The sequence below is a fragment of the Chromobacterium fluminis genome (assembly GCF_011602385.1).
GTDB lineage: Bacteria > Pseudomonadota > Gammaproteobacteria > Burkholderiales > Chromobacteriaceae > Chromobacterium > Chromobacterium fluminis.
The window spans coordinates 1-50,268 of the sequence record NZ_JAAOMA010000036.1; the positions used below are offsets into that span (position 1 = coordinate 1).

A 50,268-nucleotide genomic window follows, 5' to 3' on the forward strand; every position below is an offset into this window, starting at 1 on the left:
AACCTGGCGTTGGGCGAAGCGGCGGCGCTGGAGTCCCTGGGCGGGCGGATTTTCGAGCAGTCTGCGGCGCTGAAGATTCATCCGGGCGGGCGGGTGAGGGTGGAAACCGCCGGCGGCGAGATCAGTTGCCGCTTCCTGGTGGTGGCCGGCAACGCTTATCTGGGCGATCTATTGCCGGCGCTGGCGGAGAAGAGTCTGCCTTGCGGCACCCAGGTGCTGACGACCGAGCGCTTGCCGGAAGCGCTGGCCAAGAGCCTGTTGCCAGGTGACCACTGCGTCGAGGATTGCAATTTCCTGTTGGACTATTACCGGCTGACCGCCGACAACCGGCTCTTGTACGGCGGCGGCACCGTGTACGGCGCGCGCGATCCGGGCGAGGTGGAGCGGCTGATTCGCCCCAAGATGTTGAAAACCTTTCCGCAGCTGGCGGATTACAAGATCGAGTTCGGCTGGACCGGCAATTTCTCGCTGACCTTGTCGCGGCTGCCGCAGGCCGGGCGCATCGGCGACAATGTCTATTACTCGCAGGGATGCAGCGGCCACGGAGTGACTTACACCCATCTGGCCGGGCGTTTGCTGGCGGAGGCCATCGACGGCGACAGCCGGCGCTTTGATCGTTTCGCCGGCCTGCCGCACTATCCCTTCCCCGGCGGACGCGCGTTCCGCGTGCCGATGCTGACCATGGGCGCGTGGTGGTATGGGCTCAGGGACCGCTTGGGGCTGTGAGTTAGTCGTCGGGGGCGAGGCGGCGTTCGCGGTTGGCGCTGCCGGCTTCGCCCACCGCGCGGTTGCGGCCCGCGTTCTTGGCCGCGTACAGATACATGTCGGCGCGGTGCAGCAGGGTTTCCGGCATGTCGTCCACGGTTTGGGTGGCCACGCCGATGCTGGCGGTCAAGCGATTCACCGCCGGCAGTTCGGTCTGCGCCAAGCGCTGACGGATATCATCGGCCAGCGCCATCGCGCCGCTCTGCTCGGTTTCCGGGCAAATCAACAGGAATTCGTCGCCGCCCCAGCGCGCCACGGTGTCCAACTGGCGCGCGCGTTTTTGTAGTAGTTCGCCGAAGGCGGCCAGCACTTGGTCGCCGGCCAGGTGGCCGTAATTGTCGTTGACGTCCTTGAAGTGGTCGATGTCCAACAGCAGCACCGAGAACGGCCTGCGGGTGCGGTAGGAGCGCTCGGTTTCGCGTTCCAGAATGGTGTTGGCCTGGCGGCGGTTGGCCAGGCCGGTGACCGCGTCTTGGCCGGCGAGGGTGTTGAGCTCTTGCAGCATGGCGTGGGATTCGCGGGCGCGGCGGTAGGCGAACAGCGCTAGCGATACGGCCAGGTTGACGCAAAGCAGCAGGGCCAGCGCCATGGTTTGCGCATTGCCATCGCCGGAGTTCAGCCATTGGTAACGTTCTGCCAGCCAGAATATCAGCAGATTGGCCAGGAGCAGGGTGGCCAAGTCGAGCAAGATCTGCCGCAGGCTGAACAGGCGTGACTTCATGGGGCTTGGGCCGTTTCCGATGAGTGCAGGCCGCCGGGAGGCGGCTAGATTGCGTTGATTCTTTTCGGATTAGCCCAAACTTGGCTCGGCCACAAGGCGCGCGTGCCGGCAGCACCTTATCAGAACCTGTTTACGACTTGCTGCGCGTCGTGAGGCGTCAGACGGCGAGCACCGCTTCGAAATGCTCATGTACCACGTGTACATTCCGCTTTCTCAGCGGTTTTCACCTTGCTTAGTCCTTGCACTAGAGATTTTGAACAGGAGATTAAACGGCCATGAAGCGCGCCAGCGGCGTGGCGCTCCAGTCCACGCTGTCCAGCAGGTTCTTGACGATGAGCCCCAGCTCGGTGTCGCCCTCAATCAGCAGTTTGCGGTGGAAAAACAGCGTGTCCGGGTCTTCCTCGCGCAGCATCATCCGGGCGAAGTCGGCCAGCGTGGCGGAGAGCTGCAAATCAGGCGCTTCGTCGTCCTGGTCGCGGCGGAAGCCTTGCTCGTCGGCGCGGAAGCGCAGGGTCAGGCCGGCGTCCAGCACGCGAATGGCGAAGCGGCGGCCGGTCAGCAGCGCCATGTCCGCCGGCAGTACGCCGCGCCGGGCCAGTTGATTGAGGCTGGCGGCCAGCAGCCAGGCCGGCGGCGCGGCCGGCAGCCGGGACAGCAGCGCGGCGGCGGCGGAGGGCAGGGCGAGATCAGGAATGCGCATGGGAGGCTCCTATGGCTTGATTGCCGGCCTGGCCGCGCCAATAGCCGTCCACCAGTTCGGCGTCGGCATGGAGTCCGCTGGCGGCTTGCAGCGTGTCCGGGTCGGCGCCGTCCAGCGCTTGGCGGAACAGGGCGACGACGTCGCCGGTGGCGCGCGACTGCGGACTGACGCGCACGGCGTCGACGCCGATGGCGGCCAGGCCGCGTAGATGCGGCAGCAGGCTGTGGCAGCCGGCGGACAGGGTCTGGATGCCGTTGAGGGTGAGGAAGTCCTGCTGGTCCTGGGTGCGCATGGTCAGCCCGTCCGGGTGTTCCAGGCAGCGGAACTGGCAGTCATCCTTGCTCAGATTGTAATGACGGGCGGTGAAGCAACGCGCGGACAGCGCCAGCGGCAGCTTGCCCCAGGCGAACAACTCGGTGGCGATGGGCGCGCCGATCTCGGCGTAGCGGGCCAGCAGTTGAGCCAAGGTGGCGCGGTCCATTTCCACCGGCGGCACCCAGCGCTCGGCGCCCCAGTCGCGGATCAGCTTCAGGGTGTCGGCGTTGTAGATGTTGAGATGCGGGCCGGCGACGAAGGGCAGGCCGTGTTCCCGCGCCAGCTTGATCGAGCCCAGATCGTTGGCCTCCAGCGCGATGTCGCCGTTGGCGGCCAATTGGCGCGCGCGGCGCAGATCGGATTCGCTCTCCAGCAGCGCCTGGCAGCTGAGGGTGACGCGTTTGCCGGCGGCGGCCAGGTCGCGCGCCAAGGAGATCCAGTCCTGCGGCCGCATCTGCTGGCGGCGCGAGCACACCACTTCGCCCAGATAGATCCGGTCCAGCGGCCAGTCGGCGGCGGCGGCGTAGAAGTCCAGCAGGGTGTCGCGCGGCCAGAAGAACAGCACCGGGCCCAGCGTCAATTGCAGATTAAGGCTTGTCATTGGCGGTTTTCCATGGGGGCGGCGCTCATTTCCACGGCCGGTTGTAGGCGCCCAGCGTTTGCTGTTGCCCTTCCGACACTTTGTTCAGCGCCTGGTGCCAGGCCGGGCGCGCCTGGAAGCGCGCGCCGTCGCGGCCGGCGGCGTCCAGCGCTTCGCGCAGCGCTCGCGTCACCTGAGCCACGTAGGCCGGGCTGCGCTGGCGCCCTTCCACCTTGATCGCGGCGACGCCGCTGGCGATGATTTGCGGCAGCATGTCCAGCACATTGAGGCTGGTGGGTTCTTCCAGCGCGTAATAGGTTTCGTCGCGAACCTGGAAACGGCCCTTGCACAGCGTGGGGTAGCCGGCGGGTTCGTCGTCGCGGTAGCTGTCGATCAGGATGTGGTTGAGGCGGGCGTTCATGCGCTGCCCGTCCGGCTCCCAGCGCACAAACTTGGCCGGCGAGCACACCCCGTGTGTGTTGGGCGATTCGCCGGTGGCGTAGCTGGACAGCTGACAGCGGCCTTCCACCATCACGCACAGGCTGCCGAAGCCGAAGACTTCGATCTCGACGTCGGTGTGTTCGATCACGTGGCGCACCTGATCCAGGGTCAGCACCCGAGGGAGCACCGCGCGGCGGATGCCGAACATGTCGCGCGCCAGATTGATGGCTTCGTAATTAGTGGCCGAGCTTTGCACCGACATGTGCAGGCGCAGCTCAGGGTGGCGTTCTGCTGCATAGGCCATCAGGCCCAGGTCGGCCAGGATCAGCGCATCGGCGCCCAGCGCCGCGCCCTGGTCCACCGCCGCGCGCCAGCGGCCGGCATCGGCGCCTTGGGCGAAGGTGTTGATCGCCAGCAGCACTTTGCGGCCGTGGCGATGCGCGTAGGCGATGCCTTCGCGCGCGCTGGCGTCGTCGAAATTCAGCCCGGCGAAGTTGCGGGCGTTGGTCTGGTTTTTAAGGCCCAGGTAAACGGTGTCGGCGCCGTTGTCCACCGCGGCCTTGAGCGCCGGCAGGCTGCCGGCGGGGCAGACCAGCTCGGGCAGGGATGTGTGCAGAGCCATCTTGGTCGGTCCGGTTTAAAACCCGCCGACGATAACAAGCCCCGCGTCGCGGGGCCTTGTTCTGGGTCAAGCGCAGGCGGAGGGCCTAGAAGAAAGGGAAGACCATCTTGGTCTTGGCCACCAGCACAATGTAGAACACCGTCGCCAGCGCGCAGAGGAAGGCGATCAAGCGGGTTTGCGGGGTTTTGCCGCGGCGCAGCGCGATGGTGCCCAGCGCCACGTAGAGCACCAGGCCGACGATCTTGGCCAGCAGCCAGGGGCTTTGCAGAATGGGCCAGCCGCCCATGACCACCAGCGCGATGGCACAGCCCAGCAGCAGGGTGTCGACGACGTGGGGCAGGATGCGCACCGGCTTCAGCGCCAGGATGTGCTGTTTGCCGCCCAGCATCAGGCCGCCGCGCACGGCGAACAGCATGATCGAGAGGTAGGCGAAGCCCATGTGGGCGTGTTTGACGATCAGATAAGGGTACATAGGCGTCCGGAAGTTAAAAAACTGTTCAATGTCCGCTGCGCTTGGTGAAACCTTGGGCAAGCTCTAGGGGGTGAGTGCGCTTAACGATAGCGCGCCCATAATACCCGGGCCGCGCCCGTTTGCGGGTTCGGCGTGCCGCCGCCTTCGCCCGGCAAACCGTTCTGACCGCTGATGTCGATCACGGTTTCCGCGCCCAGGCTGTTCAGCGGTCGGGAGGGCGGCGGCGCGCCGGGCGGGCGGCTTTGAAGCCCCGCGCTGACCGGGCCGAAGATATGCGTGCTGCCGGCGGTGTCCAGGGTGTCGCCGGCCAGTACCGCGCCGTGGATGCGGTTGCTGGCGCCCAGCCGGATTTTGCCGCCGCCGAAGGCCTGGGCGACGTTGTAGCCGCCGGCCAGCAGGGCGATGCCGAGCAGCGGGGATTCACGCAGCGAGTTCCGGTCCGCGCCGCAATGGTTCAGCGGATAGACGTCCGGGAAGTCCGGGCTGCGGCACACGCGCGCCGCGCCGGCCTGACGCAGGCTCCACAGTTCCACATTGCTGCTGGTTTCGATGTGGCCGGTGGCGAGAATGGCGTTATCCAGCCGGCCGTACAGCGACAGATTGCCTTCGAACAACGCCACGCCGGGCAGCATGCCCTGAGGCGGCTTGAGGCGCAGCAGCCATTGCTGTGTGGTGCTGCCGGACAAGCAGCTCTCCGCGTCGCTCTCGCATAGTCGCAAGGCCGGCTGGCCGGCCACCGGGGCGCAGCGCTTGCCGTCGGCCTGCAAGGCCGGGCATAGATCGTTGCGCTGCCAGTCGTCGGTCCGCTGCCGGCCCAGCCGGTAGACCGCGCCGTCCGGTACGCCGGCCACGTGTTGCAGCCGGACGCGGATGCGCTGCAAGGCGTCGGAGGAACGGTCCGCCGCATCCCAGTAGACGATGAGGTTGGCGGCATCGCGGTAATCGTTGGCGTTGATGCGGGTCGCGCCCAGTCGGAACTCGGGCACCGGTTCCAGCGGCACTTTCAGCCCGGCCTGATGGCGTACCCGCACGGTGTTCGGCGGCGCTTGGCGCGGTTGGCCGGCGGCGTCGAAGATCGGCGCGCCGTTGTGGGTGAAGGCGCCGCCGATGAGGCCGTCGTCGATGTTGGCGTTGCCGCGGCTGTCCAGCAGGCCCTGGGCGCGCAAGGCGTTTAGCCGATTGCTGCTGCTGGTGCGCACATCGCCTTGGCTCAGCAATTGCGCGGAAACGGCGACGTTGCCGGCCAGGGTCACGTCGCCGATGGCGGCCAGCCGGCCCACCCGTTCGCCGCTGCTGCCGATCGCGCCGTTGGCGGCGGCGGTTTCCACGTCGCTGCCGCTGCCCATGACGATGTTGCCGCGCGCTTTCAGCGTCAGGAACTGGCCGCTGTTGACGCGGATGTCGCCGTTGCTCCACAGGCTGAGCGGGGCCTGGCCGTCGCCGCGGGCCGGATTGCCCTGGAACAGGATGTCGCCGGTGGCCTGGATCGCGCTGACGCCGCTCAGGCTGCCGCTGGTGTCCACCGCACCCTCCACTTGCAAGAGCGCGTCCTTGGCGCCGGTGACCACAATATTGCCGCTGGTGGACAGGCCGCCGCGGATTTGCGCCGCGGCGTTGGCGGCCGGTGGTGGCGGCGCGCCGTTCAATTGGTAGACCACTTCCAGCGTCACCGTGGCGTCGCCGCTGCGGGCGGTGATCCAGGCGGCGACCTTGTCGTCTTCGATCACGGCGCCGGCGGCGCGCGGCGCCGGCAGCAGCTTGATCTGGAGAGCGTCGGCCAGCGCCTGGCTTTCCAGCGGCAAGCTGGCGCGGTCCAGGCTCAGCGCCGCGCCGTCCCGTTCCAGCGCCTTAATTTGCGCCGGCGTCAGCGCCGACAGGTATTGCCGCACCAATTCCGCGCCTGTCCAGGCGCGCCACTGCGCTTCGCTATTGCCGCGCAAGGAGCGGGTCAGTTCCTGCTGGCCACGCAGGTGGTGCATGCCGCCCAGGGCCAGCGCGGTCAGGGCCATGCCGGTGAGCAGCACCATCAGTACCGCGGCGACGCCGCGTTGCCGGCGCGGCGGGAGGGGGCGGGCCTTCATGCGGGGGCCGCCAGATTGGTCAGACAGCTGGCGAAGCTGCGGCTCTCGCCTTGTTGCGCGTTGTCGTAGTTGAGCAGCAGTTGGGGAAAGGTCTGGCTGGCCGCCGTTGCCGCCGCATAGGGCCAGCAGGGCTGTTCCAGCCGCAAAGCCATGTTGAGCCTATGGCGCGGCGGCAGCGGCCCGGTCAGCGCCCGTGCCCGCCATTGCGAAGGCTGGCTTAGCGCGTCTGAGATGACGGCGCAGTCGTCGGCTTGCAGCTGGTACACGACGCTGTTCTGCCCGGCCTCGCCCAGCCGGGCCACGCCGCGGCAGGCGTAAGCGCCGGCGTCCAGCTGCGGGCGATAGCGCCACACCACGGCGTTGGCGCTGCCGGAGGCCACCGGCGCGGCGCTGAGCGCGGTGACGGCGCCGTCGGCGTCCAGGCGCAAATCGCTTATCGACAGCAGCTGCAGGTTCTGTTCGCGGCCGCCGCCGGCGCCGAAGCCGGCTTCCTGCGCCTGCTGCTGCACGCTAAGCAAGGCCGCCATCAACTGGCTGTCCCGCTGCGCCAGTTTGGCGCTGCCTTGGTCCGGGTCGAACACGCTGCGCGCAGTCTGTCGATACAGAGTCAGCATCGCCAGCGTGGTGATCAGCGCCAGCAGCATGCCGATCAAGAGCTCCAGCAGGCTAAAGCCAGAGGCGAGTTTATTCATGATTGCTCAGGCTTAGGGTGGACGAGGCCGCATCCCGCAGTTGCAAGGTTTGGCCGCGCAGCGCGGCCTTGGCGGAGATCTTGGCGCCGCCGTTTTGCGCTTGGCCGCGCAGCGTCACCGCGGGCGTGGAACGGCAGGCCAGCCGCGCAGTGGCGCTGACGCCGCTGGCCAGCGGCCAGTCGTCGGCGCTGTCGCAGGGCAGGCCGCCCTGTTGCAGCTGTTCCCGCGCCTTGCTTAGGGCCAGCGCGTGCTGTTGCAACTGCTGTTGGCTGCCCAGACTCCGCACATTGACGAAAACGATGCCCAGGCCGGTCAGCATCAGCAGCAACATGGCGATCAGGCTTTCCAGCAGGCTGACGCCGCTTTGCGCCTTATAAGTCACCGCTGAGCTCCTGTTGAGTCCCGCGAATGCAGTAAACCGGCCGCGTGCCGCAGACTACGCCGGCCGCTTGCGTCGCCAGCGGCTGGCCCTGGTTGTTCAAGGCCAGGCATTGCGCGGCGGGCGTCGTCAGGCAGCTTGTCCCCAGCGTCACCGGGCGGGGCGCGGCGGCGCGCCACAGCGCCGCGCCGTGGCAGCGCTCGCCCTGGGTACCGCTGGCCGGCGCGCCGGCGAATACGCATAACTGGCCTTCGGCGCTGGACATCAACACCGCGGCCGCCTGGTCCGGCGGCGCCGCCTGCGGGTTGCTCAGCGCCGCGGCCTGGGTTTGGGCGTAGGCCCGCGCCAACTGGCTGCGGCCCAGCGCCAGTTTGTGGGCGTCGCTCCAGCCTTGCGCCAGCGGCACGCTGAGCAGCGCCAACAGGCTGATCAGCGCCAGCGTCGCGCACAATTCCATCAGGGTCAGCCCGCTTTGGCGGCGGGGTTGGGTCACCATTGGGTCCGGCAGTCGGCGCTGCTGGTGTTGGCGCTTTGATCCGCGCCGTCGAGCTTCAGCACGCAGCCGGACAGCTGCGGGCTGACGCCGCTGGCGGTGAGCAGGAAGCTGCCGCCCTGGGGTTGGTAGCGATAGTTGAATTCAGGCTGCGCCGGCTGCCAGCTGTTGTTGCCCAGCGCGGCGCGGATGGCGCTGGCGTTGTCCGCGCTGGCGGTGGGGTAAGCCAAGTGCAGCAGTTTGTGATTTTCCAAGGCCAGGCTCAAGGCCATCAGGTCGCTCTTGGCGGTATTGGCCTTGGCGGCCTGCACGTGGCGCTGGTAGGACGGCACCGCCACCAAGAGCAGGATGCCGACGATGGCGGCCACCACCATCATCTCGATCAGGGTGAAGCCGGAATGGCCTTGAGGCCGGACGAATGCGCTCACGACATCGCCTTGTTAAATAAACGTCATATTTTAGCGTTATTGGATCCATATTGGTATTGATTGGCATCAATATGCTTTGTAAATATCCTGTCGAGATGCAAGCCGCCGCCGATACGTTGCGGCTCGGCATAATCTGCCGCGCGCGGCGCATGCGGTCGATCCGGGCCGCGGATGCTACACTTGGCCTGATTTCACCACCCGTCGATTCCCTCATGCTGCTTCTTTACCAGTCCAACCGCTTGGAGCAATTGGGCCAGCTGTTTTGCGGCATGAGCCAGAGCTTGCCGCTGTCTGATCCCTTCGCGCCGGAAACCGTGATCGTGCAGAGTCGCGGCATGGGGCGCTGGATCACGCTGGACCTGGCGCGCAGCAACGGCGTGGCCGCCAATCTGGACTTTGTGTTGCCGGCGGCCTTCGCCTGGAGGCTGATGCAGCGGGTGATGCCGGAGCTGCCGCGCAAGTCCTCGTTTGCGCCGGAAGTGCTGAGCTGGCGGCTGATGGAGCTGCTGCCCACGCTGGAGGGCGAGCCTTTTCTCGCTCTGTCGCGCTATCTGGAGGGCGGCGAGGCCGCCTGTTTCGAGCTGGCCGGCAAAGTGGCGGACATCTTCGACCAATACTTGGTGTTTCGGCCGGATTGGATCCGCGGTTGGGAGGCCGGCCAGTTGCAGGACTTGGGCGAGGACGAAGCCTGGCAGGCCGCGCTGTGGCGGCGGCTGGCCGACAGCGATTCCAGCCGCCATCGCGTGCGCATGCTGGATGAATTCTTCGCCGAACTGAAGGCCGAGCACTTGCCGGAACGAGTGACGCTGTTCGGCATCGCCAGCCTGGCGCCCATGTATCTGGCCCTGGTCAAGCGCCTGTCCCAACTCACCGACGTCTGCCTGTTCACCCTCAATCCCTGCGAAGCGTATTGGGGCGACATCGTCGACGCACGCCGCAAGCTCAAGCTGCGGCAAAAGGGCGATTTGTTCGCCACCGAGGGCCATCCCTTATTGGCCTCCTTGGGCAAACAGGGGCGTGATTTTTTCGAGTTGATCGCCGAAGACAGCGAACTGGACGCGCGCCCCTTGTTCGACGCCCCGCGCGGCGATGCGCTGCTGGCGAGGCTGCAACGCGACATCCTGCAATTGAACGACCCCAAGGACGCGCCGCGGCCGCTGGCGGCGGACGACGAGTCGGTGCAGATCCACGCCGCCCACGGGCCGATGCGCGAATTGGAGGTGTTGAAAGACCGCTTGCTGGCGATGTTCCGCGACGACCCGAGTCTCAATCCCGCCGACGTGGCGGTGCTGACGCCGGACATCAATAGCTACGCGCCCTATATCGACGCCGTATTCGGCGCCCGTCCGCAGGAGGACGCGGCGCCGGATATCCCTTACAGCATCGCCGACCGCCGCATCGCGCGGGAAGAACCGTTGCTGGCCAGCTACGCCGCCTTGCTGGATCTGGCGGACTCCCGCTTCGCCGCCGATCAGGTGCTGGCCTTGCTGGACGCGCCGGCTCTGCTGCGCCGCTTTGGCTTGGACGACGCCGACGTGCCCTTTGTGCGTCAATGGGCGCGGGAAGCCGGCATCCGCTGGGGGCGGGACGCCGCGCACAAGGCGGCGCTGGGCTTGCCGGCGGATCCCGTGTTTACCTGGCGCTGGGGTCTGGACCGGCTGCTGCTGGGCGCGGTGTTGCCGCCGGCCTTGGCCGGAGACGACAGCGGCCTGTACGCCGGCCTGCTGCCGCATAGCAGCGCTCAGGGCCAGCTGGCGGAAGCGCTGGGGCGTTTCGCCGCTTACTACAGCGAACTGGAACGGGCGGCGGAGGAATGGGCGCTCCCGGCCAGCCCTGCGCGGTGGGCGGAGCGGCTGCAGCAGGCTTGCGAGCGTTTGTTCGACGCCGACGCCGACGACGAGAAAGCGCTGGAAGTCCTGCGCGGCGCGCTGGCGGAATTGGCGGAGGACGCGGAGCTGGCCGGTTTTGAACAGCAGGTGGGCTTGCCGGTGGTGCGGGACTGGCTCAAGCGCAAGCTCACGCTGGCCTCTCCGCTGGGCTTTCTTTCCGGCGGCGTCACCTTCTGCGCGATGGTGCCGATGCGCTCCATTCCCTTCCGCGTGCTGTGTCTGATCGGCATGAACGATGGCGCTTACCCGCGCGACGAACGCCCGGTCAGCTTCGACTTGGTGGCGCGCCATCCGCGCCGCGGCGACCGCTCGCGGCGCTTCGACGACCGCTATCTGTTTCTGGAGGCCATCCTCTCCGCGCGCGAAAAACTGTACTTGTCCTATGTGGGGCAGTCCGCCCGCAGCGGAGAAACCCTGCCGCCGTCGCCGCTGATCGCCGAGTTGCTGGACTGCTTCTCCGCCATGTGCGGCCAGGATCTCGGCCGGACCTTGACGGTGCGCCATCCGCTGCAGCCATTTTCGCCCGCCGCCTACGACGGCGCGGATCCGCGGCTGGCCAGTTTCGAGCCCACCTTCGCCGCGGCCTTGTCGCAGCCGGAGGCCGCGCCGCGTTCCTTCGCCGGCGTTTTGCCGCCGGCGGCGCTCAGCGGCGTGGTCAATCTGCATGATTTCATCCGCTTCTGGCGCAATCCGGTGCGCGCCTGGCTGGCGGACCGGCTCGCCATCCGTCTGTTTGGCGGCGACGAGGAATTGCCGGTGCGCGAGCCCTTCGCCGTGGACGGCGACGCCAGCCAGGCGGTGCGCAGGCAACTGGTGGACGCCATGTTGCACCGCCGTCCGCAAGCGCCGGTGCGCGAGCGCGTCGCCGCCGCCGGCCTATTGCCGCCGGCCGCGCTGGGCCGGGCCTGGCTGGTGGAGGAAGCGCGTTCCAGCGTCAAGCTGGCGGCGCGGCTGCCGGCCGCTCTGAGCCGGGACGTTCTGCCGCCGCAGCCGGTCCATCTGCACGCGGCCGGTCTCACCCTGGTGGGCGAGCTCACCGGGCTGCGTCCCGAAGGTCAGCTGGACTTTGTCGTCGGCAAGATCAACGCCGCTCAGCGCGTGGCCCTGTGGCTGAGCCACCTGATTCTGTGCGCGGCGCGGCCGCCGGGCGTGGCCTGCCGCACCGTCTGTTACGACGATGCCGGCAGCCTGCTGTTGGAGGACGAGCCGGAGGCCTTGGCCTTGCTGGAGCCGTGGCTGGCGCGTTGGCGTCAGGGGCAGGATCAGCCCTTGCCCTGGTTCGGCCGCACTAGTTGGGCTTACGCCGAGGCCTTGGCCGCGGAGCCGGAGCGGCGCGACAAGGCGATGCAGAAGGCGCTGGAGAAGTGGGATCCAAGCTTTGTCCGCGAAGGCGGCATGGCGCAAAAGGACGAGGCCGCGATCGCGCTGGCCTTTCGCCATCAGCAGCCGCTGGACGATCCTCTGTTCGCGCAACTGGCGGAAACACTGCTGCTGCCGCTGGCGGAACGGCTACAGGGCGGCGGCGAGGATTGAGGCGGCCGACCCGGCTTATTCCTCCGGATACGGCGCTTCGAAGTGTTGCTGGTACAGAGCCTGGATTGAGCCGTCCCGCCGCATGCCGGTCAAGGCTTGCTGAAAGGCGTCCACCACCGGCCGCGGCACGCTGCTTTTGCTGAAGATGAAATAGGCGCCGCCGATATTCCAGACCGGGGCGAGCGGCACGATCTCCGGTCCCGCAGGCTGGGCCTGCAGCGCCGCGCGCAGGGTGGCGCTATTGGCCAGCAACAGGTCTAGCCGCTTGGCCCGCAGTTTTTGGATATTGATGTCCAGCGTCGGCCCGATGTCCACGCTGACCGTGGGTGGCGGCAGTTTCAGCCAGGCGTCGATGTTCGCCCCGTAGCTGTCGCCGCGGGTGACGCCGAGGATGAGCTGGCCGTGCTTGCCCAGGTCCTCCAGCCGGTGCGTCGGCCATTGCGCGGCGCGGCTGCGCAGGCCCCACAAACGCACGGTGGTGGGGCTGTAGGCCCAGACGAAGCGGGCGAAAGATTCGCGCTCAGGCGTTTTCAGCGCTTCCATCGCCAAGTCCACCAATCCGTTTTTCAGGCTCAGCAAGGTGCGCGGCCAGGGCATTTGCTGATAGTTGAGTCGGCAGCCGGTCCGGCGCGCGGCTTCGTTGAGCACGGCGACGGAGTAGCCGTCCAGCTGTTGGCGCGCGGACAGGTAGTGGTAAGGGGGCCAACTGTCCCAGCCTACGCTCAACTCCCGGCTGCAGATGCTGACGGCCGGCTGAGGCGCGGCCAGGACCGGTCCGGCGCATAGCGCCGCGGCAGAGGCCAGGCCGTGGACGGCGAGGCGGAAAAGTCGGCGCATGGCGAGGCTCCGGCGGGGGATGCTTTACTATAGCCGGGCGAAGGCTGGGGATAACTTTGCGTAGTCGTGCGGATCTGTGGATAAACGGGAAGGGGCCGAAGACGGCGGGAATGCGAAAAGGGTCAGCTTGCGCTGACCCTTTTCATTTTGGTGGCGAATCAGGGACTCGAACCCCGGACCTGCGGATTATGATTCCGTCGCTCTAACCGACTGAGCTAATTCGCCGTGAAGACTTGTCGAAAACAACTCTTCGCAAACTGTGGTGGCGAATCAGGGACTCGAACCCCGGACCTGCGGATTATGATTCCGTCGCTCTAACCGACTGAGCTAATTCGCCACGTTTTCGATGCACGAGTGCACCGAGACGCGAAATATACGCAGCCGAAAGCAGGCTGTCAACAAGATTCTCGCGGCGGCCGGCTTACAGGGTGTAGCAGCGGTCGCCGCGCAGGAAACCGCTCCAGTCTATGCTGATGTTTTTGCCGAAGCCTATGGCCTTGAACAACTCACCCATTTCCGACGGAGACAGCAGCTTCTGCACCGCGGCGGCGTGCGGCAGATAGCCGGCGGCGTCGGCCGGGTCCAGTTGCTCCAGCAATTGGGTGATGCCGGCGTTGATCAGGAATTGAGCCTGGGTGGTGTAGCCGATCAGGTCCAGGCCGGCGTCTATGCCGGCCTGGGCCACCGCGCTGAAATCGACGTGGCAGGTCAAGTCCATCAGGCCGGGCAGGAAGAAGGGATCGTCCACGGTATGGTGGCGGTAATGGCCTATCAGCGTGCCCATATGGCGCTGCGGGTGATAGTACTCGGCAGCGGGGAAGCCGTAATCCAGCAGCAGCACGGCGCCGCGCGCCAGCTTCCGCGCCAGGGTGTGGAGGAAACCGATATTGGCCGGGCTGATTTCGGAAACATAGTCGTCGTGACGCGGCTGGATGGCCTGGGCCAGTTGCAGTAGTTGCGGGTCTTCGATGGCGCGGTCCGCCCAGACGAAGCGTTCGCCGTCCAGCCCCACGCCGCGCTGTTGCGGTTCGGGGGTCCAGTGGATCAGCTCGCAGGGCATGGCGTCCAGCACTTCGTTGCCGATGATCACGCCGTCCAGTTGCTCCGGCAACTGATCCAGCCACTGCACGCGCTCGGCCAGATGAGGCAGCGCCTGGCGGATATTGTGTTGCTGGCGCTCGATCAGGTCCGGCGACAGGTCGACGATGCAATAGCGTTCCGGCAGCGCGTCCAGCGCTTGCAGTTCGCCGAGGATGTCGATGGCGAGCTTGCCGGTGCCGGCGCCGAATTCGTAGAGAATGTTGGCGGTTTGCGGCAGCAGCTCCGCCAGCTGGCGCGCCAGCGCGCGGCCGAACAAGGCGCTCATTTCCGGCGCGGTGGTGAAGTCGCCGGCCGCGCCCAGTTTACGGCTGCCGGCGACGTAGTAGCCGAGGCCGGGCGCGTACAGCGCCAGTTCCATGTAGCGGGAGAACGGCATCCAGCCGCCGCGCTGGCGGATTTCCGCCTGGATGGCGTGGACAAGGCTTTGGCTGATGGCCAGCGCGTCGGCGCTGGCGGCGGGTAAGGTGGTCATGGCGGTCATCCTGCTACAATGTGCCGCGATTGTGGTGGAAACTGAGGGACAGGAGAAGAGGGTGAGCGGATTTTACCGTTGGATGGCCGGCTGCGCGGGCGGCCTGTTGCTGGGGCCGGCGCTGGCGGCGCCGCAGTGGACGGTGAGCAAGCCGTATCCGGACAACCCCTTGCAGGTGGCCAGCCTGGACGGCGAGGCGACGGTGGGGCGCAGTCGTTTTCCGGCGAGGCTGGAGCTGGCCTGCCGGGCCGACAGCCCGCCGCTGCGGCTGTCGCTGCATGTGTCCGACCAACTGGGCGGTTGGGACGTGCGTCCGTTCGAGGGACCGGGCGGCCTGGGCGAGCGCCGCAAGCTGAAACTGAGCGTGAGCGGGCTGCGCCGCAGCATGGACAGTCATTTTGCCGGCTGGTACGAGGCGAGCGGCCGCTTTGTGTTCGAGTGGCCGTCGCGGGGCGAGTTCTTCGCCTGGCAATCCGCCACGCACAAGGAGCTGCTGGTGACGATAGACGGCGCCAGCCGCAAGCACGGCAAGCTGGTGGCGCGTTTCGCCTTGCCGCAGTCCGGCCAGGCTCTGGCGGTGGCCCAGCCCTGCATGGGCAAGAAGTGAGCTGCGCCGGCGTCATCGCGGCGCAACGCGTGTATGGGAGCCTGCGGCGGCAGGCGGCGATTCAGAGGAGCGGGAATGGCGGATCAGGGGACGACAGGGGAACAGCGAGTGGCGCTGATCAGTGGCGCGGCGCGGCGCGTGGGCGCGGGCATCGCCCGCCATTTGCATGCGCGCGGCCTGCGGGTTGTGCTGCACTATCGCGGTTCGCGCGGCGAGGCGGAAGCCTTGGCGGCGGAGTTGAACGCGGCGCGGCCGGACTCCGCGCGGCTGCTGCAGGGCGATTTGCTGGACACGGCGGCGTTGCCGGCGCTGGCGGCGCAGGCGGTGGCGGCGTTCGGACGGCTGGACGGCTTGGTGAACAACGCGTCCAGTTTCTTCCCCACCGAGGTGGGCCGGATCGACGAGGCGGCCTGGCATGATCTGATGGGCAGCAATCTGAAGGCGCCTTTATTCCTGTCCCAGGCGCTGGCGCCCGAGCTGGCCAAGCGTCGCGGGGCCATTGTCGGCATCGCCGATATCCATGTGGAGCGGCCGATGGCTCGGCACGTGGTTTACAACCTGGCCAAGGCCGGCCACGCCCAGCTGATTCGCAGCCTGGCGATAGAGCTGGCGCCGACGGTGCGGGTCAACGGCGTTTCGCCCGGGGTGAATCTGTGGCCGGAGGACGACGCCTCTTTCGATGCGGCGGAGCGCGCGGCGATAGAGGCCAGCATTCCCCTGCGCCGCACCGGGGTGCCGGAAGACATCGCCCAGGCAGTGGCTTTCCTGCTGTTGGACGCCGGCTACGTTACCGGCCAGATTCTGGCGGTGGACGGCGGCCGCAGCGTGGTGTTGTAGGCGCGGGAGGGGTTGGCCGCGCCCGCGCCATATTCGTCGTCATGGATTTTGCCGCGGAAAAACAGTAAAATCTCCTGTTTTTCAATTTCTTAGCCGTACTCCATGTCCGAAGCAAGCAGCGTCCTCGACGACAAGGCCAAAAAGGCCGTGTTTGAAGGCAATAAACTGGCCAAGCGCCTGCGCCACCATGTGGGTGACGCCATCAATGACTTCAATATGATAGAAGAGGGCGACCGCGTGATGGTCTGCCTGTCCGGCGGCAAGGACAGCTATACCTTGCTGGACATTCTGCGCGGCTTGCAAAAGTCCGCGCCTATCGATTTCTCCATCGTGGCGGTCAATCTGGACCAGAAACAGCCGGGCTTCCCCGAGCACGTGCTGCCGGAATACCTGGACGCCATCGGCGTGGAGTACCGCATCGTCGAAGAAGACACCTATTCCATCGTCAAGCGGCTGGTGCCCGAAGGCAAGACCACGTGCAGCCTGTGTTCGCGGCTGCGTCGCGGCATTCTCTACCGCGTCGCCGACGAATTGGGCGCGACCAAGATCGCGCTGGGTCATCACCGCGACGACATCCTGCACACTCTGTTCCTGAACATGTTCTACGGCGGCAAGCTGAAGTCCATGCCGCCCAAACTGGTGTCCGACGATGGCCGCCACATGGTGATCCGCCCGCTGGCGTATTGCCGCGAGAAGGACATCGAACGCTACGCCGCGCTGCGCGAATTCCCCATCATTCCATGCAGTCTGTGCGGCTCGCAGCCCAATCTGCAGCGCCAAGTGGTCAAGGAAATGGTCAACGACTGGGACCGACGCTTCCCCGGCCGGCTGGAGAGCATGTTCCGCTCGCTGCAAAATGTGGTGCCGTCCCACCTGGCCGACACCGCTTTATTCGACTTTGCCGGCCTGAAGACCGGCGACGCGCCGTTTGAAGGCGGAGACACCGCTTTCGACAAGGAAGAATTCCGCGATCCGCCGCCGCCGAGGGACGACGAGGCGGAAGCGGCGCCGAAGAAGCGCACCATCAGCATTCTGGATTCGCGCAGTCCGGCGAGCGAGGGCTCCGGCTGTGGCGCGTAGAGCCTTGCATCCGTTCCGCCGCCGCGTGCGCGCCGCTGTGGATGAAATGCCGGAGGTGGAGATATCGGAGGCCGGCAATATCCGCTCTCTGCATCTGGGCTCGGAAACCATACAGAGTTCGATGGACCTGGATGAGCCCGCCGAACTGGTGTTGTCGTATAGCCGGGCGATGATGGGTTTTCTGCTGTGGAACGACGAGCCGCAGCACATTTTGCAGATTGGGCTGGGCGGCGGTTCGCTGGCGCGCTTCATTGATGAGTATCTGCCGGACGCGGTCAGCGTGGCGGTGGACATCAATCCCCAGGTGATCGCGGTGGCGCGGGCTTTTTTCCAGTTGCCGGAGGAAGGCGACTTTTTCGAGATCATCGAGGCCGACGGCGCGGACTACGTGAAAATTTTCCGCGGCTCCACCGATGCCATCCTGGTGGATGGTTTCGATGGCTTGCAGATTGTCGACGAGTTGACCACCGAGGACTTCTTTGAGGACTGCAAGCGCGCCTTGAGTCCCAAGGGGGTGTTCGTCACCAATTGGTGGAGCGGCGACAAACGCTATCAAAGCTTTGTCGAACGTTTGCTCAATGTGTTCGAAGGCCGCGTGCTGGAGCTGCCTTCCGCCAGTCATGGCAATGTGGCGGTAATGGCTTTCCGTCAGAGCCCGACGCTGACTCAATGGGAGGCCTTGAAGGAGCGGGCCGACCGGATGGAGTGCCGTTTCGGTTTGGAGTTCGGAGAGTTCGTCAATCGCTTGAAGTTGACTAATCAACACACCGCGGGCCACCTGCTGATTTGAAGCGTGCCGCCCGGCGTACATTTGCTTACTCAATGGCGGTTGGGAAGCGGCGTATAATGCCGGCATACATGCCGTCAGCGGGCGGTTAACTGCGGCCAAGGGTGTTTGCGGGACGATTTGCACCCTCAAGCTCAACTGCGAAGAGAATCCGCTTGAGCGGTTTCTGAGGCAGATCAGTACGGACAGAAACGGAAGGCGGCAAGCTGGCTTGCCGTTTGAATGAACTTTATGGCGGTGGATCGGACAGTTTAGGGCAGGCGCGGCGCGGGCGGTTTCGCTTCCGCGCCGCTAGCCGTGAACGTCGTCTGATCCGCCGCTATCGTATTTACATACTGTTGGGACTTACACCGTGATCAAGCAGCAACTGCTCAATCGGATTGCAGATAAATCCGCCGTCATCGGCATTGTGGGCCTGGGCTATGTAGGCCTGCCGCTGATGCTGCGCTTCGCCGAAGTCGGCTACAAAGTGCTGGGCTTCGATATCGACCAGGGCAAGGTGGACGCCCTGATGGCCGGTCAAAGTTATATCGAACACATCGGCGCGGACAGTATCGCCACCGCGCTGAGCCGCGGCTTCGAAGCCACCACCGATTTCAGCCGCGTGCCGGAAGCCGATACCCTGATTCTGTGCGTGCCGACGCCGCTGAACAAATACCGCGAACCGGACCTGTCCTTCGTGCTGGACACCATGGACAGCCTGGTGCCCTATCTGCGCGAAGGCCACTTGGTGTCGTTGGAGTCCACTACCTATCCGGGCACCACCGACGAAGAGCTGCTGCCGCGCATGGAGTCGCGCGGCCTGAAGGTGGGCGAAAACGCCTTCCTGGTGTTCTCGCCGGAGCGCGAAGATCCGGGCAATCCCAACTTCACCACCCGCACCATTCCCAAGGTCTGCGGCGGCGTGACCCCCGCCTGCCAGGAAATCGGCGTCGCGCTCTACGGCGCGGTGATCGACAAGGTGGTGCCGGTGTCCTCCACCCGCGCCGCGGAAATGACCAAGCTTCTGGAAAACATCCACCGCGCGGTGAATATCGGCCTGGTCAACGAGATGAAGATCGTGGCCGACAAGATGGGCATCGACATCCACGAAGTGATCCGCGCCGCGGCCACCAAGCCTTTCGGTTTCGTGCCCTACTATCCGGGCCCGGGCCTGGGCGGCCACTGTATCCCGATCGACCCGTTCTACCTGACCTGGAAAGCGCGCGAATACGGCGTCAACACCCGTTTCATCGAGCTGGCCGGCGAAGTGAACAGCAATATGCCCGACTACGTGGTGTCCAAAGTGGCGGCCGCGCTGAACCTGCGCAAGAAGTCCATCAACGGCAGCCGCGTGCTGGTGCTGGGCATCGCCTATAAGAAGAACGTCGACGATATGCGCGAAAGCCCGTCGGTGTTCCTGATGGAAAAGCTGCGCGATCTGGGCGCGGAAGTGGCTTACAGCGATCCGCACGTGCCGGTGTTCCCCAAGATGCGCGAGCATCATTTCGAGCTGTCCAGCGTGGCGCTGAGCGATGCCGCCATCGCCAGCTACGATTGCGTGCTGCTGGCCACCGACCACGACAAGTTCGACTACGCGCAGATCAAGGCGCATGCGCAGCTGGTGGTGGACAGCCGCGGCAAGTATCTGGAACCGGCTGACAATATCGTCAAGGCGTAAGCCGTCCCACGGCTTGTTCCAGTCGCTTGCAAGGCGCGGTGAAACAAGCGCCCAGGCGGGCGCATCGTTGAGATGCGCCCGCGTGTTTTGAAGGAATTTGAGGCAGAACCATGCAAACATTGCACCTTCCCCCGATTACCGACCGTAAGATCCGCTTTGCACTGGTGGGCTGCGGCCGCATCGCCCAGAATCACTTCGGCGCGCTGGAAAAGCACGCCGACCGCGCCGAGCTGATGGATGTCTGCGACATCGACCCGGCCGCTTTGAAGGCGGCGGTCGAGCGCACCGGCGCGCGCGGCCACGCCAATCTGGCCGAGATGCTGGCCAAGACCGACGCCGACATCGTTATCCTGACCACGCCGTCCGGCCTGCATCCGAGCCAGAGCATCGCCTGCTCTGAGGCTGGTTTCCACGTGATGACGGAAAAGCCGATGGCCACGCGTTGGGAAGACGGCCTGGAAATGGTCAAGGCGGCCGACCGCGCCAACAAGCATCTGTTCGTGGTCAAGCAAAACCGCCGCAACGCCACTTTGCAGCTCTTGAAGCGGGCGATGCAGGAGAAGCGTTTCGGTCGCGTCTACATGGTCAACGTCAATGTGTTCTGGACCCGGCCGCAGGAGTATTACGACGCGGCCGGCTGGCGCGGCACCTGGGAGTTCGACGGCGGCGCCTTCATGAACCAGGCCAGCCATTACGTGGACTTGCTGGACTGGCTGATCGGCCCGGTGGAAAGCGTGCAGGCTTACACCGCGACGCTGGCGCGCAATATCGAGGTGGAAGACACCGGGACCGTCAGCGTCAAATGGCGCAGCGGCGCGCTGGGCAGCATGAACGTGACCATGCTGACCTACCCGAAGAACCTGGAAGGCAGCATCACCATTTTGGGCGAGAAGGGCTCGGTGCGCGTCGGCGGCATGGCGGTCAACGAAATCCAGCACTGGGAGTTTTCTGAGCCGCACGCGATGGACGAGGACATCAAGCAGGCAAGCTACGCCACCACCAGCGTTTACGGTTTCGGTCATCCGCTGTACTACGACAATGTGATCAAGACCATGCGCGGCGAAGCCGAGCCGGAGACCGATGGCCGCGAAGGGCTGAAGTCGCTGGAGTTGTTGATCGCGATGTATCTGTCCGCCCGCGACGGCCGCCGCGTCAGCCTGCCTTTGGATTACTGAGGCCTAGGCATGATGCGGAAGATTCTGGACGGCGCGCTGTGGGGCTTGGGGTTCTGGCTGGTCGGCGGCAGTTTGATGCTGATGTTCTCGGCCTTCAACAGCCATCAGCAGGCGGGACGCCAGTCCGACGCCCGCGCGGTTCAATCCGGCGGCGTGGAAGATCAATGGTCGCGCAGCGAGAAATTATTGGCTCGCCAGGAGCAGTCCATGGCGCGCTCCGAGCAACAACTAATCCGCCTGGATAAAATTTTGGATAAATGGGAGCGGCAAAAATGAGCCAGGTTCACATCCACCCTAGCGCCATCGTAGACGAGGGCGCGCAGATCGGCGAGAACACCCGCGTCTGGCACTGGGTTCATATTTGCGGCGGCGCGCAGATCGGCGCCGGCTGTTCCTTCGGCCAGAACGTGTTCGTCGGCAACGACGTGCTGATCGGCGACAACGTCAAGGTGCAGAACAATGTGTCCATCTACGACGCGGTGACGCTGGAGGACGACGTGTTCTGCGGCCCGTCCATGGTGTTCACCAATGTCAACAATCCGCGCAGCCACGTTGCGCGCAAGCATGAATACCGCCGCACTCTGGTGAAAAAAGGCGCGTCCATCGGCGCCAACGCCACTGTCGTGTGCGGCCACACCATAGGCGAGTACGCCTTCGTCGGCGCCGGCGCGGTGGTGACCCGCGACGTGCCGGCCTACGCGCTGATGGTGGGCACGCCGGCCAAACGCATCGGTTGGATGTGCTCCTGCGGCGAGAGGCTGGCCAACGACATCGGTACCCATAGCTGCCCGGCCTGCGCCAAGCATTACGAGGTGGGCGGCAATCATTGCTCGCCGCTCAAGAACGACTGACAAGCATCTCTCCGTCGTTCCGCGTGTCGCTATATGGGCGATATCTTTCAAAAATTGATTTGGGGTTGATCCTCTTATGTCCATCCAGTTCATTGATCTGAAAGCGCAATACCAGCACCTGAAAGCCGATATCGACGCCCGCATCCACGCCGTGCTGGACCACGGCCAGTACATCATGGGGCCGGAGGTGAAGGAGGTGGAGCAGGGGCTGGCGGAATACACCGGCGCCAAGCACGCCATCGGCGTTTGCGACGGCACCAAGGCGCTGCTGATCGCGATGATGGCCCTGGACATCGGCCCCGGCGACGAGGTGATCACCACTCCGTTCACCTTTATCGCCACCGGCGAGATGATCGCGCTGCTGGGCGCCAAGCCGGTGTTCGTCGACATCGACCCCGTCAGCTACAACCTGGACCCGGCGCTGTTGGAAGCGGCGATCACGCCCCGCACCCGCGCCATCATGCCGGTGAGTCTGTACGGCCAGTGCGCTGATTTCGACGCCATCAACGCCATCGCCGCCAAACACGGCATCGCGGTGATAGAGGACGGCGCGCAGAGCTTCGGCGCCAGCCAGAACGGCAAGAAGTCCGGCAATCTGTCCACCATAGGCTGCACCAGCTTCTTCCCGAGCAAGCCCCTGGGTTGCTACGGCGACGGCGGCGCCTGCTTCACCAACGACGACGCGCTGGCCAAGAAAATGCGCGAGATCCGCGTGCACGGCCAGGATCGCCGCTATCACCATCCCGTCATCGGCCTCAACGGCCGGCTGGACACGATACAGGCGGCGGTGCTGCTGGCCAAGCTGCCTAGCTTCGCCGACGAAGTGGCGGCGCGCGAACGCATCGGCGCGCGCTACAGCGCGCTGTTGCGCGATGTGGCGCGGGCGCCGGTGATCGCCGAAGGCAACAGCCATGTCTACGCGCAGTACACCATCGAGGTGGACAATCGCGAGGCGGTACAGGCCAAGCTGAAAGAGCTGGGCGTGCCCACCGCCGTGCATTACCCGATTCCGCTGCATCTGCAGCCGGCCTTCGCCCATCTGAACCTGCCCGAAGGCAGCTTCCCGCTGTCGGAGGCCGCCGGCCGCCGCGTGATGAGCCTGCCGATGCATCCTTTCCTGGACGAAGCGACGCAAGACGCCATCGTCGCCGCAGTCAAACAGGCGCTGGCCTGAGCGCATGAGCTTGTTGCTGTTCCGCCTGCCCAAGAGCGGCTTCATCCGCCACATCATCACCCTGGTCACCGGGGCGGCGGTGGCGCAGGTGATTCCGTTGTTGGTGTCGCCGCTGATCACCCGCCTGTACAACCCGCACGAGGTGGGGGTGCAGGCGGTTTACGTCTCCTGGCTGTCCACGCTGGCGGTGCTGGCCACCGCGCGTTACGAGATGGCCATCGTGTTGCCGGCGGAGGAGAGGCGGGCCAGCAATCTGATGGGCTTGTCCATCGCTTGCGCATTGGCCCTGTCCTTGTTGGTGGGCGTGGTGGTGGCCTTTGACGGCCACGCCCATATCGCCCGCCATCTGGGCGCGCCGGAACTGGAGCCCTGGCTGCTGCTGTTGCCGCTGTCCGTCGCGCTGGCGGGCTTGATGCAAGCCTGGACCAACTGGAACAACCGTCACCGCCGCTACCAGGCCAACGCCAACGGCCGCATGCTGCAGTCCTTGAGCATGGCGGCCACTCAAGTGGGGCTGGGCTGGACCGGCGCCGGCGTTGCCGGGCTGATTCTGGGCCAGCTGGCCGGTCAACTAGGCTCTCTGTTGGCGCAAACCTGGCAGGACCTCAAGGCCCGCTTCGCTTGGCGCCATGAGCTCAGCCGCGTCGGCATGCGCGAGGTGGCGCGCGCCTATATCGAGTTTCCCAAGATCAACGCGCCGCACGCCTTGAGCACCGCCTTGCTGGATTCGGCGACCTTGGTGGCGCTGACCATGCTGGCCGGCACCGCCTCGGTGGGCTTCTACGGCCTGATGATGCGTGTGTTGAAGCTGCCGGCGGCGCTGATCGGCCAGGCGGTGGCGCAGGTGGCCTACCGCGAGCTGGCCGACGCCCGCAATCAGCGCCTGCCGCTGCGTCCCATTCTGCGCAAGATGATGTTGACGCTGGGCGGCATGGCCTTGCTGCCCTTCCTGGTGATACAACTGGCCGGGGAGCCTTTGTTCTCGCTGGTATTCGGACAAAACTGGGCCACCGCCGGCCGCTATGCGGAGGCGATGTCGCTCTATATCCTGTTCCACTTCGTTGCCTCGCCGCTGGGCATGGTGCCGCCGGTGATCAATCGCCAGCGCCAGGCCTTCCTGTGGTCTTTGCTGCAGGCTGTGTTGTTCCTGGGCACGATGTGGGTCGGTTTCGCGCTGTGGAACGACGCGGTGGCCACCTTCCAATTGGTCTCGGTGGTGATGGCCGCTTACTTCCTGGCTTATTTTTCATGGCTTTACAAGGCAGCCCGATGAATTGGCACGCTCTATTCAGCCGCATCCGCTTCCGCCTGTCGGCGTGGGTGCAGCCCAGAATGGTGTATGGATTCACCCGCGGCGACGGGGTGTTCCTCAAACGCACCCGGGTGTCCAACATGACCCGCATCGAACATGTCGGCAAGCTGATGGTGGACGACAACGTCTACATCGGCCATTTCAATCTGATCGACGCCTCTGGCGGCCTGTATATCGGCGAAGGTTGTCAGATCACCAACTATGTTTCTCTGCTGACCCACTCCAGCCATGTGGCCATCCGCCTGTACGGCGACCGCTACCTGGAGAGCAACAATCACGTCGGCTATCTGAAAAAGCCCACCAAGCTGGGCCCGTACAGTTTCGTAGGCCCGCACTCGGTGCTGATGCCGGGCGTGGAGCTGGGCAAGGGCTGCATGGTGTCGGCTTACAGTTATGTGCCGGCCGGCGTTTATCCCGATTTCGCCATCCTGGCCGGCAATCCGGCACGGGTAGTGGGCGATACCCGCGAGATGGACGCCAAATGGCTGGACGAGCATCCGGAGTTGCTTCCCTTGTACGAGGCCTGGGCGCATGACTGAGCCCATGAGAGACAAGGTCGCCAGCGTTGCGGTGCTGGGTTCCGCCTCGGTGCATACCTGGCGTTTCCTGCGCGGCATCGCGCCGCATGTGGATCAATTATTCCTGGCCTGCAACGGCGAGATTCCGGCGGACGTGGCCGCCTTGCTGACCGGCAGCCTGCGCGTGGATTTCCGCCTGGCGGCGCTGGGCACGGCGGCGCGCTTGCGCGCCTGGCTGCGCGAGACGCGGCCGCAGCTGCTGCACATCCACCAGGCCAATAGCGTGGCCTGGCACGGCAGCCGCGCCGCCGCCAGCCTGGATTTGCCCATGGTGCTGACCGCCTGGGGCTCCGATGTGCTCTTGCTGCCGGACCGCAACCCGCTGATGCGGGCGATGGTGCGCGCCAATCTGGCCGCCGCCGACGCGATCACCTCGGATTCGCTGCACATGGCGGCGAAAATCCGCGAACTGGCCGGCGAAGGCTGTCGCATCCGCCTGCTCAATTACGGCATGGACGCCATGCCGGAGCCGGCGGCCAGCGCGGGTAAGGGCAAGACGGTGCTGTCCTGCCGGCTGCACAAGCCTTTGTACCGCATCGACGCCATTCTGCGCGCCTGGGAGCGGGTGGAACGCGGCGGCCGCTTCGGCGATTGGCGCTTGACCGTGGCCGCCAGCGGCAGCGAAACCGAGGCTTTGAAGCGCCTGGCCGCCGAACTGGGCCTGAGCCGCGTGGACTTCGCCGGCTTTGTCGACAGCGAGACGCTGGGGCGGATGTACGCGGAGTCCAGGGTCTTCGTCAGCGTGCCGCGCTCGGACGCCACCAGCATCAGTCTGCTGGAAGCGATGGGCCACGGCTGCCTGCCCTTGTTGTCCAATCTGCCGGCCAACGGCGAATGGGTGATAGACGGACTCAACGGCGTGATCGCAGAGGACGTAGGGCGTTTGGACGAGGCCTTGCAGCACGCGATGGAATGGGCAGGCGAGGACGCGGAGCTGGACGAGGTCGCCGCGCTCAACCGTCGGCTGGTGGCGGACAAGGGGCTGCATCTGCCGAATATGGCCGGCTTTGCCAGGCTGTACCGGGAACTGCTGGGGTTCGACAACTAGGAATTTTGCCGCCGGCCCGAGATCGTTGCGGGCCGGACGGCCGCTAAACAGAGCTTAATATGAAAATTGCCCATCTCACTTCCGCCCATCCGCGTCACGACATCCGCATCTTCGTCAAGGAATGCGCGAGCCTGGCCGCCGCCGGGCACGAGGTGACGCTGATCGTGGCCGACGGCCAGGGCGAGGAGATCAACCGCGGCGTGCGCTTTCACGATGTGGGCCCTAAATCCGGAGGCCGGCTGGCGCGGATGACCGGCACCGTCAAGCGCGTCTACCAGGCGGCGCTGAAACTGCGACCGGACGTGGTCCACTTTCACGACCCGGAGCTGATCCCCGCCGCGCTGCGCCTGAAGCAGGCCGGCATCAAGGTGGTTTACGACGTGCATGAGGACGTGCCGCGCCAGATTCTGGCCAAACACTGGATACCCGGCGCGGTGCGGCCCCTGGTCTCCAGCGGCTTTGAAGCGCTGGAGGACTGGGCGGCGCGCCGCTTCGACGCGGTGGTGACTTCGACGCCGCACATCCGCAAGCGCTTCGAGAAACTGGGCGCCCGCGCGCTGGACGTATGCAACTTTCCCATTCTGGAAGAACTGGTGCGCGACACGCCGTGGGAACAGCGCCGCAACGAACTGTGCTATATCGGCGGCATCTCGCGCATCCGCGGCATTGAACCCATCGTCGAGGCACTGCCGGACACCGCGACGCGGCTGAACCTGGCCGGGCCGTGGAGCGAGAGCGATTTGAAGGCCCGGGTGTCGGCGCGGCCCGGCTGGGCGCGGGTCAACGACCTGGGCGTGCTGGACCGCAAGGGCGTGGCCGAGGTGCTGGCCAAGAGCAAGATCGGCCTGGTGACGCTGTTTCCGACGCCGAATTACGTCGACGCCTTGCCGATCAAGCTGTTCGAATACATGGCCGCCGGCATGCCGGTAATCGCGTCGGACTTCCCTGTGTGGCGTGAAATCGTGGACGACGCCGGCTGCGGCCTGCTGGTGGACCCGCAGGACCCGGCCGCCATCGCCGCAGCTGTCAAGGAACTGATGACCGACGAAGCGCGCATGCGTGCCTTAGGCGAAGCCGGCAAGCAGGCGGTATTGAACAAATACAGTTGGGCGGCCGAGGCCGACAAGCTGGTCAAGCTGTACGCAACGCTGTAAATCATGAAAATACTCTACATCAACCACTATGCCGGCAGCCCCCGGCACGGCATGGAATTCCGTCCCTATTATCTGGCGCGGGAATGGGTGAGCGCCGGCCATGAAGTCAATATGTTGGCCGCCGATGTGTCCCATCTGCGGCAGACCCATCCGCAGGTGGACGGCAAATACCGGGACGAAGACATAGACGGCATCCGCTACACCTGGTGCAAGACCCGCCCTTACGACGGCAACGGCATCGGCCGCGTGCTCAATATCTTCAGCTTTCTGGCCCGGGTGATGGGCTTGTCCGGCCGCTATCTGAAGCAGTGGAAGCCGGACGTGGTGATCGCCTCGTCCACCTATCCGCTGGATACGGTGCCGGCGGCCTGGATCGCCGCCAAGACCGGCGCGCGCCTGGTGTACGAGGTGCATGATCTGTGGCCGCTGACCCCGGTGGAGGTGGGCGGCATGTCGCCCAAACATCCCTTCATCCGCCTGCTGCAATGGGCGGAGGATTTCGGCTACCGCAAGGCCGACACCGTGGTGTCCATGCTGCCCTGCGCCAAGGACTATATGGTGGCGCACGGCATGGATCCGGCCAAGTACGCGGTGATTCCCAACGGCGTCGACGTCGCGGAATGGCGGGGCGAGGCTGAGGCCCTGCCGGTCGAGCACCGGATGCGGCTGGCGGAATTGAAGGCGCAAGGGCGTTTCCTGATCGGCTACGCCGGCGGGCACGGCTTGGCCAATGCGTTGGATTACCTGCTGGAGGCGGCGGCGCTGATGCGGGACGCGGCGGTGACTTTCGTGCTGGTCGGCGACGGTCCGGACAAGGAGGCCTTGGCGGCGCGCGCGGCCGAGCTGGGGCTGGACAATGTGATGTTGCTGCCATCCATCGCCAAACGCAGCGTGCCGGTCTTCCTGGCGGAGTGCGATGCGCTTTACATAGGCTGGCGCAAGCTGCCGATCTACCGCTTTGGCATCAATCCCAATAAACTGTTCGACTACCTGATGGCGGGCAAGCCGGTGATCCACTCGGTGGAAGCCGGCAACGATATGGTGAAGGAGGCCGGCGCCGGCATTAGCGTGGACGCCGAGGATCCGGCCGCGATTGCCGACGCGGCGCGGCGGATGGCGGCGCTGCCGGCCGAGGAACGCGTGCGCATGGGCGCGGCGGGTCAGGCCTATGTGCTGGAGCATCATGATTACGTGGTGCTGGCGCGACGATTTTTGCAGGCGGTATAGCGTGGGGAGGTCGGGGTTTCGACCTATGCCGCATGGCGGCTTAATCTCTGGCCAGACAGGCAAAATATAGCGATTTAAGGTGAGCTAGGATGGCCGTGGCTAAAGAGGGGAGGCGGGCGCTTTGTCAGCGTACGCTGGTAAGCCTTTATGGTGGGTTGTTGTTGTTCATGCTGCTGAAGGGCGTGATCTGCTTATGGATGTGGGCGAGCTATCAAGAGCCAGCGGAAGCAGATTTGAACTTTACAACTGGTAAGGTCACGGCGTATCCACTGGGCCGGAATCCTGGCTTACGCGTTGACCTAGTTTTCGATTTGAATTGTTCACTGAATGGATATGCAAGATGTTCCGCTTGTTCAGTGCGTGGGAAGTGTGACGCAGTCGGACGTGTGATTCCGGAAGAAGCGTTCGGTTCCAAGGTTGAGGTTTGGTGGTACAAAAGCAATAAGCGGGCGACAAGCGGAAGGATCTATGCGCTTCGTCTGAATGATGAGTCGGTGTTTGGTTACCAGGATGCGGTCAGGCGATATCGTGAAGAGCGGGGCGAGTTGCTCAGCGATGGGGTGAAAAACCTGGCTGGTTTGATTGGGATTGTACTGTTGCATAGTGGATACCTGTTTTGGCGCAGGAGAACGGCGTCCCAGGTAGCGTAGTGATTGCGCCCGGTGTGTCACCGAGGCATGACTGATAGCGAAAGTGATAATAGCGATGAGCGAACAAAAATTCCTGCCGTTCGCCCTGCCGGACATCGGCGAGGACGAAATCAACGAAGTGGTCGACGCGCTGCGTTCCGGCTGGGTCACCACCGGTCCCAAGACCAAGCAGTTCGAGGCCGATTTCGCGCAGTTCATCGGCGACGGCGTCGAGGCGATCGCCGTCAACTCGGCCACCGCCGGCCTGCACCTGGCGCTGGAAGCGATAGGCATCGGCCCCGGCGACGAAGTCATCGTGCCCAGCTACACCTTCACCGCCACCGCCGAAGTGGTGCGCTACCTGGGCGCGCACCCGGTATGCGTGGATATGGACGCGGCCACCTTCAACATCAGCCCGGAGGCGATCCGCGCCGCGATCACCGCCAAGACCCGCGCCATCATGCCGGTGCACTTCGCCGGTCTTGCTTGCGAGATGGACGAGATCATCGCCATTGCCCGCGAGCACGGGCTGAAGGTCGTTGAAGACGCGGCCCATGCATTGCCCACTTATTACAAGGGCAAGCTGGTGGGGACCCTGGACTCCGACGTCACTGTGTTCAGCTTCTACGCCAACAAGACCATGACCACCGGCGAAGGCGGCATGGTGGTGTCCAAGAACAAGGACATCATCGCGCGTTGCAAGGTGATGCGTCTGCACGGCATCAGCCGCGACGCTTTCGACCGTTATGTGTCCAAGACCCCGGCCTGGTTCTACGAAGTGGTGGCGCCCGGCTTCAAATACAATATGCCGGATACCGCCGCGGCGATGGGCATCCACCAGTTGAAGAAGATCCGCCGCTTCCAGGAATTACGCGAGGCGATGGCCCAGCGCTTCGACCGCGAGCTGGCCGACCTGCCGCTGATCCTGCCGGCGCGGCCCAAGGACGCGGGCAGTAACCACGCCTGGCATCTATATCCGGTGCGCATCAAGCCGGAGGCCGGCGTCAGCCGCGACGACTTCATCGCCCGGATGGCGGAAAAAGGCATAGGCTGCTCGGTGCACTTCATTCCGCTGCATCGCCAGCCGGTGTGGCGCGACGGCTATCAGCTGACGCGCGAACAGTTCCCGGTGACCGACGCCGCCTTCGAGGCCGAAGTGACCCTGCCGCTGTACACCCGGATGACGGACGATGACCAGAGCCGGGTGATCGCCGCGGTGCGCGAGATTCTGAGCGCATGAGCGAGCGTGGTTCAGACAGCGGCGGCCTGTTGCCGCCGTGCTGCCGCCCGCGCCGCCACGGTTCGCGGCTGTTGAAGCGCGGCTTCGACATCGTCGCCGCGGGCCTGGGCTTGGCCGCACTGGCGCTGCCGCTGCTCGCGGTGGCGCTGTGGGTGAAGCTGGATTCGCCGGGGCCGGTGTTTTTCCGCCAGGTGCGGGTAGGGCGGAGCGGCACGCTGTTCCGCATCCACAAATTCCGCACCATGCAGGTGGACACCGAGCGCCACGGCCAGTTGACCGTGGGCGCGGATGCGCGCGTCACCGGCGCCGGGCGCCTGCTGCGCAAGACCAAGCTGGACGAACTGCCGCAGTTGATCGATGTGTTGTTCGGCGATATGAGCTTGGTCGGCCCACGGCCGGAGGTGCCCAAATACGTCGCCCACTATCCGGACGAGGTCCGCGACATCGTGTTGTCGGTGCGCCCGGGCATCACCGACTGGGCGTCGATCAAGATGATAGACGAGAACGAAATCCTGGGCCGGGCCGAGGATCCGGAGCGCGCCTACATTGAGCAGGTATTGCCGGAAAAATTGGCGTATTACGTGCGCTACGCCGAAAGCCACAGCTTGTTTGAAGATGTCCGCATCATCGTCGCCACGCTGATGAGGATCGTCAGCCGATGACGGTTTCCATCCGCTTGGCCGGACCCGCCGATGCCATCGCTCTGACGGACATTTATCTGGCCTGCCGCCGCGAGATGAATTATGCGCCGCTGGCGCATGCCGAGGCGGAGGTGAGAGCCTGGTTCGCCGGCACGCTGTTGCCGTCCGGCGGAGCATGGTTGGCGGAACAGAACGGCGATATCGCCGGCTTCGCCGCCGCGTCGCTGCAAGACGATGTGCTATGGCTGGACCAGCTATATGTCAGCGCCGGACATCGCGGCGCGGGAGTCGGCGGAATGCTGCTGCAACGGTTGTTGTCGCCCCCGGCGCCGGCCTGCCGGCTGTTCGTGTTCCAGGCCAATCTAAGCGCGCGCCGCTTCTACGAGACGCATGGCTTTGCGCTGCTGAGCCTGAGCGATGGCCAAGATAACGAGGAATGTTGTCCGGATGCGCTGTATCAACGGCCGCCGGACGCGAAAGAATGACCATGTTTGAAAAACTGCTCGCCTTCTCCCGCCACAACAAGATGGCGATGCTGGCGCTGATGGACGCGCTGCTGTTGCCGCTGGCGCTGTGGAGCGCGGTTTTCCTCCGCCTGGGCGGCTATTGGGACCCCAAGCTTAATCCGCATTTGTGGATTTTCATCGTGCCGCCGCTGTGGGCGATTCCCATCTTCATCAAGCTGGGCCTGTACCGCGCGGTGCTCAAATATCTGGACGACAAGATCATCCTGACCGTGTTCTCCGGGGTGACCTTGTCGGTGCTGGTGTTGCAGGCGGTGCTGCAGATGGCGCACATCTGGGCGATGCCGCGCACCTCGGTGATCATCTTCTGGGTGTTCGCCATGGCCTATATCGGGGGCAGCCGTTTCCTGCTGCGGGGCCTGGTGCGCCGCATCGACGCGGTGGACGCGCCGCGCGAGCACGTGATCATCTACGGCGCCGGCCATGCCGGCGTGCAACTGATGCTGGCCCTGCAGGCCGGCCGCGAATATCGGCCGATGGCCTTCGTCGACGACAGCCCCGAGCTGCATCGCCGCACCTTCCGCGGCGTGGCGGTGCATCCGCCGCGTGATCTGCCGCAGCTGGTCAAAGACCTGGAGGCCAAGTGCATTCTGTTGGCGATGCCTTCAGTCAGCCGCAGTCGCCAGCGCGAGATACTGGAAACTCTGGAACTGCTGCGGGTGCCGATCAAGCGTTTGCCGGGCATGGCGGACCTGGTGTCCGGCGAGGCGAGGGTGGAGGAGCTGAAAGAGGTTGAGATCGAAGACCTGTTGGGCCGCGACCCGGTGCCGCCCAAGCCTGATCTGCTGGCGCGCAATATCAGCGGCAAGGTGGTAATGGTCACCGGCGCCGGAGGCTCCATCGGCTCCGAACTGGTGCGCCAGATCGCCAAGAACCAGCCGGTGCGCATCATCCTGTTCGAGCAGTCAGAATACGCACTGTACGCCATCGATCAGGAGCTGGATCGCGCCGCGGGTTCGCCGGCGCGCACGCCGGTCCTGGGCTCGGTTACTGATTACCAGCGGCTGGTGCAGGTGATGCGAGCCTTCAAGGTGGATACCGTTTATCACGCTGCCGCCTACAAGCATGTGCCCATGGTGGAGCACAATCCCGTAGCCGGCATCGTCAACAATGTGTTCGGCACCGACACCACCGCGCGCGCGGCCGAGGATTGTGGCGTGGACACCTTTGTGCTGATCTCCACCGACAAGGCTGTGCGTCCCACCAATGTGATGGGCGCCACCAAGCGCATGGCGGAGCTGACGCTGCAGACTCGACACGCGCGCGGCAGCGCCACCCGCTTCGTCATGGTGCGCTTTGGCAATGTGCTGGGCAGTTCCGGCTCGGTGGTGCCCTTGTTCCGAGCCCAGATCAAGGCAGGCGGACCGATCACGCTGACTCACGCCGATATCACCCGTTATTTCATGACGATTCCCGAGGCGGCGCAGCTGGTGATACAAGCCGGCGCGATGGGGGACGGCGGAGACGTGTTCGTGCTGGATATGGGCCAGCCGGTGCGCATCATCGATTTGGCGCGGCGCATGGTCCATCTGTCCGGCCTGGAGTTGAAGGACGCGAGCCGGCCCGGCGGCGACATCGAGATCCGCATCACCGGCCTGAGGCCTGGGGAGAAGCTGTATGAGGAGTTGCTGATCGGCGACAACGTGCTGGCCACCGATCACGAACGCATCATGCGCGCTCAGGAATACTGCTTGTCGGACGCGGAGATGCAGGAGCTATTGGCGAGCATGGACGAGGCCTGCGGGCGGCTGGACGCGCCGACGGCGTTTGCTTTGCTGCAACAGGCCGTGCGCGAGTTCCGCGCCGCCGACGCCACTCAGGACTGGGTGACGCGGGAGAACGCGGCATCTTGAGGAGGCGGGGGGCGGTTCACCATTTGCAGCCGTCCTCGCGCGCGCTTTGCACAGCCAGGATAGGGATCGCCAGCAGGCCGAATGAGGAGTAGCGGGTCTTACAGTCCGGTTTTTCGGCCCGCTCGATAGAGCGGGCCAATTTCGTTTTGGCGGGGTCGGCCGGCAGCGGGGCGGTTTTTTCCGGCGCGGCGGCGGCTTGTTCGCGCACTTGCTGGCGCAGGCCGCCCAAGGTCAAGCCCGGGCTGGGGGCCGAAGCTTCGCTTTGGCTTCGCCCAAGCCTGCCTTGATGGCGACGCTCGCCGGGGCCGTGAGCGTCTATCCGCGCCACGGCCGGCGGACGCCGCGGAGCCGCGGCTGGTTTTGGGGATGGAAGTTCGGACGCGACGGCGCGCGCCGGAGGCGGGGCAATGGCCGGAGCAGGCGGATTCAGCTGTATTCGCAGCGGCGGTGCCGCATCGGCGTCCGGGCGGCCGCCGGGCTTGGCCAGCCACAGCAGCGCGCCATGGGCCAACAGGCTGAGCAGCAGCGCGGCGGTGACGCCGCGAGGGCGGAGACGGAACGAGGCGGTGAGAACGGTCATGCCGTCAACGATAAGCAAACTCGCCCGGCGGGTAAAGCGTTAGTCGGAGATCACGACCTGGTTGCGCCCGGCTTGCTTCGCCCGGTACATGCGGGTATCGGCCAGGTCCACCAGCGCGCGCCAATCGGCGCAGCCATCCTGAAACAACTCCGCCACGCCGATGCTGGCGGTCAGCGGCAGGCCTTCAGGCCGCTCGCCGAGGCCCTGGGCACGCAGCCGGGCGATGACCTGGGCCGCGTGGGCCAATTGCGCGCCGGGCATCAGCAGCACGAACTCCTCGCCGCCCCAACGCACCAGCACATCACTGCGTCGCAGCCTTCCTTCCATCAGCTCGGCGAAATGGCGCAAGACCTGATCGCCGGCCAGGTGGCCATAGTGGTCGTTGATCGCCTTGAAGTGATCCAGATCGATAAAGGCCAGGCTCAGCGGTTGCCGACTGCGTTGAGCCTGCAATTCCAGCAAGCCCAGCATCTCCTCGCCGCTGCGGCGCGAGAAGATCCCGGTCAGCGGGTCGCGTATCGCCTGGTGGACCAGCACGATGATGAAGGCCAACTGGCTGACGCTGGCGATGGCGGAGACGCCGGCCAGCAGAGACAAGAGCCAGAACTCGCCGCCGAAGCCGGGCAGGTTGTCGCCGTTCAGGTCCAGCAGGCTGGTCAGCACGAAGCCGAGCAAGGCCGGGCTGGCGAAAGCCAGGCTCTCCAGCAGCGTCAGCGGAAAGATCGCCAGTCCGGCCAGCAGCACGAAGGGCAGGAAGGCGTAGCCGGCGCCGATGGCGGCGGACAAGCCCTCCAGATGATAACGGCGCAGCAGCAAGTGAGAGGCGATGTAGAACAGGGTGGGGATGGCGAACAAGAGCGCGATGCCGCGATAGGCCGAGGGCAGGCGGCCATCCATCGGCTGCCAGACCGCCAGCGCGACGAAGGCGGCGGAGACCAACAGGCGCAGCGCCGCCAGTTGCAGCGACAGCGGATAGGGCAGGGTCAGCAAGTCGATCACCGCCCAAGCCGGCGTCAGCGCGGAGAACAGGATGGCGAACAGCCGGCAGCGGTTGACCAGCATCAGCGCGCGTCGCTGCGTCAGCAAGGGCATGTGCTGGCGAGGGCTCAGCAGCCAGAGCGTGTCGCCGCTCTGGATCTCGCCGGGCGCCATGCCCAGCAGCTTTTGCCAGATGAAATGAGTAATATGCATGCGGATGGTGCCAGATAGTTGCGTTATTCTACCCCGGTTTATGACTTTGGGTTTGCAGCAGGTCAAAGTCGCCGGCTTGCGCTGCGTTTGCGCTACTATCGCAACTCTTGATCAACCTGGCGGAACAGCGCGATGGAAACCCGGTGGCTTGAAGACTTCCTGGTGCTGGCGGAAACCGGCAGCTTTACCCGCGCGGCGGAACTGCGCCACCTGACTCAACCGGCGTTCTCGCGGCGAATCAAGTCGCTGGAGAGCTGGCTTGGGGCCGACCTGATCGACCGCACCACCTATCCTACGCGCTTGACCGAGGCCGGCGCGCTGTTTCGCGAGCAGGCGGTGGCCATGCTGTCCCAGCTCAACACCAGCCGCGCCCTGCTGCGCGGTTTGCAGCCGCTGGCCGCCGGCACGCTGGAGTTCGCGGTGCCGCACACGCTGTCCTTCTCCTTCTTTCCCAAATGGCTGTCCCAGGCGCAGAGCGGTTACGGTGCCTTGCCCTGTAGGCTGCAGGCCAGCAATGTGCATGACGCGCTGCTGGCTTTCGTGGAAGGCGGCAGCGACCTATTGATGTGCTACCACCATCCCAAGCAACCGGTGGAGTTGACCGACGCCCGTTATTTGGGACTGAAGCTGGGCGTTGAGCGGCTGAGGCCGTTCTCGATCGCGGAGGCCGGCCGGCCGCGTTACCAACTGCCCGGCAGCGCGCAGCAGCCGCTGCCTTTTCTTGGCTACGCTAGCAACGCCTATTTCCGGTTGATGAGCGATCTGATCCTGGAGTCCGCTCCGCAGCCGGCCAAGTTGGCGCTGCGCTATGAAACCGATATGGCGGAAGGCCTCAAACACATGGTGCTGGAAGGGCATGGCCTGGCTTTCTTGCCGGAGAGTTCGGCGCACCGGGAGACGCAGGAGGGTTTGTTGGCGGCCGCCGGCGACGAGTCCTGGCAGGTGGAGATGGACATTCGCCTTTACGTGGATCAGAAGCGTCAGCGCCCGGCTTTGAAGGCTTTTTGGGATTATCTGACGCGCCAATATCAGGCTTGTTGAGGAAGATGATCGGGAGCGTTTCGGGCGCCGGCAAGGTTATGCGTTTCCTGCATGACCCCATCGGCATTTCGAATTGGCCAGCCGTCGCGGCATGGCATAGAGTGCGCTGCTTCAAGCCACGCGAGCGCGTGGCGTCATCCGTATCAGGAGAAGCATCCATGACGACCCGCATAGAACATGATCTGTTAGGCGATCGTGAAGTGCCCGCCGATGTCTACTGGGGTGTGCACACCTTGCGCGCAGTCGAAAACTTTCCCATTACCGGCCAGAGCATTGCCGGCTACGGCGATCTGATCCGCGCCTTGGCCTGTATCAAGCAGGCCGCCGCCCAGGCCAACCGCGACCTGGGGCTGTTGCCGGCGCCCATCGCCCAGGCCATCATCGCCGCCTGCGAGGAAATCCGCGCCGGCCGCTGGCATGAGCAGTTCGTGGTGGATGCGATCCAGGGCGGGGCAGGCACCTCGACCAATATGAACGCCAACGAGGTGATCGCCAACCGCGCCTTGGAGCTGATGGGCCACGCCAAGGGCGAGTATCAGCATCTGCATCCCAACGAACACGTCAATCTGTGTCAGAGCACCAACGACGTTTACCCGACCGCCTTGCGGTTGGCGGCGTTCTGGGGCGCCAACAAGCTGCTGACCCGGATGGCGACGTTGCGCGAGGCCTTCGCCGTCAAAGCCGACGAGTTCAAGGACTACCTGAAGATGGGGCGCACCCAGCTGCAGGACGCGGTGCCGATGACGCTGGGCCAGGAGTTCATGACCTACGCGGTGATGCTGCAAGAGGACGAGCAGCGCTTGATGGAAGCCAGCGCGCTGATGCTGGAGATCAATCTGGGCGCCACCGCCATCGGCACCGGCATTACCGCGCATCCGGATTATGCGCGTCTGGCTTGCCTGCATCTGTCCGAGCTGAGCGGCCACACCTTGCTGACCGCGCCCAATCTGATCGAAGCTACTCAGGACTGCGGCGCCTTTGTGCAACTGTCCAGCGTGCTCAAGCGCATCGCGGTCAAACTGTCCAAGAGCTGCAACGACTTGCGTCTGTTGTCGTCCGGCCCGCGCGCCGGCTTCGGCGAGATCAACCTGCCAGCGCGGCAGGCCGGTTCGTCCATCATGCCGGGCAAGGTGAATCCGGTGATTCCGGAAGTGGTGAGCCAAGTGGCTTACGAGGTGATAGGCAACGACGTCACCATCACCATGGCGGCGGAAGCCGGGCAGTTGCAGCTGAACGCCTTCGAGCCGGTGATCGCCTACAGCCTGTTCCACAGCATGGGCCATCTGGCCGCCGCCTGCGCCACGCTGACCGAGAACTGCGTCAAAGGCATCACCGCGAATCGCGAACGCCTGCACGCCAGCGTGGAGAACTCCATTGGTCTGGTGACCGCACTCAACCCCATCATCGGCTACGCCGCCGCCACCAATGTGGCGGTGCAGGCGCACTCCACCGGCGGCAGCGTCGCCGACATCGTGCTGGAACAAGGCCTGCTGAGCCGCGAGCAGCTGGATATGCTGCTGAAGCCGGAAGAGCTGACCCGGCCGCGCTGGGTGACCGTGTAATTGATTTCCCTTGTATGACTTATCGTTGTGAGCGTTTCAACTTGATCAGGCCGCCTTGCGCGGCCTGTTTTTTTATCCGCGCCGGCGGCGCTTGCGGCGGAAGCGGAATACGGGTATAAAAAATGGTGCACCGCACAATTGAAAGGGCGACACATGCAAGCTGCGCTATGGTGGAGCTTGGAGTTTCCGCGCGGCCTGTGCGCGCTGAGCGCCGAACAGTGGCGCGTCCGGCGGCAATGGCTGCGCTCAGGCTGTTTTCACGGCGCCGGGGTGTGGCGCGGCGCAGCGCCGTGGCCGGACAAGCTGCGCCGCGTGTTGACGCGAGCGGGGGCGGATTGGCTGGCGCTGTGTTTTGACGACAGCCAGGCCGCGGAGGCCTTGCTTAGCGAAATGCGGGCGCATCCCCTCTGGTGCGGCGAGGCCGGCGACCAACTGCTTGCCTGGCAATTGAACGGCCAGCGGCAGTGGCGGGCGGGCCTGCTGAAATGGGGGCGGACGCTGTCCACTTAACAGTGGGTGGGGAAACCGCTTCCAGCATCGGCGAATAGCCGCCATAATCGCGGCTTTCAATCGCACAGGGCGGCACGCCATGGCCAATCATTCAATGTTGACCCCCGCTCAGCTGCAAGCGCTGGCTCCGCAATTGCAACAGTATGCGCAAGACCAGTTCGGCTTCGAACTGGGGCAGTTCGACGCGCAATTTCTGCTGGACTTCGTCGCAGATAAAATCGGCAGAGACATTTACAACAAGGCGTTGGACGACGTGCAACTGGCGCTTGCCGCGCGGATGGAGTCCTTGCAGGCGGCGATTTGGGAATTGGAGAAGTAGACGCCGCGCGCGCGGCCTTGCCGCTAGCCTCCGATTTGCGGGTACAATCGGCGTTCCACCCTTCACTTGCGGTACCCATGCTCTACTTGCGTTTGATGTTGAAAGGCTTTGTGCTGGCGATTTTGCTGGTGGTGCTGGGCTTCAGCTACGTAGCCTGGAGCATCGTCGATTTCGGCGGCAGCGCAAACGAACCGCAAGCCGACGCGGCGCTAGTGTTGGGGGCGGCTGCTTGGGGCAAGCGCCCGTCGCCGGTGTTCCGCGAGCGCATCAACCACGCGGTCAAACTGTATAAATCCGGCAAGGTGCGCTGGATCGTGTTCACCGGCGGCACGCCGGAACCGGGTTATCCATCGGAAGCCGATGTGGGCCGCGACTTCGCCGCCAAGCAGGGAGTGCCGATGACGGCGATGCTGGCGGAAAACCAGTCGCGCACCACTTGGCAAAACCTGGAGAACGCGCGCGAGTTGAGCAGCCAGTTCGGCATCCGTTCCTTCCTCTTGGTCAGCGATCCGCTGCATATGCGCCGCTCGGTGCTGATGGCCACCGACATCGGTCTGACCGCCTATCCCGCGCCCACGCAATCCAGCCGCTACCGGACGCTGTCCAGTTGGTCCCGCTTTCTGGCGAGGGAAACCTGGCTCTATATCGGCTATAGAGTGTTCCGCAAGCTGTCCTGACGCTATCAGATGGTCAGTCCATTGGACGCGACATAAAAAAACCGGCAGAAGCCGGTTTTTTCACATTGGACGGGGGAAGATCAGTGGTTGTGCCACAGATCGATCAATTCGCCGCCTTCCACCGATTTCACTTCGGCGCGGGCTTGCAGCCAGGACAGCAGTTGCTGGCGCAACTCGTCGCTGATCTTGACCTCGCCCACCGGGAAGGCTACGCCTTCCAGCTTGCCGGCGCCGTCGAAATGGCCGCCGAAGCTGATGCCGGCGTCGTCCACCTGGACCAGCCAGGCGTCCAGCAGCGTTTCGGAATCCGCGCCCTCGTGCAGCAAGGCGATCAGATGGAAGCCCAGCTCGCGGAATTCGCCAACGCGCATTTTCTTGCGTTGACGGGTTTTCAGGCGGCTCAGGCGATGCGGGGAATTGGGGTTGCGAAGGGACATGACAGCTCCTTATTCAAAGACCTGGCGATGATAGCAGGCTTGCCGGCTTTGCGCTTCGTCGGCTGTGCGTAGGTTTCTGTCACTCTAACTAAACAAATATCATAAAAAAATGTAATTATTTGCCGTAGTCATTGCCATTGGAATGGAATTAGTATTTTTTCTCATTCTCAATACATGAAATGGATGACTACAGGGATGAAACACACAAAAACAATATTGGCGGTATCCGTGATTTCAGCGTTGTTGAGCGCATGCGGCGGAGGTGGCGGCGGCAGCGCCGGCAGTAGCGGTTCGGCCGCTGGAGCGTCGGCATCTGGCAGGATGCTGGCGACGGACGGCGCGGAGGTGACTGCATTGCCGTGCTCGGGCAATGTGTGCCGTTTGCCGGCGTCGGCCAGCAGGGCGCAACCGGGCTCTGTCTACCAGTACACCAATACCGGCGCGCAGGCGCAAACGGTGTCTATCAGCGGCGACCCCTTGAGTGCCGCCTGGCAAATGGTCGTGTCGCGCGTCAGCGCCGGCGACAGCTCCAGCCAGCCCAAGCTCGGCGCTTCCGGTCTGCGCGGCGGGTCCGACGCCGCCGCGGAGCGCCTGGAGGCGGAAAGCCAGGCGGTGACGACCGCGGTGGGCGCGGCGGCGCGCTCCGGCGCTTTGTCGCTGCGGGGCGCCGGTTCGCACCGCTTGTTGGCGGAGCAGGCCAGTTTGCAGGCGGCCAGCTACGTTATCGGCGACAAACGAGTTTGGCACGATATGGACAGCGACAGCGCCACCAGCCTGCAAGCCATGCGGGATTTGCCCAACGGCGGCGGCAAGGTCTATGTGTGGGCGCAGGACGGGCTGGACGTCAGCGTCGGCAGCGATCAGGCCGACGCGCTGGCCGAGCGCTTCGCCAACAGCGTCTACCCGCTGGAAGCTTCGGTCGTCAGCGAGCCTTGGGGCAATGACATCGATCCGGGCTGGCGCGCGCTGGCCCTGCCCGGCGACACCAAGGACGTGCACTTGGTGCTGAGCCGGCTGAATGATCCGAATCAGGCCAATGGAAGCCGCTTGCTCGGCTATGTGCGCTGGACCAACGCCTTGCTGGCGTCGGCCGCGCCGACCATGTGCGGCGCGGATCAAGAGTGCCGCGACGTGGTGGGCAAGAGCAACCAGGCCTTGGCCACCTTCGTGGACCTGGACACCTTTGCCCAGGCCGATCCGGGCCGCAACTGGAGCATGAAGGGCAATGGCCCCAGCCTGGCCTTGTCCACGCTGGCTCACGAATACCTGCACGTGCTTTACGCCTACAACAAGATTTTGCGCAAGCCGCCGGGCTCCGGCAGTCCAACGGTGTGGGAAAACGAGCTGGCGGCCCAGACCATGGGCTATCTGGTGTCGGCGGACACCTTCACCGGCGGTCGCGGCAGCGACGCCAACTCCCATCCGGACTTGCGCCGCGGCGGCGACTTTGAAAGCTTCCTGCGCCGGCCGGCCTGCAATCTGAAGGGCTGGAGCGTGGCGGCGTCGAATTACACTTGCTACCCGAAAGCGCTGGCGGTGGGCATGCAGATGCTGCACCAGTTCGGCGCGGGGGTGATGAAGCCGTGGGTGACCGGCGCCAATACCGGCGAGCGAGCCTTGAACGATGGTTTGCGCGCGGTGGGCGCCGGGGATTACAGCAGCCTGATGCTGCGCCTCAACACCACGCTGGCGCTGGGTGGCAATCCTGCCAGCGGTTACGGCTTCCCGGCCAAGACGCTGAGCCTGCCTGCCAATCAGTACTTCCCCAACGGCAAGAGTTTGTTGCTGCCGGCGGTGCCGTTCCAGGCGCAGGAAATCGGCTGGAGCGCCTTGGCGACGGCGGAAACCTATAAGCAGAGTCTGCCGCTGTCACGCGGCGTGGCGCGAGTGACGGTGCCGGCCAACAGCCATCTGATCCTGGTCAAGCCATGATGCGCGGACTGCTGCTGTGGCTAGGTCTTTGCGCCGGAGCCGGCGCGATGTCGCTGCCGCCGTGGGAGGAGGGCACCCTGGTCGCCGTCGGCGCGCCGCCGCTGGTGCGCTTGGGCGTGGAAAAGGGGGATGGCGGCACCTTCGTCATCCAGCCCGCCGCCGACGGCAAGGGCCTGGGGGCCGCGGATGTGGCCGCGTTGAAGAAGCGGACTGGTTCGCGCATTCGCTATCGGGCCGGGCCTTACCTGACCCATCCGTTGCTGGGGCGCGAGGCCGTGTTGCTGCAGGCGGAAGTGCTTGAACCGCGTTGAGTTGTGAAAACCGCCTGGCTTCGAAAGAGGCCAGGCGCTTGTCTTCCGGGCCTACAGGCCCAAATCCCGCCACATCCTGTCTACGCGTTGTTTGACCGCCTCGTCCATCACGATGGGCACGCCCCATTCGCGGCTGGTTTCGCCCGGCATCTTGTTGGTGGCGTCCAGGCCCATTTTGCCGCCCAGGCCGGACACCGGGCTGGCGAAGTCCAGGTAGTCGATCGGCGTATGCTCGATCAAGGTGGTGTCGCGCACCGGATCCATGCGCGTGGTGATCGCCCAGATCACTTCCTTCCAGTCCCGGGTGTTGACGTCGTCGTCCACCACCACGATGAATTTGGTGTACATGAACTGGCGCAGGAAGCTCCAGCATCCCATCATCACCCGCTTGGCGTGGCCGGGGTATTGCTTCTTGATGCTGACCACCGCCATCCGGTAGCTGCAGCCTTCCGGCGGCAGGTAGAAATCGACGATTTCCGGAAACTGCTTTTGCAGGATGGGCACGAACACCTCGTTCAGCGCCACGCCCAGCACCGCCGGCTCGTCCGGCGGCTTGCCGGTGTAGGTGCTGTGGTAGATCGCGTTCTCGCGCAGGGTGACGCGGTCCACGGTCAGCACCGGGAAGCGGTCCTGTTCGTTGTAATAGCCGGTGTGGTCGCCGTAAGGGCCTTCCATCGCGGTATCGTCAGGGTGGATATGGCCTTCCAGCACGATTTCGGCGCGCGCCGGCACTTGCAGGTCCGAACCCAGGCATTTCACCAGCTCGGTGCGGCTGCCGCGCAGCAGGCCGGCGAACTGATACTCGGACAAGCTGTCCGGCACCGGCGTCACCGCGCCCAGTATCGTCGCCGGGTCGCAGCCCAGCACCACCGCCACCGGGTAAGGTTTGCCGGGGTGCTGTTGGCAGAATTCGCGGTAATCCAGCGCGCCGCCGCGGTGGGCCAGCCAGCGCATGATGACGCGGTTCCTGCCTATCAGCTGCTGGCGATAAATGCCCAGGTTCTGGCGTTTCTTGTTGGGACCGCGGGTCACGGTCAGGCCCCAGGTGATCAACGGGGCCACGTCTCCGGGCCAGCAGTGCTGGATGGGCAGCCGTTCCAGATCCACTTCCTCGCCTTCCCAGACGATTTGCTGGCACGGCGCCTTGCTGACCTCCTTCGGCGCCATCGACAGCAGCTGTTTCAGCAAGGGCAGCTTGTCCCAGACGTCTTTCAGGCCCTTGGGCGGCTCCGGTTCTTTCAGATAGGCCAGGGTCTTGCCGATCTCGCGCAGCTGCATCACGTCGGCGGCGCCCATGCCCAGCGCTACGCGCTCGGGCGTGCCGAACAGATTGGCCAGCACTGGGTAATCGAAGCGTTTGCCATCCTTGACTGGCTGTTCGAACAGCAGCGCGGGACCGCCGGCTTTCAGTACCCTGTCGCCGATCTCGGTCATCTCCAGATGTGGGGAGACCGGGGCCGCAATTCGTTTCAGCAGGCCTTGTTGTTCCAATTGGGAGACAAACTCCCGTAAATCTGCATATTTCATGACCATCTCATGATCTGGCGCAAAGTTTGATATTAGGTGCTTGGATAATCTGCCACCGGACGCCGAACGCTACTGCTGCCCGCAGTCAAAGTCAACGATGGCGGCAAGCGCCAGGCCTGCATTCGACCAAACATGACAGGAGAACCCAATATGAAAAAGCTCGCTCTCGCCGCAATGATCGGCCTGGTTTCCGCTAGCGCCTTCGCCGCCCAAGGCGACATCCTGGCGCGCTTCCGCGTGATCAATGTTAACCCGGACGCCAGCTGGAGCAACTCCGGCGCGGTGGCGGGCTTGAATGTCGACGCCAAGGACAGCTGGGCGCCTGAGGTCGACTTCACCTATATGATCACCAACAATATCGGCGCCGAGCTGATTCTGGGCACCACTCGCCACGAAATCACCACCAACGCCTTCGGCTCCGTCGGCAAAGTATCGGTGCTGCCGCCGACCCTGACCCTGCAATACCACTTCGCGCCGGAAGCCACCTTCCGTCCGTACGTGGGCGCCGGCATCAACTACACCCGTTTCTACAATGACGGTTTGCGTGCAGCCGCCGCCAATACCAATTTGAGCGTGAAGAAAAACAGCTGGGGCCCGGCGCTGCAACTGGGCGCGGACTACGCGATCAACAAGAGCTGGTTCGTCAACCTGGACGTTAAGAAGATCTGGATCAAGACCGATGTGACCGCGGATCAACTGGGCGGCGCCAAACTGGGCGAGCTGAAGATCGATCCGTGGGTATTCGGCATCGGCTTCGGCACCAAATTCTGATCGTAAAACCTTTACGAGCCCAAAACGCCCTACGGGGCGTTTTTTCTTGCTTGTCGCGTTAGAATGGTCGATTGAGAACTTTTCGACACTGGAGAAGCAAGATGACTGATTGGGTTGCCCAGGCAGTGCGCAAGATCGAGGCCGATTTCAATCGCTCCAGCGACACGCATCTGATTCCGTTGCCCATCCCCGGCGCGCCGGAGATACAGCTCTATTTCAAGGACGAATCCACTCATCCCACCGGCAGCCTCAAGCACAGGCTGGCGCGCTCGCTGTTTCTGTACGGCTTGTGCAATGGCTGGATACGAGAAGGAAGCACCATCATCGAGGCCTCCAGCGGCAGCACCGCGGTGTCCGAGGCCTATTTTTCCCGCTTGCTGGGTTTGCCCTTCATCGCGGTGATGCCCAAGAGTACCTCGCAGGAAAAAATCCGCGCCATCGAATTCTATGGCGGTCGCAGCCACTTGGTGGACGATCCGGCCACCATTTACGACGAGTCCAAACGCCTGGCGCAGGAGTTGAACGGCCATTACATGGACCAGTTCACCTACGCCGAACGCGCCACCGACTGGCGCGGCAACAATAATATCGCCGACACCATTTTCACCCAAATGGCGTACGAGCCCAATCCGGTGCCGGACTGGATCGTTTGCGGCGCCGGCACCGGCGGCACCTCGGCCACTTTTGGCCGCTACGTGCGCTACCAGAAGTTGCCGACCAAGGTGTGCGTGGTGGACCCGGAAAACTCGGTGTTCTACGACAGTTTCCATACCGGCAGCATGGATTGTCGCTGCGAAGGCGGCTCCGGGGTTGAGGGCATAGGCCGGCCGCGGGTGGAACCCTCTTTCATTCCGACTGTCATCGACAGTGTGATCCGGGTGCCCAATGTCGCCAGCTACGCCGCCATCCACTTTCTGGAAGAAGTGCTGGGACGCCGTTGCGGCGGCTCCACCGGCACTAATTTTTACGGCGTTTGCGAGCTGGTGGGGCAGATGCGCAGCCAGGGCCGCAGCGGTTCCATCGTCACGCTGATCTGCGATGACGGCAACCGCTACCTGGGCAGCTACTACAACCACGACTGGCTGAAGGCCAACGGTTTCGACATCTCGAGCTGGGTGGAGCGCTACCGCCGCTTCTTCAACGAAGGGCAGTGGTAAGCGCTGTTTGGCGGCTCGTAGACGGCGAGATGCCGACGGTTGTTGTCAAAAAGCATCAATTATTTGAATTGGAACCATGTTGCGCCGCACCGAAAACCAAGCGGGCGGCGCGTGGTTTTCTGCTGAGAAAATAGCAACTTACCGGCCCGGCCCGAACGCCCGGTTTTCACAATGGAAAAAATGCGCTGAGGTCTTGAATTTTCAAGGGATTTCAACGGCCCCAGCTTTATCTTTTTTGTTAAACTGGCGCCCTTTTTCTTGGGCGGGGAAGACAATGGCTCTCCTTGAAATCAAAAACGTCGTCAAGCGCTTCGGCGACTACACGGCGGTCAACAATGTCAGCCTGTCGGTAGAGGCTGGCGAGTTCTTCACCCTGCTCGGGCCCTCCGGTTGCGGCAAGACCACCTTGCTGCGCATGCTGGCCGGCTTCGAGCAGCCGGATTCCGGCCAGATCCTGCTGGACGGTCAGGACATGTCGCAGGTGCAGCCGGAAAAACGTCCGGTGCACACCGTGTTTCAAAGCTATGCCTTGTTCCCGCATATGACGGTGCGCGAAAACATCGCCTTCCCGCTCAAAATGGCCAAGTGGGACAAGGCCAAGATCGCCGCCCAGGTGGATGAGTTGCTGGAAGACGTGCGCCTGACCCAGTTCGGTGACCGCTACCCGCATGAGATGTCCGGCGGACAGCGTCAGCGCGTGGCCATCGCCCGAGCGCTGGTGGACCGTCCGCGGCTGCTGCTGTTGGACGAACCCTTGTCCGCGCTGGACGCCAAACTGCGCGAAGAAATGCAGTTGGAACTGATCAATCTGCAAAAAGAAGTGGGCATCACCTTTGTGTACGTTACCCACGACCAGGGCGAAGCGCTGGCGCTCAGCCACCGCATCGCGGTGATGAGCCACGGCCAGGTGGAGCAATTGGACGCGCCGGAAACCATTTACAGCAAACCCAAGAACCGCTTCGTCGCGGACTTTCTCGGTCAGTGCAATGTGCTGGAAGGCAAGGTCAAGAGCGTGGACGGCGACACCATGCTGGTGGACCTGAAAGGCTGCGGCGAAGTGCGCTGTCTGACCGTGCCGGACGTGCGCGAAGGGCAGACCGGCTGGCTGGCGTTGCGGCCGGAGAAGGTCAAGCTGGACAAAAGCTTGCCCGCTCACCACGACGAGGCTTATTTCAAGGGCCGCGTTCACGATTGCCTGTACCTGGGTGACGTCACGCTCTACGTGGTGGAAGTGGGCGAAGGCGTGATGGTGGAAGCGATGCTGCCCAACAGCATCCCGGGCGTCGCCAAATTCTTTGACGACAACGACATCGTGGAACTGGCCTGGCGCTTCGACGCCGGCAGCTTCCTGACGGAGTAAACGCGCATGGCGATTCGAGATCGATTCGGCAAGTGGGCGCTGTCGTGGCCGCCGCTGGTCTACCTGATCCTGTTTTTCCTGGTGCCGTCGCTGATCATGGTGGTGGCGGCTTTCCGCAATCCGGGCGATTACGGCGGCCTCGCGCCGATGTATTACCTCGAGGAAGGCAAGCTGGTCTGGGATCTGACCCTGGACAACTTCTACCGGCTGGTGGAGGAACCGCTCTATATCGAGCTGTTCATCAAATCCGCCGGCTACGCGGGGATCACCACCGTGGTCTGCCTGCTGATGGCCTACCCGCTGGCCTGGCTGATCGCCCGCTCCGGCAAGAAATACCGCGACCTGATGCTGCTGCTGGTGATCCTGCCGTTCTGGTCCAACTTCCTGATCCGCATCTACGCCTGGATGATTATCCTGGGGCCGCAATCGGCGTTCACCAAGATGCTGAACGTGGTGGTGACCTCGCTGGGTTTTGAACCGGTGCGCCTGCTGTTCACCCCGTTCGCCGTCATCGTCGGCCTGGTCTATGTGCACCTGCCCTTCATGGTGTTGCCGTTGTACGCCAATCTGGAAAAGCACGATATGGCTTTGCTGGACGCGGCACAGGATCTTGGCGCCAACGTCTGGCAACGCTTCTGGCGCGTCACCTGGCCGCTGTCGTTGCCCGGCGTGTTCGCGGGCTCCGCGCTGGTGTTCATCCCGGCGCTAGGCATGTTCGCGATTCCGGACATCCTGGGCGGCACCGATTCCATCATGATAGGCAACCTGATCAAGCAGCAGATACTGGACACTCGCGATTGGCCGTTTGGCTCGGTGCTGTCCATCATGTTGACGGGCGGCGTGCTGCTGATTGCGGCCTTGGGCGCAATGGTGGGTAGAGGAGGCAAGAAACGTGGCTAAGAAACAATCCCGTTGGTTGTGGGCGTCGGCGATGCTGACCTATGCCTTCCTCTATCTGCCGCTGGTGATCGTGGTGCTGTACTCGTTCAACGACTCCAGGCTCAATGCGGAATGGGTGGGCTTCACCCTCAAGTGGTACGACAAACTGTTCCACAACGAGAAGATGCTGAGCGCGGCGGCCAACTCGCTAATCATCGGCATCATCGCCAGCGCCTGCTCCACCGTGCTGGGTACCTTGGCCGGCATCGCCATGCATCGCTACAAGCTGCGCCTCCTGCCCTTCCTGGTGCTGACGCCCATCGCCATTCCGGAATTGTTGATGGGGGTGTCGCTGGTGATCTTCTTCGTCATCGTCAACCAACTCCTCGGCATTCTGGAACTGGGCATGATCACCATCCTGCTGTCCCATGTGGCCTTCTGCATCGGTTTCGTCGCCATCGTGGTGCGCGCGCGGATGCAGGGCATGGACGACAGCCTGGTGGAAGCGGCGCGAGATCTGGGCGCGACGCCGTTCCAGGCCTTCCGTCTGATCACTCTGCCGGTGATCAAGCCGGGCATCATCGCCGGGGCGCTGATGGCCTTCACCCTGTCCATCGACGACTTCGTGATCACCTTCTTCACCGCCGGCGCCGGCGCCAGCATGCTGCCGTTGGAGATCTACTCGATGATCAAGATCGCGGTGACGCCGGAAGTGAACGCCGTTTCCAGTTTGCTAATGCTGTTGACCTTGGTGCTGATCGTCATTGCTTCGCGCGTGTCGCCCAGCGCGTTGCGGGCCAATGGCTGAAAGCCTGTTTACGATTTGCTGCGCGTCGGCGATACGGCGTTGAAAACACCTTCAGAATGCTCATGTACTCTATGTACAGTCCGCTTCTTCAGCTGTTTTCGCCTTGTCCCGCTCTAGCTCGCGAGATCGTAAACACGCTTTGAGAGTCTGTTTTAAGTAGTAGGGCCCCGGCCGGGCGCAAGGGAGCCGGCCGGTTTTTCATGTAGTCGCAACGCACTTGTGCGAATAGAAGGAAAAACGCAATGAAAAAAGTCCTCGTGACGCTTGCCCTGGCCGTATCTGCTCAGGCGTACGCAGCGGAAGAACTGCACCTCTACAACTGGAACAACTACCTGTCGGAAAGCACCGCCAAGAGCTTTGAAGCCTACTGCAAGTGCAAGCTGGTTCAGGACTTCTACGGCGACAACGAAGAAATGCTGGCCAAGCTGGCCGCCGGCGCCAAGGGCTACGACATCGTGGTGCCCACCGGCTTCGCGGTGGAAGCGCTGATCAAGCAGGGCAAGGCTCAGCCGCTGGATAAAAAGCAGCTGTCCAATTTCAAGAACCTGAACGCAGGCTATCTGAACAGCTTCTTCGACAAGGGAAACCAGTATTCCGTCCCTTACGCCTTCACCACCACGCTGCTGGGCTACAACGAAACCAAATTGAAAGAGCTGGGCTTGCTGGACAAGGCCAATAGCTGGGCCTTGATCTTTGATCCGGCCGTATTGGCCAAGCTCAAGGGCAAGATCACGGTGCTGGATTCCCAGCGCGAACTGGTGTCCGCCGCTTTGATGTATCTGGGCAAGCCGGCCAACTCCACCAACCCGGCGGACTGGAAAGCCGCGCGCGACGTGATCCTGAAGGCCAAGCCTTACTGGGCCGCCTTCAACAACCAGTCCTACATTAAGGAGTTGACGGTAGGCAATATATACGTCGCGTTGGGCTATTCCAACGATATGTACCAGGCGCAGCAGGACGCGAAGAAAGCCGGCCGCAAGTTCGGTGTCAACTTCTCCTTGCAGAAGGAAGGCAACACCCTGTCGCTGGACAACTTTGTGGTATTGAAGGATGCGCCGCGCAAGGACCTGGCTTACAAATTCATCAACTTCATGCTGGACGGCAAGAACGCTTCCGGTCTGACCAACGAGATGGGCTCGGGCAACCCCAACGCCGCCGCCGGCAAGTTCGTTAAACCGGAACTGACCAAGGTACATGCGATCTTCCCGACCGCCGGCGAACTGCCGCGCCTGCAGCAGTTGAAAGACCTGAACGCCAAGGACCGCCGCGAGCTGAACAAGGTGTGGTCCGAGATCAAGTTGAAGTAAGCAGGACACTCTATATAAGAAAAGGCCGGGAAACCGGCCTTTTTTCATCTCAGTCCCAGCGTCGGCGCGCCAACTCTCCTATGGCGGCGATGCGAATGTCTACATGCGCCGGTCGCCGCACCTGCTTGCTTACCCAGATTGTTTTCATGCCCAGCTTCTTCGCCGTCAGCAGATTGGGCAGCGAGTCCTCCACCATGATGCAATGCCGCGGATCCAGTTTCTCTCTGGCCAGCACTTTACGGAAGGCGCCCACATGAGGCTTGGGCACATAGTCCAGTTGCTCGACGCCATATATGGAGTGGAAGTGCCGCTCTATCGCCAGACGCTGCAAGATGCCCTCCACATAGTGATGCGGCCCGTTGGAGAAAATCACCTTGCGGCCGGGTAGGGCGCGCAGCGACTCCGCCAGATTGTGTTCGGCGAACAGCCACTGCTCCAGCTCCTCCAGCTTATGGGTTTCCAATAGAAAGTCGTGCGGATCAATGTTGTGATGGGTCACCAGGCCGTGCATGGTGGCGCCGTACTGCGCCCAGTAACGTTCCCGCAACAAGCGCGCTTCCACTGCGTCCACCTGCAGATGTTTCATCATATAGGCGGACATCGCATGGCTGATGTGGGCGAAAATGCCGCCGCTGGCGTGGTGCAGGGTGTCGTCCAGGTCGAAAATCCAAGTTTTGTTGCGCATTGTCGTGCTTCTAGAAGGGCGGACGAGGGGAGGAATTATCGTTTTTTCAATCCGAAAGCGACAGTCCTTATCAGTTCCGGCGGGGAGTCTCAAGTTTGTTTGCGCGGATGATTCAATATAAATCATGGAGATAGCCTGCAGGAGGCGGCTTTCGTCAAAAAACTTTCACAAAAGGTGTTGACGGGTTAGGGGGCGTGACGTATAGTTCGCCTCCTCAGCAGACAACGCAGCGGCGGAAACGAAGCGCAGCGATCTGCACCGCTCTTTAACAAAACGAATAACCGATAGGTGTAAGTGCTCGGTCGATGACCAAACA

At 64.0% G+C, this 50,268-nt stretch carries 52 protein-coding genes and 2 tRNA genes; 34 read left to right on the forward strand and 20 right to left on the reverse strand.

Features of this window, described 5'->3' with window-relative positions:
- The coding region (locus HA052_RS20225; protein WP_166453313.1) for an NAD(P)/FAD-dependent oxidoreductase at positions 1-726 on the forward strand (726 nt) is incomplete at its 5' end.
- Between the two features lies 1 nt (position 727).
- Here HA052_RS20225 and HA052_RS20230 read toward each other — a convergent pair.
- From HA052_RS20230 to HA052_RS20275, 10 genes are all read right to left on the reverse strand, one after another.
- A complete protein-coding gene (locus HA052_RS20230; RefSeq protein ID WP_081546392.1) occupies positions 728-1,486 on the reverse strand; it encodes a GGDEF domain-containing protein in 759 nt (252 codons plus the stop codon).
- 265 nt (positions 1,487-1,751) lie between these two features.
- Positions 1,752-2,186 carry a ubiquinone anaerobic biosynthesis accessory factor UbiT gene (gene ubiT / locus HA052_RS20235; RefSeq protein ID WP_081546394.1) on the reverse strand — a complete coding sequence of 145 codons (435 nt, stop codon included), beginning with the start codon at positions 2,184-2,186 and terminating at the stop codon, positions 1,752-1,754.
- Positions 2,173-3,102 carry a U32 family peptidase gene (locus HA052_RS20240; protein WP_166453314.1) on the reverse strand — a complete coding sequence of 310 codons (930 nt, stop codon included), beginning with the start codon at positions 3,100-3,102 and terminating at the stop codon, positions 2,173-2,175. Before HA052_RS20240 ends, ubiT begins: the two co-directional genes overlap by 14 nt.
- Positions 3,103-3,127: 25 nt before the next feature.
- Positions 3,128-4,144, reverse strand: a complete 1,017-nt coding sequence (gene ubiU, locus HA052_RS20245) for a ubiquinone anaerobic biosynthesis protein UbiU (protein ID WP_081546398.1) — start codon at positions 4,142-4,144, stop codon at positions 3,128-3,130.
- An 85-nt stretch (positions 4,145-4,229) separates the two neighbouring features.
- Positions 4,230-4,616 carry a SirB2 family protein gene (locus HA052_RS20250; RefSeq protein WP_166453315.1) on the reverse strand — a complete coding sequence of 129 codons (387 nt, stop codon included), beginning with the start codon at positions 4,614-4,616 and terminating at the stop codon, positions 4,230-4,232.
- A gap of 80 nt (positions 4,617-4,696) precedes the next feature.
- Positions 4,697-6,697, reverse strand: coding sequence for a DUF2345 domain-containing protein (locus tag HA052_RS20255; RefSeq protein WP_166453316.1), 2,001 nt, complete (start codon positions 6,695-6,697; stop codon positions 4,697-4,699).
- A complete protein-coding gene (locus HA052_RS20260) occupies positions 6,694-7,389 on the reverse strand; it encodes a hypothetical protein (RefSeq protein WP_166453317.1) in 696 nt (231 codons plus the stop codon). Before HA052_RS20260 ends, HA052_RS20255 begins: the two co-directional genes overlap by 4 nt.
- On the reverse strand, positions 7,382-7,771 hold the full coding sequence (locus tag HA052_RS20265) for a hypothetical protein (protein ID WP_166453318.1): 390 nt from the start codon (positions 7,769-7,771) through the stop codon (positions 7,382-7,384). The genes HA052_RS20260 and HA052_RS20265 overlap by 8 nt, the downstream gene beginning before the upstream one ends.
- Entirely contained in the window at positions 7,761-8,261 is a 501-nt protein-coding gene (locus tag HA052_RS20270; RefSeq protein ID WP_166453319.1) for a hypothetical protein, read from the reverse strand. The genes HA052_RS20265 and HA052_RS20270 overlap by 11 nt, the downstream gene beginning before the upstream one ends.
- On the reverse strand, positions 8,258-8,689 hold the full coding sequence (locus tag HA052_RS20275; RefSeq protein ID WP_081546408.1) for a type IV pilin protein: 432 nt from the start codon (positions 8,687-8,689) through the stop codon (positions 8,258-8,260). The genes HA052_RS20270 and HA052_RS20275 overlap by 4 nt, the downstream gene beginning before the upstream one ends.
- Positions 8,690-8,901: 212 nt before the next feature.
- Between HA052_RS20275 and recC the strand changes: the two genes are divergently transcribed.
- Entirely contained in the window at positions 8,902-12,111 is a 3,210-nt protein-coding gene (gene recC, locus HA052_RS20280; protein WP_166453320.1) for an exodeoxyribonuclease V subunit gamma, read from the forward strand.
- 15 nt (positions 12,112-12,126) lie between these two features.
- Here recC and HA052_RS20285 read toward each other — a convergent pair whose 3' ends face one another.
- The 4 genes from HA052_RS20285 to HA052_RS20300 all read right to left on the reverse strand — a co-directional run bounded on the left by HA052_RS20285 (position 12,127) and on the right by HA052_RS20300 (position 14,521).
- A complete protein-coding gene (locus HA052_RS20285; protein ID WP_166453321.1) occupies positions 12,127-12,948 on the reverse strand; it encodes a substrate-binding periplasmic protein in 822 nt (273 codons plus the stop codon).
- A gap of 148 nt (positions 12,949-13,096) precedes the next feature.
- Positions 13,097-13,173, reverse strand: a tRNA-Met gene (locus tag HA052_RS20290).
- Positions 13,174-13,208: 35 nt separating this feature from the next.
- A tRNA-Met gene (locus HA052_RS20295) sits at positions 13,209-13,285 on the reverse strand.
- Positions 13,286-13,369: 84 nt separating this feature from the next.
- Positions 13,370-14,521 carry a class I SAM-dependent methyltransferase gene (locus HA052_RS20300; RefSeq protein ID WP_166453322.1) on the reverse strand — a complete coding sequence of 384 codons (1,152 nt, stop codon included), beginning with the start codon at positions 14,519-14,521 and terminating at the stop codon, positions 13,370-13,372.
- 61 nt (positions 14,522-14,582) lie between these two features.
- Between HA052_RS20300 and HA052_RS20305 the strand changes: the two genes are divergently transcribed.
- The 19 genes from HA052_RS20305 to HA052_RS20395 all read left to right on the forward strand — a co-directional run bounded on the left by HA052_RS20305 (position 14,583) and on the right by HA052_RS20395 (position 32,898).
- Positions 14,583-15,128: a hypothetical protein gene (locus HA052_RS20305; RefSeq protein ID WP_166453323.1), complete on the forward strand. Its 546-nt coding sequence runs from the start codon at positions 14,583-14,585 to the stop codon at positions 15,126-15,128.
- Positions 15,129-15,203: 75 nt separating this feature from the next.
- A complete protein-coding gene (locus tag HA052_RS20310) occupies positions 15,204-15,965 on the forward strand; it encodes a pteridine reductase (RefSeq protein ID WP_166453324.1) in 762 nt (253 codons plus the stop codon).
- Positions 15,966-16,067: 102 nt separating this feature from the next.
- Positions 16,068-17,045: a tRNA 2-thiocytidine(32) synthetase TtcA gene (ttcA, locus tag HA052_RS20315; protein WP_166453325.1), complete on the forward strand. Its 978-nt coding sequence runs from the start codon at positions 16,068-16,070 to the stop codon at positions 17,043-17,045.
- Entirely contained in the window at positions 17,035-17,835 is an 801-nt protein-coding gene (locus tag HA052_RS20320) for a polyamine aminopropyltransferase (protein WP_081546422.1), read from the forward strand. The genes ttcA and HA052_RS20320 overlap by 11 nt, the downstream gene beginning before the upstream one ends.
- 352 nt (positions 17,836-18,187) lie before the next feature.
- Positions 18,188-19,492 carry a nucleotide sugar dehydrogenase gene (locus tag HA052_RS20325; RefSeq protein ID WP_081546488.1) on the forward strand — a complete coding sequence of 435 codons (1,305 nt, stop codon included), beginning with the start codon at positions 18,188-18,190 and terminating at the stop codon, positions 19,490-19,492.
- Positions 19,493-19,602: 110 nt separating this feature from the next.
- Positions 19,603-20,667, forward strand: a complete 1,065-nt coding sequence (locus HA052_RS20330) for a Gfo/Idh/MocA family protein (RefSeq protein WP_166453326.1) — start codon at positions 19,603-19,605, stop codon at positions 20,665-20,667.
- A 9-nt stretch (positions 20,668-20,676) separates the two neighbouring features.
- Entirely contained in the window at positions 20,677-20,943 is a 267-nt protein-coding gene (locus HA052_RS20335; protein WP_166453327.1) for a hypothetical protein, read from the forward strand.
- The gene (locus tag HA052_RS20340) at positions 20,940-21,518 is read left to right on the forward strand and encodes an acyltransferase (RefSeq protein ID WP_166453328.1); all 579 of its coding nucleotides are present in this window, start codon (positions 20,940-20,942) and stop codon (positions 21,516-21,518) included. Before HA052_RS20335 ends, HA052_RS20340 begins: the two co-directional genes overlap by 4 nt.
- Positions 21,519-21,594: 76 nt before the next feature.
- Positions 21,595-22,692 carry a DegT/DnrJ/EryC1/StrS family aminotransferase gene (locus HA052_RS20345; RefSeq protein ID WP_166453329.1) on the forward strand — a complete coding sequence of 366 codons (1,098 nt, stop codon included), beginning with the start codon at positions 21,595-21,597 and terminating at the stop codon, positions 22,690-22,692.
- A gap of 4 nt (positions 22,693-22,696) precedes the next feature.
- The gene (locus tag HA052_RS20350) at positions 22,697-23,965 is read left to right on the forward strand and encodes a lipopolysaccharide biosynthesis protein (RefSeq protein WP_166453330.1); all 1,269 of its coding nucleotides are present in this window, start codon (positions 22,697-22,699) and stop codon (positions 23,963-23,965) included.
- Positions 23,962-24,543 carry an acyltransferase gene (locus HA052_RS20355; RefSeq protein WP_081546434.1) on the forward strand — a complete coding sequence of 194 codons (582 nt, stop codon included), beginning with the start codon at positions 23,962-23,964 and terminating at the stop codon, positions 24,541-24,543. Before HA052_RS20350 ends, HA052_RS20355 begins: the two co-directional genes overlap by 4 nt.
- A gap of 4 nt (positions 24,544-24,547) precedes the next feature.
- Positions 24,548-25,630, forward strand: coding sequence for a glycosyltransferase family 4 protein (locus tag HA052_RS20360; RefSeq protein ID WP_166453331.1), 1,083 nt, complete (start codon positions 24,548-24,550; stop codon positions 25,628-25,630).
- 59 nt (positions 25,631-25,689) lie between these two features.
- A complete protein-coding gene (locus HA052_RS20365) occupies positions 25,690-26,784 on the forward strand; it encodes a glycosyltransferase family 4 protein (RefSeq protein ID WP_166453332.1) in 1,095 nt (364 codons plus the stop codon).
- A 3-nt stretch (positions 26,785-26,787) separates the two neighbouring features.
- Complete coding sequence (locus HA052_RS20370) at positions 26,788-28,011, forward strand: glycosyltransferase family 4 protein (protein ID WP_166453333.1); 1,224 nt, start codon at positions 26,788-26,790, stop codon at positions 28,009-28,011.
- Positions 28,012-28,100: 89 nt separating this feature from the next.
- Positions 28,101-28,661, forward strand: a complete 561-nt coding sequence (locus tag HA052_RS20375) for a hypothetical protein (RefSeq protein WP_166453334.1) — start codon at positions 28,101-28,103, stop codon at positions 28,659-28,661.
- A gap of 55 nt (positions 28,662-28,716) precedes the next feature.
- Positions 28,717-29,880, forward strand: coding sequence for a DegT/DnrJ/EryC1/StrS family aminotransferase (locus tag HA052_RS20380; protein ID WP_166453335.1), 1,164 nt, complete (start codon positions 28,717-28,719; stop codon positions 29,878-29,880).
- Positions 29,877-30,542 (forward strand): sugar transferase, encoded by a 666-nt coding sequence (locus tag HA052_RS20385; RefSeq protein WP_277345127.1) that lies wholly within the window; start codon positions 29,877-29,879, stop codon positions 30,540-30,542. The genes HA052_RS20380 and HA052_RS20385 overlap by 4 nt, the downstream gene beginning before the upstream one ends.
- Positions 30,539-31,006: a GNAT family N-acetyltransferase gene (locus HA052_RS20390; protein ID WP_166453336.1), complete on the forward strand. Its 468-nt coding sequence runs from the start codon at positions 30,539-30,541 to the stop codon at positions 31,004-31,006. The genes HA052_RS20385 and HA052_RS20390 overlap by 4 nt, the downstream gene beginning before the upstream one ends.
- A gap of 2 nt (positions 31,007-31,008) precedes the next feature.
- A complete protein-coding gene (locus HA052_RS20395) occupies positions 31,009-32,898 on the forward strand; it encodes a polysaccharide biosynthesis protein (protein WP_166453337.1) in 1,890 nt (629 codons plus the stop codon).
- Between the two features lie 16 nt (positions 32,899-32,914).
- Here HA052_RS20395 and HA052_RS20400 read toward each other — a convergent pair whose 3' ends face one another.
- Entirely contained in the window at positions 32,915-33,478 is a 564-nt protein-coding gene (locus tag HA052_RS20400; protein WP_166453338.1) for a hypothetical protein, read from the reverse strand.
- Positions 33,479-33,517: 39 nt separating this feature from the next.
- Entirely contained in the window at positions 33,518-34,669 is a 1,152-nt protein-coding gene (locus tag HA052_RS20405) for a GGDEF domain-containing protein (RefSeq protein ID WP_081546452.1), read from the reverse strand.
- A 132-nt stretch (positions 34,670-34,801) separates the two neighbouring features.
- On the opposite strand from HA052_RS20405, the gene HA052_RS20410 reads away from it, so the two are divergent.
- The 5 genes from HA052_RS20410 to HA052_RS20430 all read left to right on the forward strand — a co-directional run bounded on the left by HA052_RS20410 (position 34,802) and on the right by HA052_RS20430 (position 38,778).
- Positions 34,802-35,710, forward strand: coding sequence for a LysR family transcriptional regulator (locus HA052_RS20410; protein WP_166453339.1), 909 nt, complete (start codon positions 34,802-34,804; stop codon positions 35,708-35,710).
- Between the two features lie 158 nt (positions 35,711-35,868).
- On the forward strand, positions 35,869-37,272 hold the full coding sequence (gene aspA / locus HA052_RS20415) for an aspartate ammonia-lyase (protein ID WP_166453340.1): 1,404 nt from the start codon (positions 35,869-35,871) through the stop codon (positions 37,270-37,272).
- A 153-nt stretch (positions 37,273-37,425) separates the two neighbouring features.
- The gene (locus HA052_RS20420) at positions 37,426-37,782 is read left to right on the forward strand and encodes a hypothetical protein (protein ID WP_166453341.1); all 357 of its coding nucleotides are present in this window, start codon (positions 37,426-37,428) and stop codon (positions 37,780-37,782) included.
- Between the two features lie 79 nt (positions 37,783-37,861).
- Positions 37,862-38,101, forward strand: a complete 240-nt coding sequence (locus HA052_RS20425; RefSeq protein WP_166453342.1) for a DUF2164 domain-containing protein — start codon at positions 37,862-37,864, stop codon at positions 38,099-38,101.
- A 77-nt stretch (positions 38,102-38,178) separates the two neighbouring features.
- Entirely contained in the window at positions 38,179-38,778 is a 600-nt protein-coding gene (locus tag HA052_RS20430; RefSeq protein WP_019103655.1) for a YdcF family protein, read from the forward strand.
- A gap of 80 nt (positions 38,779-38,858) precedes the next feature.
- On the opposite strand, the gene HA052_RS20435 is transcribed toward HA052_RS20430, so the two are convergent.
- Positions 38,859-39,215 carry a 50S ribosome-binding protein YggL gene (locus tag HA052_RS20435; protein WP_081546462.1) on the reverse strand — a complete coding sequence of 119 codons (357 nt, stop codon included), beginning with the start codon at positions 39,213-39,215 and terminating at the stop codon, positions 38,859-38,861.
- 345 nt (positions 39,216-39,560) lie between these two features.
- Here HA052_RS20435 and HA052_RS20440 point away from each other — a divergent pair, with 345 nt between their 5' ends.
- Both HA052_RS20440 and HA052_RS20445 read left to right on the forward strand, forming a co-directional pair.
- The gene (locus HA052_RS20440; protein WP_166453343.1) at positions 39,561-41,147 is read left to right on the forward strand and encodes a M30 family metallopeptidase; all 1,587 of its coding nucleotides are present in this window, start codon (positions 39,561-39,563) and stop codon (positions 41,145-41,147) included.
- A complete protein-coding gene (locus HA052_RS20445) occupies positions 41,144-41,458 on the forward strand; it encodes a hypothetical protein (RefSeq protein ID WP_166453344.1) in 315 nt (104 codons plus the stop codon). The genes HA052_RS20440 and HA052_RS20445 overlap by 4 nt, the downstream gene beginning before the upstream one ends.
- Positions 41,459-41,509: 51 nt before the next feature.
- Here the strand turns inward: HA052_RS20445 and ubiD are convergent, their stop codons facing one another.
- Positions 41,510-42,985: a 4-hydroxy-3-polyprenylbenzoate decarboxylase gene (gene ubiD, locus HA052_RS20450; protein ID WP_166453345.1), complete on the reverse strand. Its 1,476-nt coding sequence runs from the start codon at positions 42,983-42,985 to the stop codon at positions 41,510-41,512.
- A 150-nt stretch (positions 42,986-43,135) separates the two neighbouring features.
- Here ubiD and HA052_RS20455 point away from each other — a divergent pair, with 150 nt between their 5' ends.
- Together HA052_RS20455 and HA052_RS20460 are read left to right on the forward strand one after the other, a co-directional pair.
- Positions 43,136-43,756 carry an OmpW/AlkL family protein gene (locus tag HA052_RS20455; RefSeq protein ID WP_166453346.1) on the forward strand — a complete coding sequence of 207 codons (621 nt, stop codon included), beginning with the start codon at positions 43,136-43,138 and terminating at the stop codon, positions 43,754-43,756.
- A 101-nt stretch (positions 43,757-43,857) separates the two neighbouring features.
- Entirely contained in the window at positions 43,858-44,913 is a 1,056-nt protein-coding gene (locus tag HA052_RS20460; RefSeq protein ID WP_019102514.1) for a PLP-dependent cysteine synthase family protein, read from the forward strand.
- Between the two features lie 59 nt (positions 44,914-44,972).
- On the opposite strand, the gene HA052_RS20465 is transcribed toward HA052_RS20460, so the two are convergent.
- Positions 44,973-45,188, reverse strand: a complete 216-nt coding sequence (locus HA052_RS20465) for a hypothetical protein (protein ID WP_166453347.1) — start codon at positions 45,186-45,188, stop codon at positions 44,973-44,975.
- Between HA052_RS20465 and HA052_RS20470 the strand changes: the two genes are divergently transcribed.
- The 4 genes from HA052_RS20470 (at position 45,188) to HA052_RS20485 (ending at position 49,267) form a co-directional block, all read left to right on the forward strand.
- Complete coding sequence (locus HA052_RS20470; protein ID WP_166453348.1) at positions 45,188-46,273, forward strand: ABC transporter ATP-binding protein; 1,086 nt, start codon at positions 45,188-45,190, stop codon at positions 46,271-46,273. The genes HA052_RS20465 and HA052_RS20470 overlap by 1 nt on opposite strands.
- A gap of 6 nt (positions 46,274-46,279) precedes the next feature.
- Positions 46,280-47,173 carry an ABC transporter permease gene (locus HA052_RS20475; protein ID WP_206118977.1) on the forward strand — a complete coding sequence of 298 codons (894 nt, stop codon included), beginning with the start codon at positions 46,280-46,282 and terminating at the stop codon, positions 47,171-47,173.
- Complete coding sequence (locus HA052_RS20480; RefSeq protein WP_254894535.1) at positions 47,166-47,960, forward strand: ABC transporter permease; 795 nt, start codon at positions 47,166-47,168, stop codon at positions 47,958-47,960. Before HA052_RS20475 ends, HA052_RS20480 begins: the two co-directional genes overlap by 8 nt.
- A 242-nt stretch (positions 47,961-48,202) precedes the next feature.
- Positions 48,203-49,267 carry an ABC transporter substrate-binding protein gene (locus tag HA052_RS20485; protein ID WP_166453349.1) on the forward strand — a complete coding sequence of 355 codons (1,065 nt, stop codon included), beginning with the start codon at positions 48,203-48,205 and terminating at the stop codon, positions 49,265-49,267.
- Between the two features lie 49 nt (positions 49,268-49,316).
- Here HA052_RS20485 and HA052_RS20490 read toward each other — a convergent pair whose 3' ends face one another.
- A complete protein-coding gene (locus HA052_RS20490) occupies positions 49,317-49,952 on the reverse strand; it encodes a pyrimidine 5'-nucleotidase (RefSeq protein WP_166453350.1) in 636 nt (211 codons plus the stop codon).
- Positions 49,953-50,268: the final 316 nt, after the last annotated feature.

Bases quoted from the DNA above. Each gene is read 5' to 3' on its own strand.
- HA052_RS20230 (WP_081546392.1), bottom strand. From the start codon at position 1,486: ATGAAGTCACGCCTGTTCAGCCTGCGGCAGATCTTGCTCGACTTGGCC.
- ubiT (WP_081546394.1), bottom strand. From the start codon at position 2,186: ATGCGCATTCCTGATCTCGCCCTGCCCTCCGCCGCCGCCGCGCTGCTG.
- HA052_RS20240 (WP_166453314.1), bottom strand. From the start codon at position 3,102: ATGACAAGCCTTAATCTGCAATTGACGCTGGGCCCGGTGCTGTTCTTC.
- ubiU (WP_081546398.1), bottom strand. From the start codon at position 4,144: ATGGCTCTGCACACATCCCTGCCCGAGCTGGTCTGCCCCGCCGGCAGC.
- HA052_RS20250 (WP_166453315.1), bottom strand. From the start codon at position 4,616: ATGTACCCTTATCTGATCGTCAAACACGCCCACATGGGCTTCGCCTAC.
- HA052_RS20255 (WP_166453316.1), bottom strand. From the start codon at position 6,697: ATGAAGGCCCGCCCCCTCCCGCCGCGCCGGCAACGCGGCGTCGCCGCG.
- HA052_RS20260 (WP_166453317.1), bottom strand. From the start codon at position 7,389: ATGAATAAACTCGCCTCTGGCTTTAGCCTGCTGGAGCTCTTGATCGGC.
- recC (WP_166453320.1), top strand. From the start codon at position 8,902: ATGCTGCTTCTTTACCAGTCCAACCGCTTGGAGCAATTGGGCCAGCTG.
- HA052_RS20285 (WP_166453321.1), bottom strand. From the start codon at position 12,948: ATGCGCCGACTTTTCCGCCTCGCCGTCCACGGCCTGGCCTCTGCCGCG.
- HA052_RS20300 (WP_166453322.1), bottom strand. From the start codon at position 14,521: ATGACCACCTTACCCGCCGCCAGCGCCGACGCGCTGGCCATCAGCCAA.
- HA052_RS20310 (WP_166453324.1), top strand. From the start codon at position 15,204: ATGGCGGATCAGGGGACGACAGGGGAACAGCGAGTGGCGCTGATCAGT.
- ttcA (WP_166453325.1), top strand. From the start codon at position 16,068: ATGTCCGAAGCAAGCAGCGTCCTCGACGACAAGGCCAAAAAGGCCGTG.
- HA052_RS20330 (WP_166453326.1), top strand. From the start codon at position 19,603: ATGCAAACATTGCACCTTCCCCCGATTACCGACCGTAAGATCCGCTTT.
- HA052_RS20335 (WP_166453327.1), top strand. From the start codon at position 20,677: ATGATGCGGAAGATTCTGGACGGCGCGCTGTGGGGCTTGGGGTTCTGG.
- HA052_RS20340 (WP_166453328.1), top strand. From the start codon at position 20,940: ATGAGCCAGGTTCACATCCACCCTAGCGCCATCGTAGACGAGGGCGCG.
- HA052_RS20345 (WP_166453329.1), top strand. From the start codon at position 21,595: ATGTCCATCCAGTTCATTGATCTGAAAGCGCAATACCAGCACCTGAAA.
- HA052_RS20350 (WP_166453330.1), top strand. From the start codon at position 22,697: ATGAGCTTGTTGCTGTTCCGCCTGCCCAAGAGCGGCTTCATCCGCCAC.
- HA052_RS20355 (WP_081546434.1), top strand. From the start codon at position 23,962: ATGAATTGGCACGCTCTATTCAGCCGCATCCGCTTCCGCCTGTCGGCG.
- HA052_RS20360 (WP_166453331.1), top strand. From the start codon at position 24,548: ATGAGAGACAAGGTCGCCAGCGTTGCGGTGCTGGGTTCCGCCTCGGTG.
- HA052_RS20365 (WP_166453332.1), top strand. From the start codon at position 25,690: ATGAAAATTGCCCATCTCACTTCCGCCCATCCGCGTCACGACATCCGC.
- HA052_RS20370 (WP_166453333.1), top strand. From the start codon at position 26,788: ATGAAAATACTCTACATCAACCACTATGCCGGCAGCCCCCGGCACGGC.
- HA052_RS20375 (WP_166453334.1), top strand. From the start codon at position 28,101: ATGGCCGTGGCTAAAGAGGGGAGGCGGGCGCTTTGTCAGCGTACGCTG.
- HA052_RS20380 (WP_166453335.1), top strand. From the start codon at position 28,717: ATGAGCGAACAAAAATTCCTGCCGTTCGCCCTGCCGGACATCGGCGAG.
- HA052_RS20385 (WP_277345127.1), top strand. From the start codon at position 29,877: ATGAGCGAGCGTGGTTCAGACAGCGGCGGCCTGTTGCCGCCGTGCTGC.
- HA052_RS20390 (WP_166453336.1), top strand. From the start codon at position 30,539: ATGACGGTTTCCATCCGCTTGGCCGGACCCGCCGATGCCATCGCTCTG.
- HA052_RS20395 (WP_166453337.1), top strand. From the start codon at position 31,009: ATGTTTGAAAAACTGCTCGCCTTCTCCCGCCACAACAAGATGGCGATG.
- HA052_RS20400 (WP_166453338.1), bottom strand. From the start codon at position 33,478: ATGACCGTTCTCACCGCCTCGTTCCGTCTCCGCCCTCGCGGCGTCACC.
- HA052_RS20405 (WP_081546452.1), bottom strand. From the start codon at position 34,669: ATGCATATTACTCATTTCATCTGGCAAAAGCTGCTGGGCATGGCGCCC.
- HA052_RS20410 (WP_166453339.1), top strand. From the start codon at position 34,802: ATGGAAACCCGGTGGCTTGAAGACTTCCTGGTGCTGGCGGAAACCGGC.
- aspA (WP_166453340.1), top strand. From the start codon at position 35,869: ATGACGACCCGCATAGAACATGATCTGTTAGGCGATCGTGAAGTGCCC.
- HA052_RS20420 (WP_166453341.1), top strand. From the start codon at position 37,426: ATGCAAGCTGCGCTATGGTGGAGCTTGGAGTTTCCGCGCGGCCTGTGC.
- HA052_RS20425 (WP_166453342.1), top strand. From the start codon at position 37,862: ATGGCCAATCATTCAATGTTGACCCCCGCTCAGCTGCAAGCGCTGGCT.
- HA052_RS20430 (WP_019103655.1), top strand. From the start codon at position 38,179: ATGCTCTACTTGCGTTTGATGTTGAAAGGCTTTGTGCTGGCGATTTTG.
- HA052_RS20435 (WP_081546462.1), bottom strand. From the start codon at position 39,215: ATGTCCCTTCGCAACCCCAATTCCCCGCATCGCCTGAGCCGCCTGAAA.
- HA052_RS20445 (WP_166453344.1), top strand. From the start codon at position 41,144: ATGATGCGCGGACTGCTGCTGTGGCTAGGTCTTTGCGCCGGAGCCGGC.
- ubiD (WP_166453345.1), bottom strand. From the start codon at position 42,985: ATGAAATATGCAGATTTACGGGAGTTTGTCTCCCAATTGGAACAACAA.
- HA052_RS20455 (WP_166453346.1), top strand. From the start codon at position 43,136: ATGAAAAAGCTCGCTCTCGCCGCAATGATCGGCCTGGTTTCCGCTAGC.
- HA052_RS20460 (WP_019102514.1), top strand. From the start codon at position 43,858: ATGACTGATTGGGTTGCCCAGGCAGTGCGCAAGATCGAGGCCGATTTC.
- HA052_RS20470 (WP_166453348.1), top strand. From the start codon at position 45,188: ATGGCTCTCCTTGAAATCAAAAACGTCGTCAAGCGCTTCGGCGACTAC.
- HA052_RS20475 (WP_206118977.1), top strand. From the start codon at position 46,280: ATGGCGATTCGAGATCGATTCGGCAAGTGGGCGCTGTCGTGGCCGCCG.
- HA052_RS20485 (WP_166453349.1), top strand. From the start codon at position 48,203: ATGAAAAAAGTCCTCGTGACGCTTGCCCTGGCCGTATCTGCTCAGGCG.
- HA052_RS20490 (WP_166453350.1), bottom strand. From the start codon at position 49,952: ATGCGCAACAAAACTTGGATTTTCGACCTGGACGACACCCTGCACCAC.